Below are 57,671 nucleotides of genomic sequence, written 5' to 3'. Positions count from 1 at the left end.
TCGTAACCCACTACCGCCTGAAGTCCGACCCGGATAATAAAGGCAAGCTGATCGTTGATCCGGAAGCGAAGTTAGAAGAAGAGCTGGTAGTACGCCCCACAAGCGAGGCTATTATATGGAGTACTTATAAAACATGGATCCAGTCTTACCGTGATCTTCCTTTATTAATAAACCAATGGGCAAACGTTGTACGATGGGAAATGCGGACCCGTCTTTTTCTGCGTACCACGGAGTTTTTATGGCAGGAGGGACATACCGCCCATGCCACGGCACAGGAAGCGATAGAAGAAACGACACGCATGCTGGATGTGTATGCCGACTTTGCAGAAAACTGGATGGCGCTGCCGGTGATAAAAGGGGTAAAAACAGCCAGCGAAAGATTTGCCGGCGCCATTGACACCTATTGCATTGAGGCGATGATGCAGGATGGCAAAGCCCTGCAGGCAGGTACTTCCCATTTTTTAGGTCAAAACTTCGCCAAAGCTTTTGACGTACAGTTCTTAAACAAAGAAAATAAACAGGAGTATGTGTGGGCAACATCCTGGGGTGTTTCCACCCGCCTGATTGGCGCGCTGGTAATGGCGCACAGCGATGATGACGGACTAATTATACCTCCCAAAATTGCACCTTTCCAGGTAGTTATAGTGCCTATTCATAAGGGTGAGGAACAAAAAGCGGTAATAGACGCAAAAGTGAAAACGCTTGTGCAGGAGCTAAAGCTGGCCGGGATAAGAGTAAAGTATGATGATAACGATAATAACCGGCCGGGCTGGAAATTTGCCGAGTATGAAAAAAAAGGGGTGCCGGTTCGCATCGCCATCGGCGCAAGGGATATTGAAAATAATACAGTAGAAATTGCCCGCAGGGATACCAAAGAAAAAGTAAGCGTGGGTATGGATGATTTGCCGCTGCGCATTATTAACCTGCTGCAGCAAATACAACAGGATATGTTTGATAAAGCAAAAGCATACCGCGATGAGCATATTACTCCTGCCAATACCTGGGACGAATTTGTTCGGCTGCTTAATGAAAAGGGCGGGTTCATATCGGCTCACTGGGATGGTACGGACGAAACGGAAGAGAAAATCAAGGAGCAAACCAAAGCCACCATCCGCTGTATTCCTTTAAACGGGGAAGCGGAAGAAGGCAAATGCATATTAACCGGGCAGCCCAGTAAGAAAAGGGTTTTATTTGCACAGGCGTATTAAGGGAGGTATCAGGTTACAGGGTGCAGGGTGCAGGGTGCAGGTTACATGTGGAACCTGAAACCTGCAACCTGAAACAAACCTATCATATCACAAATCCATCAGGCAGTATAGCGCCCTTTTTCACCACCACAATGCCATCTTTTACGGTATATAAAGGATGATCGGAATCGGGCATATGGGTTCCTCCGTTGATACGCACATCATTGCCGATCCTGCAATTTTTATCTATAATAGCATTACGGATATAGCATCTTTCCCCGATACCCATTTTTGGCAGGCCGCGTTGCGCAGCGCTCTTCATCTCTTCCAGCGTTTCGTAATAATCACTACCCATGATATACGCACTTACGATGGTAGAGCCGTAACCAATACGGGTACGGATACCCGTAACGCTATTTTCAATACGCGAAGCATTGATGATACAACCTTCCGCTATCAGCGTTTTTTCAAGTGTAGTGCCGCTGATCTTAGCCGGAGGCAACATGCGGGGGCGGGTATATACTGATTTTAAATTATCAAACAGGTTAAAAAGCGGTATGTCTTCTGTGAGCTCCAGGTTGGCTTCAAAAAAAGAATAGATATTTCCAATGTCGGTCCAATAGCCGTCGTACTGGTAGCTTACTACTTTATGCGTACTGATGGAATCCGGTATTATTTCCTTGCCGAAATCAGTAGCATCCTTGTGCACATCCAGCAACATATCAAACAACAGTTTGCGGTTGAATATATAGATGCCCATGGATGCCAGGTATATTCTCCCGGATTGCTGCATCTCACCACCGGTATCGCTTGTCCATTCCGGTAATAATTCCTTCTTTGGCTTTTCAATAAAAGAAGTTATGAAATGCTCATCATCTGCTTTAAGGATGCCAAACTCCGGGGCTTCCCTTGCTCCAACCGGGATGGTAGCAATAGAAATATCCGCCTCCTTATCAATATGGCTTTGCAGCATTTCACTGAAATCCATCTGGTACAACTGGTCGCCCGATAAAATAAGCACATGATCAAAATCCTGCTGCTGCAAATGACGGAGAGACTGGCGTACGGCGTCTGCCGTTCCCTGGAACCAGCCGTGATTATCCGGGGTTTGTTCGGCAGCGAGGATATCCACAAAAGCTTTACTGAAAATACTGAAATGATAGGTGTTTTTGATATGCTTGTTGAGTGAAGCAGAATTGAATTGTGTAAGCACATACATCCTGCCGATATCGGAGTTCAGGCAATTAGATATAGGAATATCTACCAGGCGGTATTTTCCGGCAATAGGTACTGCGGGTTTGCTGCGGGTGGCGGTAAGCGGTGAAAGACGGGTTCCTGCACCGCCGCCCAATATAATGGCAATCACACTCTTTTTCATAGTCAAAACAATTAATTATTAAAGAAATAAATTTTAAATTATTCTTTAGCCGGTTCATCCGCTGCCTTTGGAGCTTCTTTTTTTTCAGGCAACAATGACCCGTACAGCGTAAGATACTGCTGAACACTATGCTGCCAGCTAAAATCAAGACGCATCATTTTTTCTCTTACCTCACTTATTTTTTCTTTATCCTCAAATAAATCCACAGCCCGCCATATACTGTGCGTAATGTCTCCAACAGAGGCCCAGTTATATACGATACCATAGCCATCCTTTTCGCCGTAATCTATTACGGTATCCTTTAAGCCACCTGTTCGCCGTACCATGGGTATGGTTCCGTAACGCATGGCATACATCTGGTTCAGCCCGCAGGGCTCTACCCTGGAAGGCATCAGCAAGTAATCTGCCCCGGCATACATGAGATGGCTTAATGATTCATTATACCCGATATACACATTATAATCCTTTTGCGCCAGCTTTTGCAATGAAGCCAGTTGCGTTTCCACTTCCGGAAAACCACTACCCAATATGAGGAAATTCATTTTCCGGCCAATATAATAATAACTGTCGCTGATAGCCGCAGGCAGCATATCGGCGCCTTTCTCTCCTACCAGTCTTCCTATGAAAACAATCAGGGGCTTACTGATATCCAGATTAAAGGTTTCACAAAGCCTGCGTTTACTTTTCGCTTTACCTGCCGTAACCGTATCCACTGAAAAATGCTCCTGAAGATAAGTATCCTTTCCCGGATCCCATACCTCCGTATCTATGCCATTTAAAATGCCGGTACATTTTCCTCTTTCATATTCAAACAGCGCTTCCAGCCCATTGGCAGACTGGCGCAGCTCTTCTAAATAGCTCATACTAACCGTAGTAACTTTCCATGCGCATTTTATACCCGAAGCCAGGGGATTAATATTATTTTTCCAGTCTAACATTCCCCATTTCCAGCTATCCCATGGCGGAAGCAAATAGCTTTTATCCCATCCCATGATGCCCTGGTACTGCGCGTTATGGATGGTAAGTACAGTAGGAATTTCGTGTAAATGCTGGTACTTATAACAATGCTTAATGATAAACGGAATTAAGCCGGTGTGATGGTCATGTACATGTATTACATCGGGGTGGTGCGCCCATACCGCGATCCAGTCTACAACAGCTACCTGAAAACCGGTGAATCTTTCTGTATCATCATCGTATCCATATACCTTTTCCCTGTCTAACAACCCGTTGATATCTACCAGGTACAAATCAAACCCCAGCTTATTGGTTTGTTCTTTTATAACAGTATAATCAAACCAGTAATCGCCAATGTTGGTTCTGCCCTTATGTACAACGTCCCAAACATTATCGAGCAAAAACTTTGTTTTATACATAGGCATTACCACTTTGGCAATATGCCCCAGTTCGTTCTGGTATTTGGGCAGGGCTCCAACAACATCTCCCAGTCCCCCTGCCTTTGCAACCGGATAACATTCGGCACTAACGTGTATTATTTCCATCCTGTTTAAATTCGGTGAGCGGGTTCTTTGATTGAATATAGGAAGGTTTTTGATTTATACAAGCGTGAAAAGAAAAAAATATTATTTTGTATACAACGATGCTCATGCCTGTTGCGGCATGAGCATCGTTGTATATGCAGCAAAGGTTTTTAAAATCAACCTTATGCTTTTTTTGTTCTGCCAATCTTATGTCCTGATGTAGCGAAAAAATAAATAAATAAATAGCAGGGAACCATTATCCAGAATGCCTGCTGGAGCCCTATGTTTTCACCTAAGGAAGCCCACACTCTTGGAAGAATGGCGCCGCCCGCAATACCCACTATTAATAAGGCCGAACCGGTTTTAGTGAATTTGCCCAACCCGTCAATGGCTAAAGGCCAAATAGCCGGCCAAATAAGCGCATTGGCCAAACCCAGTAAAGCAATGAAGAAAACAGAGGTATACCCGGAAGTGAAAATGGCGCCCAGCGTAAACAGCAAACCAAGAGCGGCCGATAATTTCAGCGCCGCATTTTGTGAAATGTATTTGGGTATGGTAGCGATACCGATAATATACCCAACCAGCATGCCGATCATAGTATAAGTAGTAAAATGTTTAGCCACATCCAAACTGATACCAATGGAGCTGCCATATATCTGGATGATGTCACCGGCCATTACTTCTACGCCCACATACAGGAAGATAGAAATAAAACCCAGCCACAGGTAAGGATAATCAAAAATACTTTTACGCTGTACAAACGAAGCAGACGGGGCTACCCCGCTTTCCTCTCCTTCAGCCTTTACTTCCGGCAGGTGAGAGAAATAAATAAATATACCCAGCAATACCAGCACAACAGCAATTACAACATAAGGCATAATAACACGGGAAGCCAGCATATCCAGTTCTGCGGCCCTTTGCGCGGCATCCATGGTAAGCAGCTTCGCTTCCAGCGCGGAAGAATCTTTAAGTACAATGGCGCCGAGAATTAAAGGCGCCAGGGCGCCGGCCGTTTTATTGCAAATACCCATTACACTAATACGTTTTGCCGCGCTTTCAATAGGCCCGAGAATAGTAATATAAGGATTGGAAGCGGTTTGCAGTAAAGCCAGCCCGGTACCTATAACAAACAGGGCTATCAAAAAAACACTGAATGTACGGCTGTTTGCCGCCGGGATAAACATTAGCGCGCCAAGCGCCATAACCAGCAGTCCTACCATCATACCGTTTTTAAACCCGGTTTTTTTCAATACCCAGGAAGAGGGAAAGGCCATTACCGCGTAAGAAATATAAAAGGCAAAGGTTACCAGCACCGCCTCGGAAGTAGTAAGCTCACAGGCAATGCCCAGGTAAGGTATAAGGGTACTGTTGGCCCATGTAACAAATCCGAAAATAAAAAACAATGCTCCAATGATAACTATCGGGGAGAGAAAATTTTTACGGGCAACGGGTTGAAGAGTGATTGCTGTTGACATGTTTGATGATTAAAATTTCCCGAACTTAACAAACATATCGGGAATAGCAACCCCATTTATGATTTTTTTTGCTGCAAACGATTGTTATGATTTAATTTCACCACCTGTTCTTATATTTACCACCTCAACGTATAAAAATGGCTCAAACCAAGCAAGCTACCAACACAAGTGCACTGAGCATACTGGTGATCGTTTTCTTTTTTTGGGGATTTATTGCTGCGGGGAATGGTATTTTCATCCCTTTTTGCAAGCATTTTTTCCAACTCGACCAGTTCCAGAGCCAGTTAATTGACTTCGCTTTTTATGGCGCCTATTATATAGGAGCATTGGGTTTGTTTGTAGCATCGGCGGTAAAAAATAAAGATATCATGAATCACTGGGGTATGAAAACCGGTATCATATACGGTTTGCTGATCAGTGTGGCAGGCGCGGCATTAATGCTGCTTTCTTTTAACTTCGGCGGCTTCACAGGCGTTCTCGTCTCTCTTTTTATAATCGGGCTCGGCTTTTCACTGCAGCAAACCTCAGCTAACCCTTTTGCTATTGCCCTGGGCGACCCTGCTACAGGCGCCCATCGCCTGAACCTCGCCGGCGGCGTTAATTCTTTTGGCACCACTATTGGCCCTATAGCAGTAGCGCTTGCCTTATTCGGACATGCATCCATCAGTGAAACCGATATTGAAAACGCATCTATCAGCTCTATGAACTGGCTGTACATAGCCGTTGGCGCTTTATTTTTATTTTCGGCATTATTGTTTGCTACCAGTAAAAAGCTTCCCAATGTAAAAGAGGAAGACAGCTTTGAGCATGCACCCAAAGCTATGTGGCTTTTAATTGCTATTACCTTAGTGATGGTGGTGATATTCGGAATAATTTTTGCCAGCTACCGCGGGCTGGCTGTAAATGAAAAGCTACCTCCCGAAGTAAGCGTTCGTAATATGTGGCTGCTGGTAGCAGGATTGGTTTTTATGGTAATCAGCTTTTTTGCCGCCAATGCCAGCGCACAAAAGAAAGCAGCGGGATGGGGCGCCATGAAATACCCGCAGCTGGTGCTGGGTATGCTGGCTATATTTTTATATGTGGGTGTTGAAGTAACCATACAAAGTAATTTAGGTGAATTGTTAAGACATCCCGAGTTTGGGGGGTACCACGAAGAGCAGCTTGCCCCGTTTATATCTTTATACTGGGGCAGCTTAATGATTGGCAGGTGGACGGGAGCCATTACGGTATTCAATCCTACCCGTTCTACCCGAACCTTATTGTGGATCATTGTTCCTTATATAGCGTTTGGCGTTATCATTGCTGCAAACCTTATCGCGGGTAACGACTTCACCCCACTGTATGCCTACGCTGGTATTATCGTATTTCAAATTGGGGGCTTCTTCCTGGGTAAGGAAAAGCCTACCGAAACACTTATGATATTTGGCGGGTTGGGCGTAATTGCTATGCTAACAGGCTTATTTACTACCGGCACAACGGCAACCTACGCTTTTTTAAGCGGTGGTTTATTTTGCTCCATTATGTGGCCCAGTATTTTTGCTTTGGCTACCGCCGGACTGGGTAAATACACGGCACAGGGCTCTGCCTTTTTAATTATGATGATATTGGGTGGGGCTATTATTCCGCCTTTGCAGGGGAAACTCGCCGATATTCCGGCAGTTGGTATCCACCAGTCTTACTGGATACCCGTTTTATGTTTTGTTTATCTTACGTTTTACGCTTTCCGTGTAAAATCTGTTTTAAAATCACAGGGTATTGATTACAGCTCCTTAGATGGGGGTGGCGGGCATTAGCCTCATGGAAATACCCGCATTTAAGTATATAATTATTTATTACGCATGAAACAGGAATATGCAATTGGCATTGATATAGGAGGAACGAATACCGTTTTTGGCATTGTTGATCACAGGGGGGATACCTTATACCGTGGCGCCATTTCGAGCAGGAAACATCCCCTGGTGGAAGATTATATCCAGGAACTGCAGCAGGCACTCCAGCCTGCTATTGAGCAGGTAGGCGGTATAGAAAATATTAAAGGTATAGGCATCGGCGCTCCTAATGGAAATTTTTACAGCGGCACCATAGAATATGCCCCTAACCTGATATGGAAAGGCATTATCCCGCTTGTAAGTATGATAACCGATGCTTTTGGTGTGCCTGCAGCTTTAACGAACGATGCTAATGCCGCCGCAGTGGGTGAAATGATGTACGGCGCCGCCAAAGGGATGAAAGACTTTATTATGATTACATTGGGCACCGGGGTAGGCAGCGGCATTGTAGCCAACGGGCACCTGATATACGGGCATGATGGCTTTGCAGGGGAATTAGGACATACCATGATTATACCCAACGGGCGGCTGCACCCCGGCACCGGCATGCACGGATCGTTAGAAAGCTATGCATCGGCAACAGGCGTGGCCAATACTGCAAGAGAGTTTCTTGAACAAAGGCAGGGACAGGACAGCCAGCTCAGAAATTATCCTGCCGATGAAATTGATTCAAGAGTAGTATATGATTGTGCCGTACAGGGAGATCCTATAGCTAAGGAAGTGTATGAATATACGGGGATGATCCTGGGAATGGCGCTTGCCAATTTCGTTATGTTTTCTTCACCCGAAGCCATTATATTATTTGGCGGCATGACCAAGGCCGGCGACCTGATCCTTAAACCTACCAAAGAGCATATGGAAAAAAACCTGCTTCCTATCTTTCAAAATAAGGTAAAACTTATTTTCAGTGAGCTTAAAGAAGCAGATGCCGCTATCCTGGGCGCAAGCGCATTGGTATGGGATATAAAATAAGAAGGTAAAAATGTTAGTGGCAGGGGCTTACAGCAGATGGCAGGAATGTCAATATTCAAAAAAGTACCATGCCGGGGGCCGCGCTCCGGAAAAGAAACAAAGCCTGCTAATTCTATATTGATCTGCAGAACCGCCTTATGGCTTACCAGCACGCATTCTTTGATCACTTTTTTATATCCATCTTTTTCAGCGGATTTGCAATAGCCTGTTCAAATTCCCTGTAAATATTTTTTACGATGCCGGCAGCAGGAAGTATATCGCCAATAAGCGCACTTACCTGTCCTATCTCCAGCTCGCCCTCCTCCAGGCTGCCCTCAAACATACCGCGCTTCGCTCTTCCCCTTCCCAGTAGTTCTTCCAATGTTTCCCGCGCTGCTCCCCCGTTCTCCGCTTCCTGAACCTGCTCAAAAAAATTATTTTTCAGCAGCCTTACCGGTACCAGCTTTTTCATTAACAACATGGTATCGCCCTCTGTTGCATGTACAATAGCATTTTTAAAATTAATATGAGAAGAGGCTTCTTCACTGGCTACAAAACGGCTGCCCATCTGCACGCCTTCCGCCCCCAATACCATTGCCGCCATCATTTGCCGTCCTGTTGCTATACCTCCTGCAGCTATAACCGGGATAGTTATTGCATTACAAACCGCAGGTATCAATACCATACTGGTGGTTTCTTCCCTCCCGTTATGCCCGCCGGCTTCAAAGCCCTCGGCAACCACCGCATCACAACCCGCCGCTTCCGCTTTTTGTGCAAATTTGCTGCTGCTTACCACATGAACCACAATGATACCTTTGCTTTTTAATATACCCGTCCACGCTGCCGGGTTACCTGCAGAGGTAAATACTACCGGCACCTTTTCTTCTATTACAATCTGTATATGCTTTTCAATATCCGGGTAAAGTAAAGGAATGTTTACGCCAAACGTATGGGCGGTAGCCGCTTTGCATTTTTGAATATGTTCTCTCAGCACATCGGGGTACATGCTGCCGCTGCCTATTAAACCCAGCGCTCCCGCATTGCTTACCGCCGATGCCAGTCTCCATCCGCTTGCCCACACCATACCTGCCTGTATAATCGGGTAGTCAATTTTAAAAAGACGGGTGATGCGGTTGGAAAAAGAAGGCATGTCAGATGGAGTTAATTTGAAAATGTGAAAATATTGAAAATGTGAAAATGAAAAAATATGGGTGGGAGGTATCAGGAGATATCAGCGGTCAGCTATTAAGTTGAGGAACTGCTGATGATAGAATGAATGAAGAAGTGAGAAGTAAGTGTCTTGTGGCTGACAGCTCAGTCAAAAGCAATCCGGCAGGCTGTTATTCCCACCGGATTATTGTATACTGCGTTAAGTGTTAATTATTTCAGCTTTGCTACTTCTTCATCGAAATATTTTTTGGTAAAGATCACATCCGGCAGGTTGTTGTACCAGTTGGATTCGTGTTCAATGGAAAAAGTTCCGTTGAAGTTTTGTCTTTTGAACTCTGTAAAAACAGCAGGAAAATCTATCACACCCTTACTTACTACCGTATCTGCCGCATGCACATCATCAAAAGTTACGATGTCTTTTAAATGCGCGCCAATCAGGTGCCCGTCTAATTTTTTCAGGCATTCAACAGGGTCTAATCCGCTGCGTGCCCAATGCCCAATGTCGGCACAGGCGCCGATGTTGCTGCGGCCCTGTATAGCGGCAAGCACAGAATCGGGCGACCAGTATCCACTGGGTTTTGGATGATCGTGTATGGCTACTTTTATGCCGTAAATGCCACTCAGGCTGTCTACCACATCCCACTGGTCTTTTTTGGGCTCGGCTGTAATATAGCTTAAGCCAAATTCCTTTGCAAGTTCAAAAGCGCTGATCCATTCGGCCTGATCTGCGGGAGAAATTACGCCCATAGCAACAATATTGATGCCTTTCGATTGCAGCAACGTTTTTAATTGGGCGCGGGTGTCGGCCGACATTTCGGGCCCGAAATTACCTTTCAGATCACCACCTAAAGGTTGTCCGAAAAAGGCTTCAATGTTTTTAATACCTGCACTGTCTACCTTGTTTAAGGCTTCTGTGAGCGAAAACATCCTGAACGTCCACATTTGCACACCCAGTTTAAAGCCATCAACACTGCCCGTATTTTCTGTTTTGGCAGTAGCATCGGCATCGCTTGTGTTACTGCCGCTGTTACACGAAGTAACAGCGATCATACATAACAGGGATAAAAAAAAGCTGTTGATCAGTTTCATTTGTACATTTTAAAAGAGTGAATAAAAATAATTGGAATATTTACCGGTTCCCAACGGTTTTTAATTTGCTATACGAAATAGCAATCCTGTGAACGGGGCGGTAAATTACAAATTTGTTTAAAAACAGCCATAATTGAAATGGATACTTTTCATTTTGGCAAACTGCGCAACCAGTCAGAAAGCCAAAATATGCAGTTTATCGGCTAAATATGCAGTTCGTGGAATAATGAGATGGAAATGTTATCCACCCTTATAATTTTGCGTGCCCAATACGGGAAAATCTTATCAATCGGCCAACAAGCCTTCTTTTTAGTAAAACAGGTTGATATCAGTAATATAATATATAAATGATAATAAAGCGCTCATGAAAAAGTTAGTTTTATCGCTTTCTGCTCTTCTCTTCTCCATCGTATTGTATGCACAAACGCAGGTTATTACCGGCGAGGTGCGCGATGAGGCTTCCGGCCTCCCGCTGGAAGGTGCAACAATTATTATAAGGAGCATGGAACCCCTGCGCGGAACAGAAGCAGATGATAACGGGAAGTTTCGCTTTGATCTTGTGCCGCTGGGCAGGCATACGGTTGCTGTATCCAAATTGGGGTACGAAGAACGCATCATTGCCGATATAGTAGTAACCGCCGGCAAATCGGTGTTCCTGAATACTGTGCTTACGGAAGCTATCCGGCAGTTAGCGGAAATAGTGATTAACGGGGAGCAGGGAGCTAAGGCAAAAAATAAAATGGCGCTGGTGAGCGCCCGGTCTTTTAATATGGAAGATACCCGGAAGTTTGCCGGCGCCCTGGGCGATCCCTCTCGGATGGCGGCTAATTTTGCAGGAGTAATATCCGGCAACGATTCCAGGAACGATATTGTTATCCGCGGCAACAGCCCAACGGGTATGCTTTGGCAATTAGAAGGGCTGAATATTCCCGGCAATTAAGTCATTTTTTTTAAACGAATTATTATAACAGGAAAAATGAACTTTGACCTTGAAGACCGTGGCAAAACTGTAGCATAATATGAAATTGATAAAACGAACAATGATAGTTTTTTTTAGTATTACATTGCTGTTAATAATCGTAACATTTTTCTATATGCGTCAACCACAATTCGGAAAAGCACCGGGAGGCAAACGACTTGAACAATTGCTAAAATCACCCCATTACAAGGATGGGAAATTTCAAAATATTCACTTTACGCCTACTATAACCGAAGGTTATTCTATGACAGGAGTGTTGTACGATTTTATTTTCAGGAAATTTCCACGCACGAGGCCGACAGACAATATTCCGTCTGTAAAAACCGATTTAAAAAAATTACCAGTTGCCGAAAATGTGTTGGTATGGTTCGGGCATTCGTCTTACTTTATCCAGCTTAACGGTAAACGTTTTCTGATTGATCCCGTTTTCAGCGGTAACGCTTCGCCAATTTCTAATTCTAATAAATCGTTTAAAGGCACAGACATTTATTCGGCTGATGATATGCCCGGAATTGATTTCCTGCTCATCACACACGACCATTACGACCATTTGGATTATCCAACCATAATGAAATTAAAGCCTAAAATCCTGCAGATTGTTTGCGGTTTGGGCGTGGGCGAACATTTTGAATACTGGAAGTTTGATAATACAAAAATCATTGAGAAAGATTGGAACGAGCGTGTGGTGATTGCGGATAATTTTACACTGCACACGGCGCCTGCACGGCATTTTTCGGGCAGAAGTTTTACAAGAAATAATACGCTTTGGCTTTCATTTGTGTTACAAACACCCAATTTGAAATTATATCTTGGTGGCGATAGCGGTTACGATACGCATTTTGCTGAAATCGGGGAAAAGTTCGGAGGATTTGATCTGGCACTTTTGGATAACGGTCAGTATAATTTAGCCTGGCAAGCTATTCATATGCTACCCGATGAAGGATTGAAAGCTGCAAAAGATTTAAGAACAAAACGGCTGTTTCCTGTACATTCTTCTAAATTCAAATTGGCATATCATCCCTGGGACGAGCCGCTAAAAACCATTAGCGAACTCAATGAAAAAGCGTATCACCTTCCCCTGGTAACACCTAAAATTGGCGAAGTGATCTATCTTAACGACAGCAATCAGGTGTTCTCACAGTGGTGGAAAGAAATAAGATAAATGGAATACTGCCTGCACAAAGTTCTGCTGTTGCCATGCTGTACGTTCTCCATGCTGTACGTAGTCTGCAGACTACGTACCCAATATGTTCTTCCGGGACTGTGTCCCGGAAATAAAGAGCAGGTGGCCGGGAGGCGGCAACAAAGATGATTAGTGTAAGCCCGCAGAGGAGCTTTTATCAAAGCCATTGCAGGAAACTATGATACCCCTGCGCTGAACATCCGATGGGGGCTGATTTAAATAAATGAATAGGTTGAATAACCATTTCAGTTTGCACCCTGTATACTACCCAATATTCAGCTCATCCGGTTCTATAAATATAATTAACCGGATAAGAATTGAACCGTAATACCCCGCTTATATTGCTATGAGAACGGTATCCCTAAAAAAAGCCGTTTATAAACGCTTAGAAGCGTTTTAAACGGTTATAAGTACTTAAAAACAACTTATATTGCGTAAAGCAAAGTGTTACATGCCATTTTAATGCAACATCTAAAGTCCTTTTTAACTCTTCTAACGTCATTGGCTTTCTTGACTGCGTGCGAAACAGAGCGTACGCCAGAAACATTTTTATTACCAGAAAATTTCAAAGGTTTCTTTTATATCGTTTACGAGCAAACAAATGGACAAGGCAAGGTATTTGAACAAAACAGAAGAATTTACAACATTCCAATAACAGGAGTATTATTTACGAAATTTAAAAATGATTGGCGGAGTATAAAATTTGAAAATGGAACAATAAACCAACAATTTTACTTTGTTGATGACAATGGTAAAAGAAAAAGAATTAAAGTTCTTGACACAGGCGACTTCAATAATGAAGCGACAATCAATCTAAAGAAACAGCAATATTCAAGAGACAGCTTAGGTGTATTTTTTATTTCTGCAGGCACAATCAGCAACGGCAAGATTACATTAACGACTGACCAATATTATATTGGAAAATATAATGACTTGGCTAAAACAAAAGATTTTACTTTTCAACACATTGACAGTTTAAGAAACCACCTGACAAAAAGCGGCATGTAACAGGCTTGGCAAAAATGCGGGCAGACGGAATACGTTCTTCAACTTTTGGTTCTTTGTTCAGCTTTTGTTCCAGCAGACGAAACACAATCGGCAAAATCTATAACTTGTACTATAATTAAATAATCAACTTCGGTAGCCGGGCGGGACGGAACGCTATTATCCGCACTTCGCCAACCTGTACCGTTAGTAGATATTTGAAACTTAAAATTTACTAAATGAAAAATGTATCAAATGGACTTTTGATTTTTGGAGCTCTATTTATTACGTTAGGCTGTAATAAAGACGGTTTGACAAAAGCAACGCAAAAGGGAGCTAATACATTTTCTTGTAAGGTAAATGGAAAAGTATTTAAACCATTTTTTGTGGGCGGTTTATTTAATAGTAGCCCGGTTCTTTCAGCAAGAAACAATTCCCAATATAATTTTAGCATTTCTGCTAAAAACCAAGAAACTTCGCAAAGCGTTGCTCTTGAAAATCCTTACATTCAAAAGACCGGCATTTATAAGTTGTATGCCAATCACCCAAACAGGGGAATTTACTCAGGCAGTACTATTGAACCAGGTTGGTACACTACTGATAGCGTTCATGTTGGTGAATTAACCATAACTCGTTGTGACAATTTAAATCATATTTATTCTGGTACTTTCTTTTTCACGGCTAAAGACCCAAATACTGGTAAGACTATAAATGTTACTGATGGAAGATTTGATGTGAAAGAATAGAGTATAAAACTCCTATAAACAGCCGCTAACATTCGGTTTTGCACAAGTATGGTTGGACGGAAGTCTGCCTGGCTGATCGCTATCAGGCTCAGTTTCAGCAGACGAAATTCAACCGGCGAAGGTTTTAAATTCAATCATCATTTTTCAATCGGGCATTTGTAACCCATCTGGACGTACTTCAAATTCCGGCTTCGCAAATGCGTTTACGTTATCGGTCAGGCTAAAAGACGACACAACGAAATAAAACAGACAATAAGAAATAAAGAACAATGCGAAAATTATCACTTTTCATAGCGACAAATTTAGATGGCTACATTGCCAAGCCAAATGACGACCTTAGTTTTCTAAAATCAGTTGAAAAAGAAGGAGAGGACTATGGTTAGGACTAACTCAACTACATTACAGACGAAAGAAATAATGGTATAAGATACACCCGGTCAGACAAAACGCCGAACCGTTATTGAGCTATAGTTCCGGCGTGATGAACAACACCGGGCTTTAGACATAACCTCAACTTTTGTAACTTTATTGGGCTGCAGTTCGGGCTTGAACGTTTTCCAAATATCCGTTCTGCCCGGCAAGCTCTGCGGATTGTATTAATTGTTAAACGACCTTTCCCTCACGTGAAATCACCAAAGATCTGAAACGGCGGTTGAAAAAATATAAGATATGAACAATTCCAACACGCACCATGAGCGTATCGCAAAAATGATCTTCGCCTCGGTCTATCCCATGTATATCGAAAAGGTGGAGAAGAAAGGCAGAACAAAAGAAGAGTTGCACCAGGTGATAGCGTGGTTAACAGGCTTCGACAGCAGGAAGCTGCAGGAACTGATAGAAGAAAGGGTAACTTTTGAGACATTCTTCCAGCGTGCTTCGCTGCATCCCAATGCGCACCTCATAACAGGACTAATCTGTGGGTATCGTGTAGAGGAAATCAAAAACCCTTTAACACAGCAGGCCAGGTACTTGGATAAGTTGGTGGATGAACTGGCGAAGGGCAGGAAGATGGAGAAGATACTGCGCGGCTCCTGAACTGATTGTTTTGAAATTGATTCTTATTAAAATACGCTCATGATAAAATATACGCTCTTCTTCTTGTCAACCTTTGTAATGGATGCACAGGCGCAGGTCTGGGGCGTGCCTGAACAGGTAGTGATAACATCTAAAAAGGAGAAAACCCGGGTACACACCAATGAGAATGGAGAATTGCAGGTAAATGTATCCCCAAAGGATGCGCATAAATTTAAAGCTGCCGGCATGGTGCGCTATAGTGATTTCGGCGCCAGGGGCGATGGCAAAACCGATGATATAGACGCTATTGCTGCAACGCATGCATTCGCCAATCAAAACGAACTTGTAGTGAAAGCCGATAAAGGAGCCACCTATTACATAGGGGGCAAGAAGCGCACAGCGGTTATCCAAACCGACACCGATTTTGGCACTGCGGCCTTCATCATTGACGATACCGAAGTGCAAAATCGCAGTGCATCTGTTTTCATGGTCAGTTCGGCCCTGCAACCGTTTACACCTGAATCTATAGCTTCACTGAAGAAGAACCAGGAGAAAATTGATGCGGCTTTGCCCGGACCCTGTCTCATTACCGTTACCAACGCTCATGTAAAACGCTATATCCGATTTGGCCCGAATCAAAATAACGGATCTCCGCAAACAGACATCTTTGTTGCTGATAAAAGCGGCAGAGTGGATATGAATGCTCCGATTATCTGGGACTTCGACCAGGTCACGGCCATCACTGCTCTTCCAATAGACGGGAAGACACTGCACGTTACCGGGGGCCGTTTTACCACCATTGCCAATAAAGCCGAATCGAAATACACCTATTATAGCAGGAATATCGCGGTCAGGCGTTCCAACGTTGTTGTGGATGGCCTTGAACATCGCGTTACCGGTGAAGGAGACCATGGTGCGCCCTATAGCGGCTTCATCACTATTAGTGACTGCGCTTACGTAACGGTTAAGAATACCCTGCTCACCGGGCATAAAACATACAGTACCATTGGCGCGGCAGGGCAGCCCGTATCCATGGGCACTTACGACATTTCAGTAAGCCGTGCCCTCAATGTGTCATTCGTGAACTGCAGCCAGACAAATGATATCAACGACAGAACCTACTGGGGGATCCTGGGTTCCAACTACTGCAAAAATTTGCTTTACGACAAATGCACGCTTTCCCGCTTCGATGCCCACATGGGCGTTGCCAATGCCACCATCCGCAACTCCACCCTCGGACACATGGGCATCAATGCCATCGGCAGCGGGGTTTTAACTGTGGAGCATTCAACAATTAACGGCAGAACGCTCATCAACCTGCGCAGCGATTATGGCAGTACCTGGCAGGGAGAATTGTTTATCCGAAACTGTGTTTTTGTGCCCCAGGGAGGCAAAACAGCCAGTGCAGCGCTGATAGGCGGATCTTATTCCGGTAAGCATGATTTTGGTTATACCTGCTATATGCCGGAAAGGATCACCATTGAAAATCTCCGGATCAATGACGCTAATCATCCGGGGGATTACCAGGGACCGGCCATTTTTTCAAATTTCAATCCACAAATGACGGATGATTCCTACCACGAGCAATTTCCCTATGTGAAAACTAAGGAAGTTGTGCTCAAAAATGTGACCACTGCCAGTGGAAAGAGCTTAAGGATCAGTGACAATCCATTTATGTTCAAAGATGTGAAGGTAGTTACCGATTAAGGTTGCCCGGTGCAGCGAATACAAAAACTAATTTTGAAAAAGTTATCAGCTTGCTGTAAAATGCGGTACAACGAAATCTTACATTTCAAGAATTGAAAATAATGCGAGCGACATTCGCCTCTCAACGCTTATGCGTATAGTAAAAGAAGGTCTTGGCGGAAATCTAAAATTGAGTGTGACATACCGATGACAGTCATGAACCGCTAAAATCAGGTTGTGTCGCGCCGGAGTCTGCATTTAAGCACCGGGCATAGCTATGCGACCCTGGCGGGGGGTTCAACATTGCTATTTGCTAGCCCGAAAAGCATCACCTGCAAATTGACATTACCGGGCGGCAAAAAACTTTTTCAATTTTAGAAATAAATAAATAGGTTTGATAACCATAGAAAATGAAGGATTTTTTTAAAGAATTATTTGAATACAGTTATCACTTCAATCAAAGATTGTGGGACATTTTTAATGAAAATCCGGACAAAACTTCTGAAAGGTCAGTTAAGTTATATAACCACATTCTTAATGCTCACCAAATTTGGAACAACAGAGTTAATCCGATGCAACCGCCTTACGAGGTTTGGCAGATTCACCTAATTCAAAACTGTAAAGATATTGATAAGACAAACTACGAGCACTCTTTGCTCATACTCGACAAATTTGACCTGAACGACATTGTTAATTATAAGAATACCAAAGGACAGGTTTTTAACAATAGTATTCGCGATGCACTATTTCACGTAATCAATCATTCAACCTACCACAGGGGACAGATTGCAGCTGACTTTAGGCAAAACAAAATGGTTCCTTTTGTTACAGACTACATTTTTTACAAACGATGATTATGTGATAAATGAATGTCCGGACTGCATATAACCCTTTTATCACAAAATCCATTCTTATAACAGGAAGCAGCAGAGGGATTGGAACTTCCACAGCCTTATTACAGGAGTCCGTTAAATAAAGCCAGTTACCCACGCTGTACGAAGTCTGCGAACTTCGTACTCAATATGTTCTTCCGGGACTTCGTCCCGGAAGTAAAGAGCCGATGGCCAAGGGTAAAAAAAGTGATTAGTGTATGTTGCGCAGGAAGGCTTCATAAAAGTCCATTCGGTCAGCCATAAGGCTCCTGGCGCTGAACATTCGCCGGGACCTCCCCAACACGCGAAAGCCCGGTTGTGAAGACTCCATCGCGACAAATAGGTTATCTTCGCGTTCTCAAATAAATTTTATGTACTGGACATTAGAATTAGCAAGGCACCTTGACGATGCGCCCTGGCCGGCAACAAAAGATGAATTAATAGATTATACGATCCGTTCCGGCTCTCCCGTGGAAGTGATAGAGAATATTCAAACATTGGAAAGCGAAGACGATTCTTATGTATATGAATCAATGGAAGAAATTTGGCCGGATTATCCCACGCAGGCAGATTTTTTATTTAACCAGGATGAATATTGATTTTAATATCCATGCTGTACGTAGTCTGCAGACTGCGTACCCAATATGTTCTTCCGGGAATGTGTCCCCGAAATGAAGAGCCGATCGTCCAGAAACGGTAACAAAGATGATTAGTGTATGCTATGGTCATCACTCTGTCAGTTTACGCAGTAGTGATACTTGTCGTATTCAGCTACTAAAAATGTCGCATTTACACTACAATAGTATCATATTTGTGGGCGAGATTTGTATCGTACAAAACCAATAGAATGAGAAAAATAATTGCGGGAATCAATATGACACTTGACGGGTTTTGCGATCATACGGCAATAATTCCAGATGAAGAATTACATCAGCATTATGCTGACCTGTTAAGTAATGCAGGCACTATTCTATATGGCAGGATAACATATCAGCTTATGGAATACTGGCCATCTGTGGTGAAAAATCCTACCGGTAACAAAGCAATGGACGAATTTGCTGTGATAATGGACAGCATTCCAAAAGTTGTTTTTTCCCGCACATTGAATAATGTGGAATGGGAAAGCGCAACAGTGGCAAAGCGGAGCCTTAAAGAAGAGGTTTTATCGCTCAGGCAACAACAGGGCAGGGACATTTTAGTTGGTAGCCGGAGTTTAATTATAGCTTTAATGAAACTCGGTTTAGTTGATGAATTCCAGCTTTGTGTTCACCCTGTTATAGCAGGAAACGGTTTGCCATTATTTGAAAACATACACGATAGGGTTATGCTTAAACTCTTAAAGACAAAAACCTTTGGTTCCGGTGCAGTAACGCTTTACTATGAGCCGGCAAACAAAAAATAATTTACCTTTTTTTTTTGCTCAGTTTTCTTTCCATCTCTTCTAATGACACACCTTTTGTTTCCGGCATTTTAAAAATCACCCATAGCAGTTGCAGCACCATCATGAACATAAAGAACAGGAATATCTTTGCCGGGCCAATGTTGGGATTGTTGGCAAAAAACGGGAACACGCTGGTAACTAAAGCCGCCATGATCCAATGCACGGAGCTTCCAAGCGATTGTCCGTAAGAACGAACCTGGTTAGGGAATATCTCGGAAATGAATACCCAAATAACAGCGCCCTGCCCGATAGCATGCGATGCAATAAAAATGAAAAGCAATAGCGGTACAATAAAACCACCGAGATAATGAAAATGAAAAGCGGCTGCTACGGCGCCTAATGATAAAATATATCCTATTGAACCGATAAGCATTAATTTTTTTCGTCCTAATTTATCTATAAGGTACAGCCCCAGCATAGTAAACACGAGGTTGGCCAGTCCTATGCCGGCACTTTGTAAAAAAGCCGCATCTTTTCCCAAACCTGCCAGTTCAAATACCCGCGGCGCAAAATAGATAATGGCGTTAATGCCCGACATCTGGTTAAACATGGCAATGAGTATGGCCATGATGATGGGAGTAGTAAATCTTTTTTTGAGGAAACCGGAAAGGCTTGCCTTTTTCTTTTCTTCGTTCACGGCCTGGTGAATGGCTTCTATAGCGGCATCTACGCCTTCGGGATCTGAAACTTCCAAAATTTCACGGGCTTTGGCATAATTCTTTTTATGTACCATCAGCCAGCGCGGGCTTTCCGGAACAAAATACAGGAGCGCTATAAATGCAGCGGCAGGAATAGCCAGTATGCCTAACATCCATCGCCAGGCGTCTTCGCCCAAACCAGATAATAAATAGTTGGATAAGTAAGCCAGCAGGATACCAAATACGATATTAAATTGAAAAGCTGCTACCAGCTTACCCCTGTTACGCGCCGGGGCCAGTTCCGAAATGAACATGGGAGCCACTACTGAAGAAGCACCCACTCCCAAACCGCCCAGGAAGCGGAAAAGCATAAAAGATATGACCTCAGGCGCCAGCGCAGAGCCTAATGCCGAAATAAAAAATACGATTCCAATCCAAAGCAGCACTTTTTTCCTGCCGTATTTTTCTGCCGGAATGCCACCGAATAATGCACCGATGATAGTGCCATATAATGCCGATGCAAGGGCCTGACCATGAAGCATATCACTAAGATGCCAGATTTCCTGTATCTGCTGTTCGGCGCCGGAAATAACCGCCACATCCATACCAAACAACAATCCGCCCAAAGCAATAACAATGCTCCAAAAAACAAGCTTTTTATTCATATGGCAAAACAATTTGAAGCAATATATGCTACAAACGGGATTGTTTTATTTTAATTTTAGCGTTGTGCAGGGGTTTTCATCAAAAGCCATAGCGGGCAATCATGAGACCCCCTGCGCTGAACATTCGACGGGCGCTCGCCCTACACGGAATAGCCCTATTGTGAAAACCCCATCGTGACAATCTTGTTAAAATGCGTTGTTGCGCAATATGCCGCTAAACCCGCCCACGCCATACTCGTCCATGTATAAACTCACCTAAAATTTACCATTATGAAAGCCATGTACAAAACCTTCATGCAGGTTGTATTCGTTGCTTTGCTATCGGTTTATGCGCGGCACAGTCCTAACCAATGCCTTAAGCAAACGTAATCCGTCTGGATGAAATACTGCCGGGCAAGCATTTTGAGTAATTTTTAGTTAATAAATTAAAGAAGTAAATTTGTGAAAACATGATTTATATGGCAAATGCATTAGAGCAGGAATGGAACAATTATTTTGTGCAGCTTAATGAATTAGAAAGAAAATCAGTATTGCTGATGTTGAAAACATTTTTACAACGACACAATGAAGATACTGATCGTATCAGTATGGAGCAGTATAACAAAGAGATAGATGAAGCATTGACAGAAGTGGAGGCAGGCAATTATATTACACAGGACGAAATGGAAAAAAGGGCAGCTAAATGGTAAGGGAAGTCAGATGGTCTCCCCGGCCACAACATCAACTGGAAAAAGCATAAAGAAATTATTATAACACGGATGCGGCATACAAGCATGGAGCCGAAACAATATTGATTGCTTATGCTGTATGCAGTAAGGAGGCTTTATAAACTTATGGGTCGTGCAGGTATCTTTATCAAAAGCCAAAGCGTACACCCATCCAGACCTCAGCGTCGAACAATGGGGTTGGTTTACTTCTTCAGCCGCATCCCAGCCTTATTTCCTCATTTTCACCCTTAATACATACATGTTTGCTGTAATGTACAGCGTTTTATCGCCATCGGCCAGCGCTACATTGCTGCATGGTTGGGGAACCGATATCTTTCCTGCCAGTTTCCCTGATGCGTTGAATATCCATACCCCGCCCGGGCCGGTTGCAAAAATATTTCCCTGCCCGTCTACCTTCAGCCCGTCTGGCATGCCCTGCTCTTTTTTTGATGCCTCCGTGGCATCAAACAGCAATGTTTCGTTATGTAAACTGTCGCCGGCATCTATATCAAACATATACCACACCGGTTTCTGCGGGTCGGAGTTGGCTACAATAAGCGTTTTTTCATTGTTGATAAAAGCAATGCCGTTAGGGCGGGTAATGGCATTCGTTAGTAAGCGTACTTCTCCCTGGCTGTTTACTTTGTAAACGCCCTGGAATGGAATTTCCTTAGCAGGGTCATCCATTGCTTTCTCCAGCCCGTATGCCGGGTCAGTAAAAAAAAGATCGCCGTTGCTTCTGAATACCGCGTCATTCGGACTGTTGAAACGCTTTCCCCCGTAGTTATCGGCCAACGACACAAATGCAGCTTCAGGAGCGTTTAACGGCGCGTCCATTATAGCCATCCGCCGGTCGCCGTGCTGGCACAGTACTAATTTACCTTCCCTGTTCAGCAATAAGCCATTGGAACCCGGTTCGCCTGTTCGTGGAACAGTGCCGGTGTAGCCCGAAGGCGTGAGGTATAATTCGGCGCCCTTGGCTTCCGTCCATTTGAATATTTTATTGGGTGGAATATCAGAGAATAAGAGCATCTTTTCACTTTCCGCCCATAAAGGACCTTCTGTCCAGTTGAAGCCTTCTGCAATGATTTCAACAGGAGCGGTGCTGTCTATGATATTTTCAAGTGAAGGATCCAGGCTTTGAATGGATCCGATGGATTGCAGGCCAGGTGTTTTATCCCTGCAGCCTGCAAAAGCGGCAAATGCCAGGAAAAATAGCAATTTATTCATATAGCAGTAATTGATAATGAAGAATGAAGATAATATAATATTGGGAGGAATAGGGTGAGGGATGAAGGTATAAGGCATGAGGTATAAGGTGTGAGGTAGAGGTGCCAGGGGTGCGCACATCATGTTTTTTTAAGGTATTTTTCATCTATAATGTGAGTATGTATTTTTACTTTTAACCTCCCTGAATGATACACGATGAGAATTAAGATCATATCCTGTTGTGCCCTGGCATTACTGCTGCAGTTTCGGGGCTCTGCTCAAAATACAATTGAAAACATTATAGCCCAAACCATTGCGTTTCTGCTGGGAAAAACATTTACTGCCGCACATCCCGTGGCGCCGGCTATTGAACAAATAAAAGAAAAATAACCCCCCTTATGAGAAGGACATCCCTTATATTATTTTTATTACTCTCCGCCTGCTTTGTGTTTTCGCAGGGAAAAGCGCCGTTGCCCGAAACAAAATATAAACTTGCCGTAATTGCCCACCGGGGTAACCATGTTAAAGTACCTGAAAATACGCTTGAATCTGTAAAAGCGGCCATTAAAAGTGGTGCCGATTATGTGGAGCTTGACCTGCGCACTACTAAAGACGGTTATCTTATTATTCATCACGACGCTACAGTTGACCGCATGACCAATGGCACGGGTAATATCAACAACCTTACGCTGGCAGAATTACAACAACTGAAAGTAGCGGATAAAAATAAACCCACTAAAAAAACATATCGCATTCCCACTTTCAGTGAAGTGTTGAAGGCAGCCAAAGGAAAGATCAATATCTATCTCGATTTTAAAGATGCCGTTGTAGCGGAAACCTACAGGCAGATCAGGGAAGCCGGTATGGAAAAGCAGGTAGTGGTATATGTAAATAAAATACCACAGTACAGGGAGTGGAGAAAAACGGCGCCGGGTATGCCTTTAATTACCAGCGTTATAGAAGAGGTAAAAAACAAGGAACAGCTCACCTTTTTCCTGGGGCAGGGAACCATTGAAGTGCTCGACAATGTTTACGACAGGGAAATGGTGGCAACAGCAAATGATAACGGGGTAGCCGTATGGTTAGATGTACAAAGCGGTGATGAAGGCGCCGATGACTGGAACCAGGCGTTGCAAAAAGGTATACAGGGCATCCAGACCGATCATCCCGAAGCACTGATCGCTTACTTAAACAAAAGCGGCTTGCGTAATGGACTGGGAAAGGATCTGACCAGCGAAGACCCCTACACGAAGTATAAAAAGAAAACCTACAGGGAACTTAAAAACATAAAATATGGTAAAGCCCCCGGCGATGAAAACATGTTTGATGCTTATTTCCCGAAAGATATGCAGCCCAATGCCAGGGTAATTGTGTATATACATGGCGGTGGCTGGACCCGTGGCGATAAGGATGAGTTTCCCGGGCAACTGATTGAAGAGCTGGTGGGTAAACGCGGCTACCTGGTTGTTTCCATGAACTACCGTTTGGTAAAAAACGGGCAGGATCGTTTTCCGGCACAGATTGAAGACGTGCAAAAAGCGCTGGAGTTCATTTCTAAAAACGCGGGAAAATATAAATATAACGGCAATGAATATGCGTTGATGGGCGGCAGCGCCGGCGCTCATTTGGCTATGCTGTATGCTTACGGATATGATAATGCGAAACAGGTGAAGACAGTGATTGACCTGTGGGGCCCAACAGATTTTACCGATAAATCGGTACGCCCCGATGGCAGCGATGCGGATAAAACCGTCATTAATTTCCTGGGCGAAAAAGATGAAAACGCACAGGTAGCAAAAGACGCCAGTCCGGCTTACCGGCTCACCAAAGAAACGGGTGTGCCTACCATTTTGTTTCATGGCGGGGAGGATCCCTTAGTAAATGTAAGCCAGGCGCAAAACCTGTATCAAAAACTACAGGCGTTGGGAATACCGGCCCAACTGGAAATTTACCCCGGTGAAAAACATGGTGTTGGTCCTGCAGCAGCTATTGACGTATTTGCCAAAACCTTTGCCTGGCTTGAAAATTATTATCCCTCAAAATAAAAACAACCGTTATGCATAAAATAATACTACTGGCAGGATGGTTTATGCTTTATGGCTGCACAGGCAGCAATACCACCGGTAATGAAGAAGGTAAAATTGAGCATATCATCGTTATTACCACCGACGGTTTACGCTGGCAGGAATTGTACAAAGGCATGGACAGTCTTATTGCCACGAACGGCCGGTTTAACCAGGGGCGCAGAGATAGTGCAAAAATATTTGAAAATTACTGGGCCGCGGACGAAACGGAACGGAGGAAAAAGCTTTTACCTTTTTTCTGGGACAGCATTGCGCAAAAAGGACAGCTCTATGGGAACCGCGCTTATGGTAATAAGGTAGATGTTGCCAACCCTTACTGGTTCTCTTACCCGGGATATAATGAAATTTTTACGGGCTACCCCGATACCGCCATTAATTCAAATGAGTACAAGCCCAACCCGCATACCACGGTACTGGAATACATTAACCGCCAGGAAGGATTTAAAGACAGGGTAGCGGCTTTTGGCGCATGGGGCGCTTTTGACCGCATCCTTAATAAGGAACGTTGCGGGTTCCCGGTAGTGTCGGCTTTCAGCGCTACCGGTGGCGATCATCCCACACCCAAAGAAGAGCTGATCAACGCCATGCTTAAAAATTCTTACAAGCCTTTTGGCGAAGGAGAATGCCTTGATGTATTTACCCATTATGCCGCTATGGAATACCTGAAGGAGAAAAAGCCGCGTGTGCTTTTTATAGGCTATGGTGAAACCGATGAATGGGCGCATGCAGGCCGGTACAAAGATTACTTAGACGCTGCGAGGCAGGTAGATACATGGATAAGCGAGATATGGGAATATGTGCAGCATACACCGGAATACAGGAACAAAACCGCGCTTTTTATTACAACCGATCATGGCCGCGGCGATATCAATAAAGATCAATGGACAGGTCATGGCAGCAGGAGTGTTGCGGATTCGCATGAAATGTGGATGGCGGTGATGGGGCCCGGCATACCAGCCAAAGGAGAAGTGAAAACACCCGGGCAGTTGTACCAGCAGCAATCTGCGCAAACCATTGCTTCCCTGCTGGGACTGCGTTACCAGGCTGATCATCCCATAGCTGAGGAAATAAAAGAGATTAAGGACTGATCATAAATCAATACTATTATTTACATGATTAGAATAAACAGCAGGAAAGAGAAAGATTACCGGCATGCGGATGCATTCCAAATTGTTGCCGGCTGGTGGAGACACCAGCCGGGGGAACCGGGTTACCGGCATGCAGGCTTTATTAGCTTATGCGTTATGTTTTGTATGGCGGTACAGGCGCAAACAACAGCGGTAAACCCGTTCCCTCCCGTCCCTAACCCGGACAGGATTGTGCTGAATGTTACCCAGGATCCGTCTACATCAATAGCGGTAAACTGGCGTACATGCGATACCGTTAGAGAAGGTTTCCTGGAGATCATGCCTGTTACGGCCGATCCCCGTGCTGTTGACAAAGCATTGCAGAAGCAGGCAAAAAGCGAGGCGTTTCAATTTGAAGATATTGCTGCCAACTATCATTCGGTTACCGTGTCAGGTCTTACTCCTAAAACAGTATACATGTACAGGGTGGGGCAGGGTGCTCACTGGAGCGAATGGTTTCATACCAAAACCGCCGGAAAATCCGGCGACAAGCTTTCGTTTATTTATTTGGGTGATGTGCAGGCAGGTATAAAAACATTATGGCCAAGAGTTATACGGGATGCTTATGCCAGGATGCCGGAGGCTAATTTAATTTTATATGCCGGCGATATTGTAAACCGGGGCAACAATGACGTGGAGTGGGGGGAATTATTCTATGGCGGAAGCTTTATTCACAGCACTATACCCGGCATGCATTCGCCGGGCAACCATGAATATGCCCGCACAGGCGATACGCTTTCGGCTTTCTGGCGCCCGCAATTCTCACTTCCCGAAAACGGGCCGGAAGGTTTAAAGGAATCATGTTATTACACCGATGTGCAGGGCATGCGTTTCATTTCCATCAATTCTTACAGGGTAGAAGAGTCGGATGAAGATCTGCAAAAGCAGAAAGTATGGGTAGATTCGCTGCTGCGCAATAACCCTAACCAGTGGACCGCCGTTTTATTTCATCATCCTTTTTATTCCATACGTCCTACACGCGATAATATACGGATGCGCAATACCTTTAAACCATTATTTGATAAATATAAGGTGGATATTGTGCTGCAGGGTCACGATCATGCGTATGCGCGGGGGATGCAGAAAATAGAAGGCGCCACCAAAAATGAAAGATCGGGTACGGTATATGTGTTGTCGGTAAGCGGTCCCAAAATGTCATCCAAATTTGAAGGTGGCTGGATGGATGTATCGGCCACCTATACCCAGCTTTACCAGTTGATAACGGTTGAAGGAAATACATTGCAGTACAAAGCGTATACGGCTACCGGGGAGCTCTATGACGCCTTTGACCTGTTAAAACAAAAAGGCAAGCCCAATAAGATGGTAGAAAAAAAATAACCAGGAAATACCGTATCGTTCAGATTTTTTATCGTATTCATCATTTGACCCTATATTATGCAGCTAAAAATTAATTCCCGTATTTTTCAGCACAGCGTGGCTTGCTGTTTGGCTATATTGATTTGCGCGAAAGCGCAGGCACAGCAGAATAATCTTTATCCTCCGTCTCCTTATCCCGACAGGATCGTATTGAATGTAACCCAGGACCCTTCCACATCCCTGGCGGTTAACTGGCGTACGCACGACAGCATTACTGCCGGATCGGCCGAAATTATCATTGCCGTTTCCAACCCGGCCGATGCGGCAAAAGCCACCGTAGTAAAGGCTAAAACAGAATCTGTAACACATACCGGAATAGTGGCGAGCTATCATTCGGCTGTGTTTAGCGGTCTGCGGCCCGGAACCCGGTATATGTATCGTGTGGGCAATGGCGACTACATGAGCGAATGGTTTCATGTAAAAACTGCAGGAAATACGGGTGAACCTTTTTCCTTTATTTACATGGGAGATGTGCAAATGGGCATGAGAACTTTTTGGCCGGGCGTAATTCGTGAAGCGTATACAAAGATGCCGGATGCGAAGCTTATTCTGTATGCGGGAGATATTGTAAACAGGGGGCGTAATGATCACGAATGGGGCGAATTATTTTACGGTGGAAGCTTTATTCACAGCACCATACCCGGCATGATGTCGCCGGGCAATCATGAGCATGCCGATAATGCGGAGGGCGTAAACGAGCTAACCGCTTTATGGCGGCCGCAGTTTACACTGCCCGAAAATGGTCCCGCGGGATTAGAAGAAACCTGTTATTATACCGATGTCCAGGGTGTGCGCTTCATATCACTGAACTCGCAGGCGATCTGGTTTGGCGGCGATGGGATGCAAAAGCAAATAAACTGGCTGGAAAATATTTTATCCAATAATCCTAACCAATGGACATGCGTGGTATTTCATCACCCGGTATATTCGGTAAAATCTAACCGCGATAATAAAAACCTGCGGGAAAATTTTCAACCCATATTCAATAAATATAAAGTAGACCTGGTATTGCAGGGACACGATCATGCGTATGGACGGGGGATGCAGAAAATTCCCATGCCGGATAACAGCGGCACATCACCCACGATGTATGTGGTGTCTATGAGTGGGTCAAAAATGTATGCAGATGATAAGCCCGAATGGGCCGATAAAAGCGGTGGTCATCTGCAGCTCTACCAGTTGATAACAATAAATGGAAAGAAGCTCTCGTATCGCTCGTATACGGTAGCGGGTGAGTTGTTTGATGCCTTTGACCTGGTAAAAAGAAAAGGCAAAAACAATAAGCTGATCAGTCTGAAATAATTGTTTATGATTGGTTAATCCAAAAAGAACGCGTCAGAAAACGCAGCTCTTTTTAGTTAAATGGTGTTAATTTGTTTGCTAAAGCTGTATTGTAAAAATAAAATATATCTAATGATGAAATTTAAGTACTGTCTCTCCGGTTTGATAATGATGTCATTTGTATGTATAACGCATGCACAAACCACTGCAAAGAGCGCTTCTTCCACGCCACAGCAGCCCAAAATAGTAGTGGGTATGATGGTAGACCAGATGCGCTGGGATTATTTATACCGTTTCCAGGACCGTTATACGGAAGGCGGATTTAAAAGACTGATAAGGGAAGGGTTTTCCTGTGAGAACACATTGATTGATTATTCTCCAACTATTACGGGTTGCGGACATGCTTCTGTATATACCGGAACTTCACCTGCTGTACACGGGATAGTAGGTAATGGCTGGTACGAACGTTCCATGGGTAAGGAGATTGGTTGTGTAGATGACGAGTCGGTTAATCTTGTGGGATCAGCAGAAGGCGGAACAGGGGAATCGCCCCGTAATAACCTGTCAACCACTATTACCGACCAGTTGCGCATAGCATCCAACTTTCAGAGCAAAACAGTAGGTGTGGCTATTAAAGACAGGGCTTCCATTTTACCTGCCGGACATGCCGCCACCGGAGCTTTCTGGTACAATGGCAAAGACGGTAATTTTGTTACCAGCACCTATTATATGGAAGAGCTACCGGAATGGGCTAAACGCTTTAATGATAAAAAAGTAGTAGACAGTTATTATAAGAACGACTGGAATACGCTCTATCCTATCAATACCTATACCTTAAGCACGGCGGATGATAAGTCGTACGAGGGCACTGCTAACGGGGAGGCTAAACCCGTTTTTCCGCGCAATCTGAAACAGTTTATCGGTAAGAACTACAGCGCGGTACGCACAACACCTTATGGTAATACCCTTACTTTTGATTTTGCCAAAGCGGCTATTGAAGGATACAACCTGGGCGGAGGAAAATTCACTGATTTTTTAGCGGTGAGCTTTTCCAGTCCTGATGCCATCGGACATACCTACGGACCAAATTCTATAGAAATTGAAGATAATTACCTTCGTTTGGATAAAGAGCTGGCTGATTTTTTTACCTACTTAGATAAAAAATTCGGTAAAGGCAACTACCTCTATTTCATTACTGCCGATCATGGCGTATCCGAGTCTCCAGGCTTTTATTTAGAAAATAAAATGCCCTCCGGCGCTATCCAGGATAAAGATTTTTCTAAAGCATTGTTAGATGGATTGAAAGAAAAATACGGGGTTGAAAAGCCTGTGCTTTCCTTTGCCAATTACCAGTTGTATATGAACTGGGAGGAGTTTGATAAAAAGGGGATCAGCCGCAGCGATGTAGGCCGTACCATAAAAGAAATTTTATTGAAAGCGCCTGGTATTGCCAATGTGCTGGAAAGTGAAGCGCTGGGCGCAGCCCCCATTCCCGACCATATAAAATCAATGCTCATTAAAGGGTATTATGTAAAACGCAGTGGTGATTTTATGGTAATACCACAACCCACATGGAAAGGTGGAAACATTAAAGGCGCCACACATGGCACATGGTATCCTTACGATGCACATATTCCACTGGTATGGATGGGATGGAAAATAAAACCCGGCTATACCAACAGGGTAACCGGCATGACAGACATCGCTCCAACAATTGCCGCCCTGCTGCGCATACAAATGCCCAGCGGCGCTATAGGACAGCCTATTACAGAAGTAACAGGAGGAAGATAAGGCTGTTTGTTTCAAAGCCCGGAGTATTGGATTCGAATTTCGGATTTGACGCTCCGGGTTTTGTATTAAATATCCAGTGGTCAGTAGTCAGCGGTGGTACAGGTTTCAAGTTACAGGTTGCATGGGAAAGTCCGTTTCGTTTTGGGTTTCAGTTTTGGATTTTGTCTATCGTGGTAAGCAACGTGCAATCTGAATCGTGAAATTACAAGCGGTAGTGAATGATTGCAGCGAAGATAGATGCCTGTCGGTAGGCAAGCTGTGGCAGCATGACAAGCTACAGTGATTGGCTAAACTGTAGTACAAAAGCTGAACCTCTATTCCATTGCCTGTCAATGCTGAACGAAGCATCTGTATCTGCCACGGCTGACAGGTTTTATTTTGAATTCTCTACTATGAAGTTGAATTTTGAATTTTGTTTGGTTCTTGATTTTTGGTTTTTGATGCTTTGCATTATTTCGGATTTCGGATTTTTTAATTCAGACTTTATTTGAATATCTTAAGCCTTATGTATTACAAACGCATACTATTATTGTTCACTGTACTATTGGTTACCATTGTTGCTGCGGCGCAATCTAACCTTGACAGTATTCTTAATGATTTTCATAACCGTGCCGACAGGATACTGGTAGCTGCGCACCGGGCGGAGCATCCCGACTTCCCTGAAAACTCTGTTGCCGCCATGAAAGAAGCCATACGGCTTGGGGTTGATATCATTGAAACGGACATCAGGGAAACGAAAGACGGGGTAATGATCATTATGCACGACAAAACCGTTGACCGTACTACTACCGGTAAAGGACCTGTTGCCGGTATGACCTATGCCGAGCTGCAGCAACTTTTTCTTTTGCATGATGGTAAACCTACCACAGAAAAAATTCCCACATTTAAAGAAGTGCTTGAACTGGTGAAAGGAAAAGTTATGCTCGATATTGATTATAAGGCCGAAGGTAAAAGGGCGGCCAGGTCTGCCGCCCGGCTGCTGAGAAAAACAGGAACGGAAAAGCAGGCTTTGTTTTTTTTATACGATTATAAAGATGCCCCCGCCCTGCGCCGCATGAATAAAAAAATACAGTTCATGACGCGGGCCTATAGCAAAGAAGACGTGGATGGTATATTTAACCAGGGCATAGCAGTGCCGGTGATACATGCAGATGATAAATTTTATTCCGACTCGTTAATGGGCGTTATCCGTGGCAAAGGCATACGGCTTTGGATGAATGCCCTGGGTAAGTATGATAAAATGGAAAGAACAGAAAAAGATAGTGGATTTGATGCTTTACTGCAAATGCGGCATACCAATATTATACAAACCGATTTGTATGCAGAACTGATGGATTACCTGAAGTTAAGAGGACTGCACAGGTGATGAGTGAAATTTGAAAATTTGAAAATGTGGTAATTTGAAAATGTGGCGGCCGGTACGCAACGAAGGAAGCGTCGGGCCGCAGGTGAACGGTGAGCTGTGGGTAGTAAGGGGCAAGTGGTAAGTGTCTTCGGATTTCAGATTTGTTGCTTCGGATTTGGACTTATTTGGTTCTTGGTTCTTTGTATTTCCCCTCAAATCCCAATCGTATTACCCGCATCCGAAAGTAAACACAGCGTGGAGGCTTGCGGTATGAAAATCGCGCCATACCCGGTTAATGCCTGAGCCTTGTTCTGTTGCAATCATTCCGCAGTAAGGGTAAAGGTCATCCACCGAACTACGTGCCAGCTTAACCATTGTTCTGCACGCTTCATTCAGGTTTTCAAGATCTAAAGTATCCCATCGCTTTTCCATGCTGCCATTTTCCCAGGTCTTTTCCAGGATACGGTAAAAAAGCTGCCGGGCGTCTTCCAGCTTGCTTTGGGTGCGTCCCAATATCTCCAGCATTTCACAGGCTTCCTTTATGGCATAGCCATGGCGTTTGATCCTTTCTTCGAAAATGGGTTTACACTCGTCCATAAAATGAAAAGCTATGCCGCAGTAGTTGGCGGCAATGGTTACTTCCGCAAAAAGCTGAAAAGGAAAACGAAAAACAAGATCCGGCAGGCAGGCATGCCCCGGCTCAATAATAAAGCACCTGTTCTTTGGTATATGCAGGGCTTTTACACTAAAGGAATGGCTTGCGGTAGCCCGCATACCGGTGGCATTCCAGGTATTGTGTATTTCTACTTCCTCCTTTCTGAAAATAAATGCTTTTACAAGGGGCGAGCCATCCTCCTGCAATATCAGTTCTCCGTCTTTTTCAATGACACAGTTAGCTGTAAACGCGGTGGCATGCGGAGCGCCCGTTGCGTATTTCCAGTAGCCATTCACGGTGTAGCCGTTTTCGGTAAGCGTGGCTTTTCCGGTAGCCGCGCCACTACCGGCAAGGCATACCTGCTTATCGGAAAAAAAAGCAGCAGCGGCGGATTTATCCATAAATCCAATAAACCAGTTTGCCCCGCTGCAAAGGGTAACCGTCCAACCAAAGCCTCCGTCTGCCCGGGCCAAACACTCCTGCAGGCGTACCCCTTCGGGTAGCGACATTTCAAGTCCGCCCATTAAACGGGGTACAAAAAGGTTAAACCAGTTTTGGTCATAAATGAGTTGCAGTTGCTCGGGATGCAGTTGCCCTGTTTGTTCTGCCGCTGCGGCATACTGCCTGATCAGGGTAATGGATTCCGCGGCTAAAAGCGGCGAAGGATTGTTATTCGTAATCATATAAAGCACGTCAAATGTAGGTACTGCCACCCGGTTCATGAAAAAATCTTACATTCAAAAATGTAAAAGCGCAGCGTATGAAAAAATATTTTTCTTTTGTAATGCTACTGACAGTAACCAGTGCACCTGTTTCGGGACAAAATTTTAAAGAACAGATTGCGGATAAAGCCGGCGCAATACTTCCGGAAATGATTCAATGGCGGCGGTATTTGCATGAATATCCTGAGTTGTCGAACAGGGAATTTAAAACAGCGGAATACATTACCGCGCATTTAAAAAAACTTGGAATAGAAGTACAAACCGGCGTTGCCAGAACCGGTGTGGTGGGTATTTTAAAAGGAGGAAAGCCTGGTCCTGTTATAGCTTTAAGGGCCGATATGGACGGGCTGCCGGTTAAGGAAAGAGTGGATATTTCTTTCGCTTCAAAAGCGGAAGGAGAATATCTTGGAGAAACGGTACCGGTTATGCATGCCTGTGGGCACGACAGTCATATGGCCATATTAATGGGCACGGCATCGGTATTAAGCTCCATGAAAAAAGATATTGCCGGCACCGTGAAATTTATTTTCCAGCCCGCGGAAGAAGGACCGCCCGGCGATGAGGAAGGCGGGGCGCCTTTAATGATCAAAGAGGGAGTAATGGATAACCCGAAGGTGGATGCTATTTTCGGATTACATATTAATTCGGCAACACCTGTTGGAGAAATAAAGTATAAGCCGGGCGCCGAAATGGCCGCAAGCGACTGGTTTACCATTAAAGTGAAAGGGAAACAATCGCATGGCTCCCAGCCGTGGAGCGGGGTAGACCCTATTGTAATTGCATCGCAGATCATCCAGGGCTTACAAACCATTGTAAGCCGCCAGCAAAACCTTACCAAAGCGCCGGTGGTAATTACCGTAGGTAAAATACACAGTGGTGTGAGGAGCAACATCATTCCCGAGGAGCTCATTATGGAGGGAACGATCAGAACGCTGGATGAGGATATGCATAAGGATGTGCATGAAAGAATACGCAACACCGTTAATCATATTGCCGCTGCCGGCGGCGCCACGGCGGAAGTAACCATTGATACCAAAACAAAAGTAACATACAACAACCCTGCTTTGGTGAAGCTGATGCTTCCTTCTTTAGAAGCCGCCGCGGGAAAAGAAAAGGTATATGAAACCGAATGGACAACAGGTGCGGAAGATTTTTCTTTTTTCGGCGATAAAGCGCCGGCCTTCTTTTTCTTCCTGGGAGGGATGCCTGCAGAACAGGATCCGAAAAAGGCCGCGCCTCACCATACGCCCGATTTTTATATAGACGACAGCAGGCTGGATACAGGTGTGAAAGCATTTTGTAATATAGTGATGGATTATGGAAGAGTGAAAGGGAAGTAGGGGAGGTATGAGGTTTCAGGTCTCAGATCTCAGCTGTTAGCCTCCAGACACTAAAATTTTATCATCCTCTAATCCTCTTTAATTTTCACTCGCCTATTCAGTCGATCGCCCCGGGGACGGTACGGACAGGGGCAGGCATTTTCAAATTTTCAAATCCTCACATTTTCAAATTAAATATGCCTCTCTCAAAAAAAGCAGCCCTGGGTTTTATATTCATTACGCTGCTGCTGGATGTTATTGGGTTTGGCATTATTATACCGGTAATGCCCGCCCTCATTGAAGAGCTGATCCAGGGCGATTTGAGTGCCGCATCGCGCTGGGGCGGCTGGCTCACTTTCGCTTTTGCCTTCATGCAGTTTTTATGCGCCCCCATTTTGGGCAACCTCAGTGATAAATACGGAAGACGGCCGGTATTGCTGTTCTCCCTTTTTGGCTTTGGAATAGATTATATCCTTATCGCTCTTGCACCTACTATCGGGTGGCTGTTTGTGGGAAGGATCATCGCCGGCATTACGGGCGCCAGCTTCACCACTGCGTCTGCCTATATCGCCGACATCAGTGCCCCGGCCGACAGGGCCAAAAATTTTGGAATGATTGGCGCTGCGTTCGGTCTGGGCTTTATCATCGGCCCGGTAATAGGCGGTCTCCTGGGTAGTTTGGGGTCGCGTGTTCCTTTTATTGCTGCTGCTGTTATATCGCTGCTGAACTGGCTGTATGGTTATTTTGTGCTGCCTGAATCGCTCAGTAAAGCCAACCGCCGGAGCTTTAGCTGGAAGCGGGCTAACCCGATGGGCTCACTGATGCATCTGCGAAAATATCCCGCGCTGCGCGGACTGATCATTTCATTAATGCTGATCTATATAGCAGCACATTCCGTGCAAAGCACCTGGGCTTTTTTTAATATGGAGAAATTTAAGTGGGATGAAAGAATGGTGGGTATTTCGCTTGGCGTGGTAGGATTGCTCGTAGGATTGGTGCAGGGAGGATTGATCCGTATTGTTAATCCGAAGCTGGGCAACGAAAAGAGTATTCACGTAGGACTGGCATTTTACACACTTGGCCTGGTGTTATTCGCTTTTGCGTCGCAGGGCTGGATGATGTTTGCCTTTTTAATTCCATACTGCCTTGGTGGCATTTGCGGGCCGGCTTTGCAGGCTGTTATTTCGAACCATGTGCCATCCAATGAGCAGGGCGAACTGCAGGGCGCTTTAACCAGTCTTATGAGCGCAACTACCATTATTGGTCCCCCGGTTATGACCAACCTCTTTGCTTATTTCACCAAACAGGACGCGCCGGTGTATTTTCCCGGGGCGCCTTTTCTTTTAGGCGCCGTATTAATGCTGGGAAGCACAATACTGGCTTACCGCATGTTCAGAACAGAAAAAGCAATGGCATAAACAGCTCCTGTGGCAAAATCAAAAATTATTGTTGAGTATATATTCATCAAAATAAACTCTTTAAAAATGCCCTACTTTTGGAAGCATATTAAAAGATGGTATTAAACAATATAGCATGAAACCCATAGTTCAGATTTCTTTAGACCTTACCAATATTGATGAAGCCCTTGAAACCGCTGCCCTTGCCATGCGTGCAGGGGTAGACTGGCTGGAAGCGGGCACGCCACTGATCCTTGCAGAAGGACTGCACGGCGTTCGAAAATTACGCGAAGCTTTCCCCGGCATTCCCATTGTAGCCGATTTAAAAACCATGGACGGCGGTTATCTTGAAGCGGAAATGATGGCCAAAGCCGGTGCCACCCATGTGGTGGTAATGGCAAGAGCGCATGAAGAAACCATTAAATGCGTGGTGCAGGCCGGGAGAGATTTTGGCGCCAAAGTAATGGGTGATAATCTGGGCTGTCCCGATATGGTGGCTGCCGCCAAATGGCTGGAAGATCTCGGCTGCGATTATGTTATTCATCATATTGGTTACGACGAAAGACGGGGCATAGCGGCGCAGGGTAAACGCATGCCCAGCCCGCTGGATCAGCTAAAGGAAGTGGTGCAGGCGGTAAGCATCCCGGTGCAGGCCGTAGGCGGACTGAGCCTGGAGCAGGCCATTCAGTGCCCCGCATACGGTGCACCGTTAGTAGTGCTGGGCGCCCCGCTTACCATTGATGCCGATGCGTTCAAAACCGCAGACGGCGACCTGGAAAGTTCTCTTCGCCTGATCTGCGAAAAGATACATGCGTATGGGGAAATTTGAGATTTAAGATTTGAGATGGGATCCGTAGCGGTTGGTGGCTTGTCGTTTAAGGATTGCCAAAAAGCTCACACCTCATACCTCACACCTGCAACCTATTAACAACATTACCGGGTTTGAAATATCAAATCTAAAATTATAAATATCAAATCATCATATGAAATCAGCAGCGGTAGTTAACTATGCCCCCGAAAAAGGATCGGTTGAGATCCGTGAAATAGATAAGCCGGAGATCGGCGAGGAAGATGTATTATTAGAAGTAGTAAACGTAGGCGTTTGCGGCAGCGACCTGCACCAGTGGACAGCGGACCACAGCTGGCATGTAAATTACCCCGTAGTGCTGGGGCATGAATTTGGCGGTCATATTATTGCATTAGGAAGTCGGGTAACGGGCTGGAAGGAAGGCGACCGCGTGGTAAGCGAAACCGCGGCGGTAATAGATCCCAACAGCGCTATGACCAGGAGCGGTTTATATAATTTGGATCCTTCACGCAAAGGCTTTGGCTATGGTGTAAATGGCGCCATGACGAAGTATGTACGTGTGCCTGCCCGTTGCCTGCACCGTGTGCCCGACCAGTTGGTGTTTGAGCAGGCCTGTTTAACGGAGCCCTGTTGCGTGGCATTTAACGCCGTGGTGGAAAACAGCAGGCTGAAGCCCGGCGACAGGGTAATTGTACTTGGACCCGGAACCATTGGTATCCTTTGTGCCGCAATGGCACGGCTTTGTGGCGCAGAAGTGGCCATTGTGGGTTTGGAAGCCGATAAGCACCGCCTGGATATTGCAAAGCAGTATGGCTGTGAAACCATTATAGGTGATGCCATGCCCTGGGCCACGCAAAGGGATGGCCTGGGTGCAGACTGTATTATAGATGCGGCAGGCGCAAGCATTACTTTAAAAATGGCCATGCAACTGGTGCGGCCTAAAGGACATATTGCAAAAGTAGGCTGGGGACCACAGCCGTTAGGCTTTTCCCTTGACCAACTTGTACAAAAAAATGTAACCCTGCAGGGCAGCTTCAGTCATAACTGGCCAATATGGGAAAGAGTGATCGCCCTGCTGGCAAGCGGACAATTGGATGTAAAGCCCATTATCGGCGGCGTATGGCCCGTAACCGAATGGCACGAGGCATTTGAAAAAATGCATAAAGGAGAGGTGGTGAAGAGCGTGTTGAAACCAGTGTAGCCAGTTTGTAGTTTATGGTTTATTATTTGTAGTTAACAGCAATACTAAACCATACGCTTTTCCTCCTGCCGGCTATTGGTTTGGAAGCCTGGAGTGTAAAGAACCATAAACTGTAAACAACAAACCATAAACTATCCTTCCCGTTAGCTATTAGCTTTGAAGCCTGGGGTATAAAGAACCATAAACCACTAACCATAAACTATAAACTATTCTTCCAATGCGTTTACAAAACAAAGTAATCATCATCACCGGAAGTTGCACGGGTATTGGAAAAGCCATTGCGCAACGCTGCGTGGCGGAAGGCGCCCGTGTGGTAATTCACGGGTTGGAAAAAGAATGGGGCGAAGCGGTTGTGGCAGAGTTGGGAAAAGATAAAGCGGTGCTGCTTATAGAAGACATCAGCAATGAAGGTGCGCCGCAGCGGCTGGTGGATATGGCTGTTAATACGTATGGACAATTAGATGCCGTGGTCAATAACGCGGCTATTGTGGCTTCTTCCAATATACATACCACCGATCTTGATTTTTTGAGAAAAATATTAGAGGTCAATACCATTGCTCCTTTTGCATTAATAAAAGCCGCATTGCCGCATCTTCGCAAACAAAGCGGCTGTGTGCTCAATATCGGATCGGTAAACGCCTTTAGCGGTGAGCCCAATTTGATGGCATACAGTATATCAAAAGGTGGTTTAATGACACTCACCCAAAACCTGGGCGATACGCTTTTCAGGGAAGACGGCGTAAGGGTGAACCAGATCAATCCCGGGTGGGTGCTTACCGAAAATGAGGCTATCCGTAAGCGTGAGCACGGGCTGGCAGACGACTGGTATAAAGACCTGCCCAACGTATATGCACCGGCGGGGCGCATTATTTGGCCGGCGGAAATAGCCGCTGCCGCTGTATACTGGTTAGCCGATGAGTGCGGCCCCATAAGCGGGCAGATCATGACGCTGGAACAATATCCTTTTATTGGCCGCAATCCGCCCAAAGACACTTCTACCATACCGGTGAATACTAAATCCGGGTGAAATACAAAATACCAGGAAGCAAATGCCAAGAACCAAACTTGCCTGCCGGCAGGCAGGCCTGTACGCTGTAGCGGATAAGTTTCAAAATCCGAAGAGCTGAAATGCTACATTCATTATTTGGATAAAAGCGAAGCAGTTTTATGATAAGCGGAGAAATCAATATTAAGCGATGCGGCAATTTTTCTAACTGCCACGGCAATATGATTTTCTACGGTACGGGGAGAAATATTCAGCACTTCGGCAACTTCTTTATAGGTAAGTCCATCTTCCTTAACAAGCTTATATACGATCCGGCACCGGGGTGGTAACTCATGAATAGCCTTGTTTGCTAATTGCAAAAGCTCAGAAGCAACCATTAAGTCTTCAGGATTAGGCACCAGTTCGCTGCATATTACGTCGAGCTGGTTCAGATCCATAACGCAGGCATCACCCTGCCGGTTAATATAATTCAGGCATTGATTTTTGACGGAAACGTAGAGGTATACGCGGAGGTTGGAAATATTGTTGATGGTGGAGCGCTTATTCCAGATCTTAACGAAAACGTCTTCTACTATCTCTTCAGCTACTTCTTTTACTTTCACTATAGAAGCTGCAAACTGGAAAAGCCCGGTATAATAATGGCGGAACAACTGCCTGAAAGCTTGTTGATCATTAAAAAAAGCAACCTGTTCCTGTAGTGCAAATATCTCTTTTCCGGTCATTACAGATAGTTTAGGACTTATTGGACTGATGAAGTTATTGCTATTTTTTCTAAAAAACATAACATCGTTTTCCTTATCGCACATTCAACTCCTGTTTTCCCTTATAGCAATCGTTTGCGCATTTATTTAAAGCTGAACGTAAACCATTCATAAAGGAGAAAAGATTTTGATTATTGAAAGAAAGCGTAATGCCGTTACCTTCCAATCACCGGAAACTGGGATATCCTTAACCTTGTAGCCCCATAAGGTATTAAAATAATTTCTTCTTCCTTCGCGGTCTCCAGCCCGTAAGTATTGCTATAAGGAATAGGACCGGCCATCTCGTTGTACAGTTGCCACGATGGTATGCGCCTTGCTTTGGTTGCAATATAAACAGGAACACTATCCGCGTTCCAGGGAAAGCCGGAAACGTCTTTCTTTTTTTCAAACGTATAATGTTCATCCAGCTTATTGCGGGCTATATCGCTTAGCCCGTAATTCCACGGGGTTGTTGGCCGCACTTCATGATAACGGCTTCCATAGGCAACCGGGTCCTTATCATTTTTGATCTCCCTGGCTTCTTCGCCTATTTTTAATGCGTATACAATTGGCCCGCGTTCTATGGAAACCGAATTTTCATGCCAGGTGTTTTTGAAAATATGCATCGGTAATATTAGTTCAACAATGTCGCCCGACTTCCATTCACGGTTAATTTTAATAACCTGGTTGCCACCGGGCTCCTCCCATGTTGTACCGTTAATTTTTATGCTGCCTTTTTTGCACCATGCCGGTATGCGCAAATGAAAAGGAAAGGAGGCAGATTTGCTTTTGTTATCAATATGCAGTGTAAAGGTAACAGACTCCCCGAACGGGTAATTCGTTTCCTCATTAACAGATACGGCTGTTCCGCCCGAAACAGAGGCTTTTACAGCGCTTGGTGAATACACGAGGGCGGCAAGTCCGCCGTCGGGCGTTGCATACCACAGGTTTTGGGTGAACTTTGGCCAACCCTGGTGCATATTCGATGTACAGCAGGGATATCCGGTAAGCAATCCATAGCACAAATCTGTTCCGCCATGATTCACATCAAAATTTCGGATGTGTCTTGTTATCATAACCTGGTTAGCCTGCTGAAAATACTGCCTGCTCATAAAATCATCCGATATCTGGGCAGGTAAAGCATTAAAGGCTATTTTCTCTAAGTGATCCGCGTAGTGTGCTTCCCCGGTAATACCGAGTATTTTTTCGAGGCTGAACATCATTTCAACGGCAGTACATAGTTCTGATCCCTGCGTGGGATTGTTACCGTGCAAAGCTTCGTCGCCCCCATAAAGGCCGTGCGCCATCCCGTTATATTTCCGTATATCTGCAAAACCTTTTTCTGTTGCATCTGCATATTTTTGTTCGGGATGATGCTGATAATAAATCAGCGGCGCTTTTATTCCCTGCGCCAGGTTTACACAATGAATGCTCCCGGGATCAGACAGCATATCTGTATGCAGGAATGCGTTCGTATAATCAAAGGTTTGCGTATGCAGCAGGTCGCCTAATTCAAGCAGGAAGCTATCGCCTGTTATATTATAAAGCCAGTAAACGATCATCAGGTTGTCTCCTCCCCGGTAACGCGCCCAAAAGGTCCAGTGATCCAGTGGCTTTTGAGGGAGTTCCTTTAACTGATACCTGAAATAATTGGTCATGAGCTGAACAACGCGTTGATCGCCGGTTGCGCTGTAATACTGTTTCAGCACTTTCAGCATCACCATTTTTGGCCACCAGTCGCGGCTATTATCTCTTTGCAGTCCCGGTTCATGACTGTAATCTTTGGAAGGTCCGAAATAGCCATCGGGCTGCTGACTGTTTATAGCCCATTCAATCCAGGGTTTTGTTTTTGCTATCAGCGCTTTATCTTCTAAAATATAGGCAAGGGGTAAAAGACCATCTATCCAGTATGGTCCGCGTTCCCACTGATCTCCATCGCCACCCAGCCAGCCATTCCTGTGGTTCATTACTAAGGGATAAAGGGAATCGAGCTGACCTGTTGCCCCGTTTTTTTGCCTGATCAGCATTTCCTTTAACCATCCCTCCGGCTTTATTGCTCCTAAGGGAAGTTCTATATAAGGGTTTTGCCGGAGTGGCGCACGGTTATGAATATAGTTTTTTTTGTTTCCCTGCCCGGCAGCATGAAGCACGAAACTTATAAAAAGGAATGGCAGGAAGATTTTTTTCATACGGCAATTGTTTTGAATAGAGGCTGTCAGCGATCAGCTATGAGCAATACAAAGAAAGGAATACAAAGAACCAAGAAACCAAATAACAAGAACCAAATAAATTATAAAAGCCCGAAGCCTTAAATCCGAAATTCGATGAAAATACAAAGTGCCAAAACACAAATAACAAGAACAAATAGATACAGATGGTTCGTGCCTGCCAATGACAAGCAAAATCCGAAGCGAAATGCAACGGTAAACTACAAACGAGAAACAACAAATCAAAAAATCCGCTTCCGCCACTGTGAGATTACTTCGACCTTTTAAAATATTATGCAATATTCAAATCAGTTTAAGGTCTAGCTATAACGTTTAAGAACCAAAATCCGAAGAAGTCGCAAGCAGCAGCAATACCTTATACCTTATACCTTATACCTCACACCTTCCCCCTCAATAATCTCCCAAAGTTTCCGGTAGCTGTGCCAGCGCTTTTTGCAATTGCTCATCGTTGGGGGCAATACCGTGCCACTCATGGGTGCCTTCCATAAAATCAACCCCTTTTCCCATAATCGTGTGCATCATTATGGCAATGGGTTTACCTTTCCCCACCAGTGTTTTTGCTTTATTTAAAACAGTAATCAGGTCATCCATATCATTACCATTAGTCTGGAGGGTTGTCCATCCAAAAACTTCAAATTTTTTACTGATATCACCGAGATCCATTACTTTTTTTGTTGGGCCGTCAATTTGCTGACCATTCCAGTCTATGGTAGCAATGAGATTATCTACTTTATTATGGGCGGCAAACATAATAGCTTCCCAGTTCTGTCCCTCGTCTAATTCACCATCTCCATGCAGGGAAAATACCAGCTTATCGTCTTTGTTCAGCTTTTTAGCCAGTGCCGCTCCTATGGCCACACTCATACCCTGACCTAATGATCCGGAGGCTACTCTTATGCCAGGCAAATGTTCGTGCGTGGCGGGATGTCCCTGAAGCCTTGAATTTATTTTGCGGAAAGTAGACAGTTCCTCAAGCGGAAAATAGCCCGACCTGGCAAGCGTGGCGTAAAACACAGGTGAGATGTGGCCGTTGGAAAGAAAAAACAGGTCTTCACCCTTGCCATCCATATTAAAAGAAGGGTCGTGTTTCATTATATCAAAATAAAGTGCGGTAAAAAAGTCGGCACATCCTAAGGATCCTCCCGGGTGACCGCTCTGGCAGGCATGTACCATTCTTACAATGTCTCTTCTGATCTGGATGGCGATGTCTTTTAATTCTGGCATAATTTTTCGCTTTTAAAATGGTGCCAAAGCTAAATAAACTGTTGGATATAAGTGGATATGATTAAATTTTTTGAGAAATATTGTTTTATTTCCCAATACTAACAGATTACACCAACCGTTCTATACAGGCAGTACGTATCATTAGTAGAATCATCTGCTCACCATTCTTTGCATTGTATTTATGCAAATAAATTAATTATCATATTTTCGCACCTTTAAAGCGAACCGGATGGAAATCATTTTGCTGGCAACTATATTAGCTTTCGTTATTACATTTACTGCAATTCCTGTAATTATTAATGTATCTGAAATAAAAAAGCTCTACGATCTGCCAAATGCAAGAAAAATACATGCCACGCCGGTTCCCTCACTTGGCGGACTGGGCATCTTTGCAGGTTTCATCATTTCCTGCCTCATGACCATTTCTTTCAGTTCGGCTCCCGGTTTTCAATATTATTTTGCCGCGGCACTGGTTATTTTTTTCTTGGGTCTTAAGGACGATATATTGATCCTCACCCCCATGAAAAAGATCATCGGGCAAATTATAGCCGCTTTTATTATCATATATAAAGGAGGCATTGTTATTAAAAGCATGCATGGCTTTCTTGGCGTAACTGAGCTGCCCGAGATCATTGGCTTAACCTTAACCTATCTTACGGTAATTGTAATTATTAACTCCTTTAACCTTATTGACGGTGTTGACGGGCTTGCCGCAGGACTGGGCATCTTTACCACATTAACTTTTGGCGTATACTTTTATATTGCCGCTCATGCAGAATTTGCAGCGCTTGCTTTTGCCATGTGCGGCAGCCTGCTGGCATTTTTAATTTTCAACCGTTCCCCCGCCCGTATTTTTATGGGCGATACCGGCTCCCTGTTAATAGGATTGATTAATGCTATCCTGGTAGTGCAGTTTATTAATATCGCAGATTCACCCGGCGCCATCATGCCTTTACAGGCATCCCCTGCCATTGCCATTTCCATACTGATCATTCCCTTATTTGATACCTTAAGGGTTTTTTCTATACGTATTTTTAACCGGCGTTCGCCTTTTAGTCCCGACCGCAATCATATTCACCACATTTTGTTAGACAGGGGTATGAGCCATAAAGCCGTTAGCTTTGCCTTAATTGTGGTCAATATTTTTTTTGTAGCCATAGCGTATTGCCTCAGCTTTCTCAGCATTAATATACTTATCCCTGTTTTAGTAGCACTGGCATTCGGAGGCTTTGCACTGGTTTATTTGCGTAAGCCCCGGCTTATGGTTGTTGCCGGCAGAGATACGGAAGACATTCTGCAGCTTACCAAACCTTCCCGGATCCTGCCTTTAACTCCTGCCAAAAAAGCCGCCGAGCGCAACTAATTTGCATATTCTTTTTATTCTTTCCATTTGTTAGCTTTGCAACGCATTCAATTTTTATAAATTATGTCAGAAGAAGTATCATTTGTATTGGACGTGGGTGAAGACAGCATGAAAAAAGCCATCAGTCATCTGGAGACAGAACTGGTAAAAATAAGGGCTGGAAGGGCTACCCCCCAGATGCTCGACGGGCTGGTGGTTGATTATTACGGATCGCCAACACCCATAAGCCAGGTAGGCAATATTTCTGTAGCCGATGCAAGAACCATAACCATTCAGCCATGGGAAAAAAATATGCTGCAGCCCATTGAGCGTTCCATTATCGCCGCCAATATAGGTGTAACGCCTCAAAACGATGGTATGATCATACGGCTCTTTCTTCCGCCACTAACAGAAGAAAGAAGAAAAGAACTGGTTAAAAAAGTACATGCAGAAGGAGAACAATCGAAAGTAGCTGTGCGCAGCATACGCCGCGATGCGATAGAAGATATAAAAAAGCTGCAGAAAAACGGGTTAAGCGAAGACGCCGGCAAAGATGCGGAAAAAGAAATTCAGCAATTAACCGATAAATATATTGCACTGATAGATACTTATCTTGCTTCCAAAGAGAAGGAGATGATGGCGGTGTGAGATGATAAGGGGTAAGTAGGAAGTGATAAGTAGGAAGTGGTGAGTTTGTCGTTTCACCTCTATCGTTTCACGTTTATTGGGGTGAGAGGTGAATGGTTGTGCGTGGATGCAATACGGATATGGAGCAATTTTAATCAAAAAACCATCATGGCTGCCATAAAATTAAAGAACATCAGTACCCGTGCACCAAAGGAATACGATAAGGAAGATACCAAAATAAAGACGGCAAAAATACTGCGGGAGTTAGATGATCTGCAGAACCTGTTGTTTGCTGAAGGGAAACATGCCGTACTGATAGTGATACAGGGCATGGATGCCAGTGGAAAAGATGGTACAATCCGCAACGTTTTTGGCCAACTCAATCCACAGGGCGTAACGGTTAAGTCTTTTAAAGTACCCACTGCCGAAGAATTATCACACGATTTTTTATGGAGAGTTCACGCGGCTGCACCCGCAAAAGGAACCATACAAATATTCAACAGATCTCACTATGAAGATATACTGGTAACCAGGGTGCATAAATGGTGCGACGATGAAACCGCTAAAAAAAGGATGAAGGCCATTAATGATTTCGAGTCCCTGCTTACCCAACACAACAATACCCGCATCCTGAAATTTTACCTGCATGTTTCTCCCCAAGAGCAACAGGAAAGATTAAACGAAAGAATACATGATCCCGCGAAAATGTGGAAGTACAATGAGAAAGACTTTGAAGAAGCCAGGCACTGGAACACGTATATGAAAATGTACGAAGATTGTTTCGCGCACTGTAATGCCGTACCCTGGCATATTGTTCCGGCAGATCAAAACTGGTACAAGGAATATGTGATTGCTGCTGCGCTGCACAGCACATTAAAGCAGCTTAAAATGCAATATCCCGGCTTAAAAAAATAGCATCATCATACACCCGTGTATTATTTGTGTATAAATGGTGGTGTGCTCAGGCTGTTATTACTATCTGTTAAATATATATAGTATTAATTTGAGCAGGAATTATTTTTGTAATCTTAAAAATCAACACTATGGGCTTACTTAAAGACTTTAAAGATTTCGCGTTAAAAGGAAATGTGGTAGACCTGGCCGTTGCCGTAATCATTGGCGGCGCATTCGGCACAATTGTTTCATCACTGGTGGATGATGTTATTACCCCCTTGTTGCTCACACCTGCATTAAAGGCCGCCCATGCAGAAAACCTGGATCAGTTGATGTGGGGAGCCGTAAAGTATGGCAAATTTTTATCGGCAATTATTAAGTTCCTTATTATCGCGTTCATCCTGTTCCTGATCATTAAAGCCATGAAAAGCCTTCAGAAAGCAGAAGCCCCTGCTCCTCCTCCCGGACCTTCCTCTACCGATCAGTTATTAATGGAGATACGCGATGCATTAAAAAAATAATTTGCTGTAACAACTCTAGTACATTATTTGCACAGGTACCTGGTACTTTTTTGTAAGTGCCAGGTATTATTATTTTACCGGGACAAGCCTTTTTTTATAATTTCGCGACAAATTTTTAGAACCATGAAAAAAATCTTATTGAGTGCTTTCCTTATTTCTTTTGCTTTCTCTGCCACGCTTTATGCCCAGGATCCTACCGTATCAGAAATGCGGGATGCTGCCGGAAGAACCGTAGCCAAAGATCCGAATGATACGGTTCCCCAGATTTGGAAGAAAGGTGGATTATTCAGCATTAATGTTAACCAGGGGGCTCTAAGCAACTGGGCCGCCGGTGGCGACAAATCATCGCTATCTATTGCTTCATTGCTTAATTTATATGCTTTTTATAAAAAAGACAGGCAAATCTGGGATAACACCTTAGACATTGCCTATGGCTTTGTAAATACAACCAGCCTCGGCAGCAGGAAAGCAGACGATCGCTTTGATTTTCTTTCCAGGTACGGCTACCAGCTCGGCAAAGGAAGCTGGTATGCCAGCGCATTATTTAATTTCAGAACCCAGCTAACCGGGGGATACGCCTATCCCGATGGTGATCCCAAGGTGCTTACTTCTAACTTTCTTTCTCCTGCTTATATATTGGTTTCTCCTGGTATAACATATCAGCCTAACAATAATTTTTCAGTATCGCTCTCCCCTGCCACAGGAAGATGGACGATTGTAAATGACGATATATTATCTGCCGCAGGAGCATTTGGAGTTGACCCTGGCAAAAAAATAAAAACAGAATTCGGTGCCTTTGGCTCCATAAATTATAAAGCGAACATTAGTGAAAGCGCTTCTTATGTAGGGCGGCTTGATTTGTTCTCTAACTATTTGCATAATCCGCAAAATATTGACCTTTATATGACCAATATGCTGCTGGTAAAAGTAACCAAACTGATTACCGTAAGCCTTTCCGTAGATATGATTTACGACGATGATGTAAAAACCGTTGATGCAAACAGTAACCCTGCCGGTCCAAAAATTCAGCTCAAAGAACTGATGGGCATAGGTTTAGCTTATCGTTTTAAAAACTGATAATCGTTGCTTACATTTGCTGCGTCCCGTTTCGGTTACACTATGTAAAACCGGCAGGACGTAGTATTTAAATATTGTATAGGTGAATACAGAATCATACCAGATTAAGCTCCCGCAATTTGAAGGTCCGTTTGACCTTTTGCTATTCTTTATTGAAAGGGATGAGCTTGATATTTACGACATACAGATCACTAAGATCATCAATGATTTTGTAACCTATATGCACAGTATGGAAGATCTAAGTATAGAGCTCAGCAGCGAGTTCATACTTTTTGTTTCCACGCTCATGCGCATAAAAGCAAAAATGCTGCTTCCCCGCAAGGAAATAGATGAACAGGGTAATGAAGTTGATCCGCGGCAGGAACTGATTGATAAGCTGCTTGAATACAAACGGTTTAAAGAAGCTTCCGCTAAAATGGCGGAAATGGAAGCCATCCGCATGCTGATGGTGAAAAGGGGTAATATACAGAAGGAAATGACGCAGGTGGGCGAAGACGCAGGCGAAGGCACCGAAATACAAACCATTACCATGTTTAAGCTAATGAAGGCTTTTGAACGGGTAATGCAGCGGCTGCACGATCGTAACAACAAGCCCCAGCATGTGGTATACAACTACCATTATACCATGGAAGACAGCAGGGAGTATATGATAGACATGGTGCACACCGGAAAAACGGTAACCTTTGATAAAATATTTGAAATTTGCGATAACCGCATACACGCCATATTCCTTTTCCTTTCCATGCTGGAACTGATACAGCAAAAATACATGAGCATCATTACCGGTGAAGGCAGGAATAATTTCATTGTAGAATGGAATGAGAACAGGGAAGAGCTGTTATCTATTGAAGAAGCAGGGGAATAAGGTGTGAGGTATAGGGTACAAGGGTATAGGGTACAAGGGTTTCCGCTTTCAGCGATCAATTCATCCTATAGTAATTACTTACGCTGATATCTGATCGCTCAATGCTGACGGCTAATCATTACCTTTGCAACAACCCAGCGGCTACCATATTACATGAAACAAAAAGCCATCCTTTTCCTTGTTTTTCTGTTGCCTCTTTTCTGTGCTGCCCAGGAAAGTCCTTTGCAATGGGAGGTAAACAGTACAAAAAACGATGGCAGTTCCTACACGATTACCATAAAAGCCACGCTCAACCAGCAATGGCATATATACGCTGATTCCATTGCAGCTATAGAACTGGAAGGTTTACATATAACCTGGGATAACGACAACATACAAAAAAACGGGAAGCTTACTGCAGGATCCGAAGCCACCATAATAAAAGATCCTGTTTTTGACAACCGGGAACTTGGCGTATATACCGGCGATTTCACTCTCACGCAAAAAATAAATATTGCAGGAACGGTGCCGGCCTCACTTAAAATAAAACTGCAGGGATTTGCTTCCAACAATGAAGAATTTGTTCCGGTTGATGAAACCAAAACCGTGTATTTTGAAGGCGGTATAGCCACTGCCGCCGCCAGCCAGATCAGGCTGCAGGAAGTTGATTTAAAAAACCCGGTATCGCCCTGCGGAGATGAAACCCAGCCGGGGCAGGGTTTGCTCACTGTTTTTTTCCTGGGTTTTGTGGGTGGCCTCATTGCCCTGCTTACTCCCTGTGTATTTCCAATGATACCCGTTACCGTTTCTTTTTTCACCAACAGGGCATCTCATAAAAAACAGGCCATACGCAACGGGATCATGTATGGGTTTTTTATTTTTCTTATCTATGTTTTAGCCAGCATCCCTTTTCATATTATCGGCAATGTGCAACCCGAAATATTTAATAATATTTCCACCAATGCATGGCTCAATGTTTTTTTCTTTGCTGTTTTTATATTCTTCGCCATTTCATTTTTCGGCTATTTCGAAATAACCCTCCCTGCGGGTATTGCCGGCAAGGCCGATGCTAAAAGCAATATAGGCAGCATCAGCGGCATATTTTTCATGGCGCTTACGCTGGTGATCGTATCCTTTTCCTGCACCGGCGTAATTTTAGGAACCCTGCTGGTGGGTACCGCCTCTGAAGGCGCATGGTCGCTTACCAGCGGTATGGCAGGATTTGGAACAGCGCTGGCATTGCCTTTCGCTCTTTTTGCCATGTTTCCCAACTGGTTAAAATCGCTGCCTAAAAGCGGCGGATGGCTCGATACCGTAAAAAAGATCCTGGCATTCCTGGAACTGGCGCTTGCTTTCAAGTTTCTTTCCAATGCCGACCTGGTAGAGCATTGGGGCTTACTGAAAAGAGAAGTATTTATCGGCATCTGGCTGTTAATTACGATAGGACTCGGTTGTTATCTTTTTGGATGGCTAAAGCTGCCCCACGATTATAAAGGCCAAAAAATACCGCTAGCACGAAAAGTGCTGGGCATATTATCTTTTATTTTTGCCGTATATCTTATACCCGGACTTACCCCAACGCCCTATGCCAATCTCAAATTATTAAGTGGCTTTCCACCTCCTTTAAGCTATAGTATTTATGGCGAATCCAACGTGCAGGGCAAAGGCGTTGAACCGCACGTGATCAATGATTTTGAAAAAGCAATACAGCTATCCGCGCAGCAAAACAAACCGATTCTTATTGATTTTACCGGATGGGCCTGTGTAAACTGCCGCAAAATGGAAGAACAGGTTTGGACAAAGCCCGAAATTTCATCGCTGCTCAACGAAAAATTCATACTCGTTTCATTGTATGTTGACGATCGTAAAAAGCTCTCCCCATCGGAGCGGTTCACCTATACTTTTGCTGATGGAAAAGGTAAGGATATTGAAACCATAGGCGATAAGTGGTCTACTTTTCAAACGGAGAACTTCGGAAAATCTACACAGCCGCTGTATGTTATTTTAAACCACGAAGGTAAATTACTGACCCATCCTGTTGGCTATACGCCCGATGCTAAAAAGTACGAAGATTGGTTAAACTGCGGGTTAGAAGCCTACGCTTCAAATCAATAAAATCGCTTACATTTAGGCTACCTAAAATTATCATGTTATGCCCATACGGATGACAGACGATCCGCAGGATCAGCAGGAACAATTTAATGATGGAGGGGGTGGCAGACAAAGTGGAGGGGGCGGTTTACGCGGAGGCGGTGGCGGATTGCTGGCGCTTTTGCCTTTTTTACTGCGGATTTTCGGAGTGAAAGGAATGCTGGTGATAGCAGCCATAGGAATTGGAGGTTATTTTTTACTTGGGCGCAGTGGCTGCGGAAATATGCTGGATCAGGCCGGGCTACTGGCTACCGGCGGTATACTGGACCCCCAACAGTTTCAGAAAGCCAGTATATATGAAGCACTGGAAGACGACAATACAAAAAACCCTTTACCCGAAGCTGCTAACCTTCAGCGCTATGCGCCGCAGGCGGGCAACCAGGGAGAACAGGGCAGTTGCGTGGCCTGGAGCAGCGCTTATGCAGCCAGAAGCATACTGGAAGCATCGCGTACCGGGCAAAATGCCGGGCAGGTAGCATTCAGTCCCGCTTTTTTATATAACCAGATCGGGCTCGATGGCTGCCAGGGCTCTTATATCATAAGGGCAATGGAATATATGACCAAACAGGGCTCATTACCTTATGAACAATTTCCATATTCCGACCAGGATTGCAGCAGGCAGCCTTCCGGCAGCTTAATTCAGCAGGCTGCCCAATTTAAAATGCGCGGCTTTAACCGGCTAACCAAAGGCGATAACACGGAAGAGCTGGATATGCGTGCCGTTAAGGAAAACCTGGCCCAGGGCGCACCGGTTGTTATAGGGATGATGGTGGGGGAAAGCTATATGCAAAATATGCTGGGTAAAGACGTTTGGATCCCCGGGCCCGGCGATGCGGGCATGATGGGCTTTGGCGGACATGCCCAATGCGTGGTAGGCTACGATGATACAAAATATGGAGGATCGTTCCTTATCATGAATAGCTGGGGTCCGGAATGGGGAAACAACGGGTTTGCCTGGGTGCGCTATCCCGATTTTAGAAGATATGTAAGGGAAGCCTACGGGCTGGAACCAATGGTTAAAACAGGAACTGCGGCCAACACGCCTTTTGGCTGTGAAATTGGACTGGTGGAGGTACAGTACGATGGTAAAAAAACAAGCCCTAAAGGATATATCCCTTTACGCATAAGCACAGGTAACCGCTTTGAAACGATAACGCCTGTTAGAACAGGCACCAGGTTCAAAATGGAAGTGAAGAACAGTACGGAATGTTATATTTATGTATTTGGCAAAGAAACTGACGGCACCAGCTATACGCTGTTCCCTTACCCGGACGCTGCAGACCCTTCTAAAACAAAATATGCCCCTTTTTGCGGCATTACAGGCTACCGGCTGTTTCCAAAAGACAAAAGTATGATGCCCGACAGCATCGGTACCAAAGACATGATAGTGGTGGTGGTAAGCAAGCAGCCGCTTGACTGGTATAAGCTTAATCAAACCATCAGCCAGCAACCACAGTCCGATTTTGCCACACGCGTAAATAATACCTTACGTACGCAAGCTTCATCCAATATCCGTTACGAGAGCACCGCAACAGGCACCATTGAATTCCAGGGTGCAGCGGCAGCTAACCAGGTAGCAGCGTGCGTGGTAGAGATCAGTAAACAGTAACCAATAATGTACGCTTCAGCAACATTTCCCTCAAATAAATCTGCACCGTATGAATCCATTTATAAAACTGGCCCGTAATCCCGTAAAGTTCCGGTTGTTCCTGCTTTTCAGACTGCCCAGCGCTTATTTTGCGGGCGTAAGAATAAAGTCCATTTCCGAAGAAAAGTGCGTAGTAACAGTACCGTATAAGTGGTTTTCGAAAAACCCTTTCCGCTCCACTTATTTTGCCTGCCTGGCAATGGCCGCGGAAATGAGCACCGGTGCTTTAGCGTTGGCCAATATCTATAAACGCAGCCCCTCTGTATCTATGCTGGTAACAGAAATGAGCGGGGAATACTATAAAAAAGCCACCGGAATTACTTCCTTTATATGCCGCGACGGCATAGCCCTGCGGGATGCAGTAGAGGAGGCCATTGCTGCAAATGGCGATAATATTATTACCGTACAAACTGCAGGTACCAATGAAGCCGGTGAGATAGTGGCTGTATTTAATTTTACCTGGTCTTTTAAAGTGAGGCGCAAATAAGTGATTATGAAAAAAAGAAATGGCCGGGGATTGATTTTTAAATGCTTATTCTTTTAAAATATAAAGACCGGACTCAAATGCCCGGTCTTTATAAAACCCCTAAATTAACTTCCTGAATATAACATTCCTGTATCAAATAAATATGCCAGCATTTATCTAAGCTGATTTTAAAGCTTAACTTTACTGCTGCTACTGGTTTTACAGGGAGATATTCCACAGGCTGGGGAATTAATTGCTCATTAAGAAATATAAGAACCGCTTCCAGTATGTGTTTGTGCGGTTAATGCAGGGTATTTATTTCTGGCAGGGAAATGTATTACTATACCAGTAATAAAATAAATGATTATTATCACTATTAAAATCAACTATTATGAAAGCAGATTCTAAAGTTTTGCTGGGCTTATTAGCAGGAGCAGCCATTGGCGCCATAGCGGGTATTCTTTTCGCCCCCGACAAAGGTTCCGAAACCAGGAAAAAAATAACGAAGAATACATCCGATATGGGCGACCAGTTAAAACATACCTTCAATGATTTTATTGATACGGTAAAAGACAAATACCGCAGTGCAAAAAATGAAGTGGAAGATGTAGCTGAAAAAGGTAAGGTGAGTACATTCAGCAACCAGGCAAAAAATTCAGTGGTTTAAAGGCCGAAACAAATGAAGTGCTAATAACCATTCCGGCGGCATAAAAAAATTCCTATAATGAAAGAAACGATTTCTGAAAATATAACAATGTTAGTGGATGACGCAGGTCGTTATATAGAAGCGAAAACGGAATTGTGGAAGCTAAAAGCAGTTGATAAAACTACAGAAATAGCCACAGCGCTGATATCGAAGCTTCTTTTTATCCTTATTGGTTTTATTGCAGTTATTGCGTTAAATACCGGCATGGCATTGTTAATCGGAAAATGGCTCGGGGAGGCGTATTATGGATTTTTTATTGTCGCCGGTTTTTATTTATTACTGGGTATTGTGCTGTATGCGGCAAGAGACAGCCTGATCAAAAAACCATTTTATAAAACCGTTATCAATAAAATATTGAAATGAACAATACTTTGCAACCGGAAGATGTAAAAGCCAGGATTGCATTGCTGGAAGCGCAAACACGTGTTATGGAAGATGGACTAAGGGAAAGGATAAGGGCAACTTATAACAGTCTTACCCCTGTCAACCTGCTCAAAAGCGCTTTCAATGAAGTAACTGCCGATTCCGGGTTAAAAAGCAGCATCCTTAATATAGCGCTTAAATTGGGGCTTGGGTATATGGGTGGCCGCCTGTTCTGGAATCCTACCGGAAGCATCGCTAAAAAAGCGGTAGGAGCGGCATTGCAATTAGGAACCAGCAGGGAAGTAAGTAAAAAATTATCTATCTGGAAAAAGTTTATCGCCAATCTTTTCACTAAAGATAAAAAAGCGGCATAAAATCCCTCTCTCCCATCCTTTTCGATCACTCTTTGAATGGGTTGTTCTGCTTATAGTGAATAATTCTCTATCTTTCATAACTGAACAACCCGCATGTATGAAAGACTTATTGCTTGTTCTTCCTTTTATATTGCTCTGCAGAAGCGCAGATGCACAAGCCTGTGCATCGTTTTATCTGTTGCAGGATAATAAAACAATAGAACTGGCGGTATATAACAATAAAGGAAATCCAAACGGAACCATCCTGTACAATACTTCCGGTCAGTCTGTTAAAGGCAGCACCACTACGGCAACCCTGCATACCACTTTGCTGAATAAAGCAGGAAAACCGGTGAATAAAGGCGTAAGTAATGTAAAATGCAGCAGCGGCACACTCATGATGGACATGAACCTTTTTCTCCCGCAGCAACAAACCGAACAATTTAACACGGCGCAGGCCAAAGTAAAAAATGCATTCATAGAATATCCCGCTGCCATGCAAACCGGCGACAAATTAAGAGACGGTACGTTTGATATGGAAATTGACAATAACGGGGTAAAGCAGGTTTTAAAAATGCAGATTTTAGACAGGACAGTAACCGGCGCAGAAAAAATAAGTACAAAAGCCGGCGCCTGGGATTGTGTAACCATAACCTACCGGGTAAAATTAAATATCCAAACAGGGCCTATCAGCATCCCATTAAACTTTGAGGCAACAGAATGGTTTGCTCCCGGGTTTGGCATTGTTAAAACCGGAAGTGAAGCCGGGTCTACAGAAATCGTGGCTATCCGATAAAAAAAATTAAACCAACAATTGAACTGACAGGTGACATTTATCTGGAGGACGACAGCGTTTTATTTCTGAACCCTGACGGCACGATACCAACGAACTACAACTGATGCTCCTTTCGTTGGAACTTCTTTTAATGGAACACAAAATATTTACTTATCATTTTTTTTACTTTAAATTGCCATCCGTTATTCCGGCAGACAGCATTCAGATATAGCACCTGCAGCAATACCTGAACGTTATCTGTCATTTTACAAGGCGGGCGTAAAATAAAAAACCACATTAAGTAAAAAAAACAGTATGACATATCCCTTTATTCCAATCGGACTAATAGCAGTATTTATTGTTTACATCTTATATCTTCTTATCATCAAAAAAGATATCAAAAAACTTAAATCCGTATTATATCCAGGTTTATTCTTTATTGTTATTTGGGCAGTCATTTATTTTTTTTTGTTGAAATAAATTTACACCCGGTAACCCTGCGCTGAACTTCGCCGGGATCCCGTATCTTCTATACCGGCCCTTTTAAGACAGCCTTACCTATAAATCCAGATATCTGACACAAAAGATTCCCGCTGAATATGATGGCTTTGCGGGAAGGCCGTGCTGATTTATATTATCGTAATAACTATCGCATGATAATAAGAGTTTAAAAAATATTCAGACGAAGATGTGAAGAATATTACAGCGATCAATCTCCAGAAGCAAACCACTTACTTAGTTCATAGTTATATTGAGGTGGTATCAGCCAAATATTACGCTTAAAAATCAGCTATTTGGCACTTATATTGTCTATATAAAGAAATAAAAACTAAACTATGAGCACAGAAAATTTTCATAATACGGAAGCCATTGAAAAGCTTAAAGAGCTGGTGAATAAAATTGACATCGGGATGCTATGTACCTATCCTTCAGAACAAGGCTACATTCACGCCATTCCTATGAGCCGGCAGGAAGTGGATGAAGAAGGAAACATCTGGTATTTGTTTTCTTCAGAAAGTGAAACATACGCTAATTTGGAAAGGAACCATAAGGTGAGTGTTTTATTTTCGCACGTTGGTGATTACACTTTTTTAAGTGTAAATGGTGTGGCAGAAATTTCCCGGGATAAGCAGCGGGTGGAAAAATACTGGAACAAATTTGTAGAAGCCTGGTTTGAAAAAGGTAAAGAAGACCCCCGCATTCGTGTGTTGAAAGTGAAGGTGGAAGATGCACATTATTGGGACAATAAGACAAACAAACTGGTCACCTTTTTTAAACTGGCAGCCAGCGCAGTTTCCGGGCAGAAACTTGACATAGGGCGTGAAGGGGAATTAAATATTTAAAGCTAAATATCCAATTAATGACTTGCAATAAATATGGACTTAAAATCAAATGAACCATTCTGGCTGGTTAAAAACGGGATCCTCAACAGTTACCCTTCTCTTCGTGAAGATGCTGCATGTGATGTATTAATCGTAGGTGGTGGCATTACCGGCGGCCTGATCGCTCATCAATGTATAGCCGACGGGTTTGATACGATTTTAATTGACAAGCGCGAAATTGCCAACGGAAGCTCTTCGGCTACCACTTCCATGCTGCAATATGAGATAGATACACCCTTATATGAACTGACAGAGATGATTGGTGAAAAAGGAGCCGTGGCGAGTTACAAAGCTTGTGCTGAAGCTATCGGTCAGTTGGGTGGCATTGCAAAAAAGATCAGGTCAAAAGCAGGATTCAAACAAAAGGACTCGCTCTATTTTGCGGCTTTGAAAAAAGATAAGGAATGGCTCAGGAAAGAATTTGAAGCCCGGAAGAATGCCGGTTTTGAAGTGAAATGGATGGAAGCAGAAGCCATACAAAAAAAATATAAGCTGGATAAAGCCTTTGGCGGTATTCTTTCTAAACAAGGCGCCAGTGTGGATGCATTTATGCTTGTACACGAAATTCTGGAATACAACTGCAAAAGAGGTCTACAGGTGTACGACAAAACCGGGCTTGCCGATGTCAGATACGGCACCCGCTTAAATGAAGTTAATGTGAGTACAGGTGCAACCATTAAAGCAAAGAAGATTGTGTATTGCATAGGTTATGAAAGTACCACAATGATTAGGGAAAAGTTTGTAGATCTTATCAGCACTTTTGCGATTGTCTCTGAGGTTGAACCCGGATTAAGCAGGCAATACAAAGATGTTCTTATTTGGAACACTTCAGATCCCTATGTTTATTTACGTACTACGGATGATGGCAGAATGCTGATAGGAGGTGAGGATGAGGAATTCCGTAACCCGCAAAAGCGGGATGCACTGATAGCGAAGAAGGAACAGAAACTGGTCAGATCTTTTGAAAAATATTTACCGCAGGCAACCTTTCATACTGATTTTGCCTGGGCAGGAACATTTGGAGAAACAAAAGATGGTTTGCCCTACATAAGCGAACATAAAGATTTTAAAAACAGCTATTTTGTTTTGGGCTTCGGCGGTAATGGTATCACCTTCTCGGTAACAGGAATGGAAATGGTTTCCTATTGGCTGAAAGGCAGAAAGCATTTGCTTTCGGAATGGTTTCAATTTGGAAGATAACCGAAAAGAGGCTGCTTGCTGAAGAACAGGCATCCAGGATGGTGGCAAATGAAAGTTTTTAACCCAACATAATCCTCCATTGCCTGACCCGGAACCCCTCAAAGCTGGCTAAAGGAGAAAACAGGGATTTCAGAGAAATCATACTCTATTGTTATTGTCTGTCCACTGTGTAATTCAGTTCAGTTACCCCGCAGGTAAATTGACGGGTAGTTAATAGATTCAGTTTTATTTTGTCTTTGATATCTGCAAACAATGGAATGCCCCGTCCAAGAATAATTGGATAGGATTAGGTATTTTATTCTCAAATAGCTTTTAGTATTGAATAGGGGTGTG

51 protein-coding genes and 1 pseudogene (1 of these 52 running past the window's edge) are annotated in these 57,671 nt (G+C 44.1%); 41 read left to right on the top strand and 11 right to left on the bottom strand.

Going from position 1 to position 57,671, the window contains the following annotated elements; translation table 11 throughout:
- Nucleotides 1–1,208, top strand: partial view of a proline--tRNA ligase gene (gene proS / locus PLE34_RS05030; protein ID WP_324554694.1) — the 3' portion only. Its footprint begins 271 nt before the window's first position; the window shows 1,208 of its 1,479 coding nt (coding positions 272–1,479); its start codon lies beyond the left edge, outside the window; its stop codon occupies nt 1,206–1,208.
- An 82-nt stretch (nt 1,209–1,290) separates the two neighbouring features.
- On the opposite strand, the gene PLE34_RS05025 is transcribed toward proS, so the two are convergent.
- The 3 genes from PLE34_RS05025 to PLE34_RS05015 all read right to left on the bottom strand — a co-directional run bounded on the left by PLE34_RS05025 (nt 1,291) and on the right by PLE34_RS05015 (nt 5,521).
- Complete coding sequence (locus PLE34_RS05025) at nt 1,291–2,565, bottom strand: glucose-1-phosphate adenylyltransferase (RefSeq protein WP_324554693.1); 1,275 nt, start codon at nt 2,563–2,565, stop codon at nt 1,291–1,293.
- A 38-nt stretch (nt 2,566–2,603) separates the two neighbouring features.
- On the bottom strand, nt 2,604–4,067 hold the full coding sequence (locus tag PLE34_RS05020) for a glycogen synthase (RefSeq protein WP_324554692.1): 1,464 nt from the start codon (nt 4,065–4,067) through the stop codon (nt 2,604–2,606).
- 161 nt (nt 4,068–4,228) lie between these two features.
- A complete protein-coding gene (locus PLE34_RS05015; protein ID WP_324554690.1) occupies nt 4,229–5,521 on the bottom strand; it encodes a sugar MFS transporter in 1,293 nt (430 codons plus the stop codon).
- A gap of 137 nt (nt 5,522–5,658) precedes the next feature.
- Between PLE34_RS05015 and PLE34_RS05010 the strand changes: the two genes are divergently transcribed.
- Nucleotides 5,659–7,314, top strand: coding sequence for an MFS transporter (locus tag PLE34_RS05010; protein WP_324554689.1), 1,656 nt, complete (start codon nt 5,659–5,661; stop codon nt 7,312–7,314).
- Between the two features lie 45 nt (nt 7,315–7,359).
- The gene (locus PLE34_RS05005; RefSeq protein ID WP_324554688.1) at nt 7,360–8,322 is read left to right on the top strand and encodes an ROK family protein; all 963 of its coding nucleotides are present in this window, start codon (nt 7,360–7,362) and stop codon (nt 8,320–8,322) included.
- Between the two features lie 163 nt (nt 8,323–8,485).
- Here the strand turns inward: PLE34_RS05005 and PLE34_RS05000 are convergent, their stop codons facing one another.
- Nucleotides 8,486–9,451 (bottom strand): NAD(P)H-dependent flavin oxidoreductase, encoded by a 966-nt coding sequence (locus PLE34_RS05000; protein ID WP_324554687.1) that lies wholly within the window; start codon nt 9,449–9,451, stop codon nt 8,486–8,488.
- A 230-nt stretch (nt 9,452–9,681) separates the two neighbouring features.
- The gene (locus PLE34_RS04995; protein ID WP_324554686.1) at nt 9,682–10,560 is read right to left on the bottom strand and encodes a sugar phosphate isomerase/epimerase family protein; all 879 of its coding nucleotides are present in this window, start codon (nt 10,558–10,560) and stop codon (nt 9,682–9,684) included.
- 364 nt (nt 10,561–10,924) lie between these two features.
- Here PLE34_RS04995 and PLE34_RS04990 point away from each other — a divergent pair, with 364 nt between their 5' ends.
- From PLE34_RS04990 to PLE34_RS04945, 10 genes and pseudogenes are all read left to right on the top strand, one after another.
- Nucleotides 10,925–11,500, top strand: a complete 576-nt coding sequence (locus PLE34_RS04990) for a carboxypeptidase-like regulatory domain-containing protein (protein WP_324554685.1) — start codon at nt 10,925–10,927, stop codon at nt 11,498–11,500.
- 154 nt (nt 11,501–11,654) lie between these two features.
- On the top strand, nt 11,655–12,701 hold the full coding sequence (locus tag PLE34_RS04985; protein ID WP_324554684.1) for an MBL fold metallo-hydrolase: 1,047 nt from the start codon (nt 11,655–11,657) through the stop codon (nt 12,699–12,701).
- A gap of 483 nt (nt 12,702–13,184) precedes the next feature.
- Nucleotides 13,185–13,730, top strand: a complete 546-nt coding sequence (locus PLE34_RS04980) for a DUF6843 domain-containing protein (protein ID WP_324554683.1) — start codon at nt 13,185–13,187, stop codon at nt 13,728–13,730.
- Between the two features lie 215 nt (nt 13,731–13,945).
- The gene (locus PLE34_RS04975; RefSeq protein ID WP_324554682.1) at nt 13,946–14,452 is read left to right on the top strand and encodes a Riean_0653 family protein; all 507 of its coding nucleotides are present in this window, start codon (nt 13,946–13,948) and stop codon (nt 14,450–14,452) included.
- A gap of 669 nt (nt 14,453–15,121) precedes the next feature.
- A complete protein-coding gene (locus PLE34_RS04970) occupies nt 15,122–15,487 on the top strand; it encodes a DUF2200 domain-containing protein (RefSeq protein WP_324554681.1) in 366 nt (121 codons plus the stop codon).
- A 39-nt stretch (nt 15,488–15,526) separates the two neighbouring features.
- A complete protein-coding gene (locus PLE34_RS04965; RefSeq protein WP_324554680.1) occupies nt 15,527–17,173 on the top strand; it encodes a hypothetical protein in 1,647 nt (548 codons plus the stop codon).
- 58 nt (nt 17,174–17,231) lie between these two features.
- Nucleotides 17,232–17,363, top strand: a pseudogene (locus tag PLE34_RS04960) (helix-turn-helix domain-containing protein); the annotation flags it as partial.
- A gap of 199 nt (nt 17,364–17,562) precedes the next feature.
- Complete coding sequence (locus tag PLE34_RS04955) at nt 17,563–18,006, top strand: DinB family protein (RefSeq protein ID WP_324554679.1); 444 nt, start codon at nt 17,563–17,565, stop codon at nt 18,004–18,006.
- Nucleotides 18,007–18,395: 389 nt separating this feature from the next.
- Nucleotides 18,396–18,623, top strand: a complete 228-nt coding sequence (locus tag PLE34_RS04950) for a DUF2795 domain-containing protein (RefSeq protein ID WP_324554678.1) — start codon at nt 18,396–18,398, stop codon at nt 18,621–18,623.
- A gap of 248 nt (nt 18,624–18,871) precedes the next feature.
- Nucleotides 18,872–19,426 (top strand): dihydrofolate reductase family protein, encoded by a 555-nt coding sequence (locus PLE34_RS04945; protein WP_324554677.1) that lies wholly within the window; start codon nt 18,872–18,874, stop codon nt 19,424–19,426.
- A 1-nt stretch (nt 19,427) separates the two neighbouring features.
- Here PLE34_RS04945 and PLE34_RS04940 read toward each other — a convergent pair whose 3' ends face one another.
- On the bottom strand, nt 19,428–20,768 hold the full coding sequence (locus PLE34_RS04940) for a sugar porter family MFS transporter (RefSeq protein WP_324554676.1): 1,341 nt from the start codon (nt 20,766–20,768) through the stop codon (nt 19,428–19,430).
- Nucleotides 20,769–21,226: 458 nt separating this feature from the next.
- On the opposite strand from PLE34_RS04940, the gene PLE34_RS04935 reads away from it, so the two are divergent.
- A complete protein-coding gene (locus PLE34_RS04935) occupies nt 21,227–21,457 on the top strand; it encodes a hypothetical protein (protein ID WP_324554675.1) in 231 nt (76 codons plus the stop codon).
- Between the two features lie 246 nt (nt 21,458–21,703).
- Here PLE34_RS04935 and PLE34_RS04930 read toward each other — a convergent pair whose 3' ends face one another.
- On the bottom strand, nt 21,704–22,705 hold the full coding sequence (locus PLE34_RS04930; RefSeq protein ID WP_324554674.1) for an SMP-30/gluconolactonase/LRE family protein: 1,002 nt from the start codon (nt 22,703–22,705) through the stop codon (nt 21,704–21,706).
- 195 nt (nt 22,706–22,900) lie between these two features.
- On the opposite strand from PLE34_RS04930, the gene PLE34_RS04925 reads away from it, so the two are divergent.
- The 7 genes from PLE34_RS04925 (at nt 22,901) to PLE34_RS04895 (ending at nt 31,710) form a co-directional block, all read left to right on the top strand.
- Complete coding sequence (locus PLE34_RS04925) at nt 22,901–23,074, top strand: hypothetical protein (RefSeq protein WP_324554673.1); 174 nt, start codon at nt 22,901–22,903, stop codon at nt 23,072–23,074.
- An 8-nt stretch (nt 23,075–23,082) separates the two neighbouring features.
- On the top strand, nt 23,083–24,729 hold the full coding sequence (locus tag PLE34_RS04920) for a glycerophosphodiester phosphodiesterase family protein (protein WP_324554672.1): 1,647 nt from the start codon (nt 23,083–23,085) through the stop codon (nt 24,727–24,729).
- An 11-nt stretch (nt 24,730–24,740) separates the two neighbouring features.
- On the top strand, nt 24,741–25,856 hold the full coding sequence (locus PLE34_RS04915; protein ID WP_324554671.1) for an alkaline phosphatase family protein: 1,116 nt from the start codon (nt 24,741–24,743) through the stop codon (nt 25,854–25,856).
- 24 nt (nt 25,857–25,880) lie between these two features.
- Entirely contained in the window at nt 25,881–27,233 is a 1,353-nt protein-coding gene (locus PLE34_RS04910) for a purple acid phosphatase family protein (RefSeq protein WP_324554670.1), read from the top strand.
- Between the two features lie 57 nt (nt 27,234–27,290).
- Nucleotides 27,291–28,574, top strand: coding sequence for a purple acid phosphatase family protein (locus PLE34_RS04905; protein ID WP_324554669.1), 1,284 nt, complete (start codon nt 27,291–27,293; stop codon nt 28,572–28,574).
- A gap of 111 nt (nt 28,575–28,685) precedes the next feature.
- Nucleotides 28,686–30,344, top strand: a complete 1,659-nt coding sequence (pafA, locus tag PLE34_RS04900) for an alkaline phosphatase PafA (RefSeq protein WP_324554668.1) — start codon at nt 28,686–28,688, stop codon at nt 30,342–30,344.
- A gap of 505 nt (nt 30,345–30,849) precedes the next feature.
- Entirely contained in the window at nt 30,850–31,710 is an 861-nt protein-coding gene (locus PLE34_RS04895; RefSeq protein ID WP_324554667.1) for a glycerophosphodiester phosphodiesterase family protein, read from the top strand.
- 207 nt (nt 31,711–31,917) lie between these two features.
- On the opposite strand, the gene PLE34_RS04890 is transcribed toward PLE34_RS04895, so the two are convergent.
- A complete protein-coding gene (locus tag PLE34_RS04890; RefSeq protein ID WP_324554666.1) occupies nt 31,918–33,027 on the bottom strand; it encodes an acyl-CoA dehydrogenase family protein in 1,110 nt (369 codons plus the stop codon).
- A 77-nt stretch (nt 33,028–33,104) separates the two neighbouring features.
- Between PLE34_RS04890 and PLE34_RS04885 the strand changes: the two genes are divergently transcribed.
- The 5 genes from PLE34_RS04885 to PLE34_RS04865 all read left to right on the top strand — a co-directional run bounded on the left by PLE34_RS04885 (nt 33,105) and on the right by PLE34_RS04865 (nt 38,818).
- Nucleotides 33,105–34,406, top strand: a complete 1,302-nt coding sequence (locus tag PLE34_RS04885; RefSeq protein ID WP_324554665.1) for an amidohydrolase — start codon at nt 33,105–33,107, stop codon at nt 34,404–34,406.
- Between the two features lie 176 nt (nt 34,407–34,582).
- On the top strand, nt 34,583–35,803 hold the full coding sequence (locus tag PLE34_RS04880) for a TCR/Tet family MFS transporter (RefSeq protein WP_324554664.1): 1,221 nt from the start codon (nt 34,583–34,585) through the stop codon (nt 35,801–35,803).
- Between the two features lie 115 nt (nt 35,804–35,918).
- Complete coding sequence (locus PLE34_RS04875) at nt 35,919–36,611, top strand: orotidine 5'-phosphate decarboxylase / HUMPS family protein (protein WP_324554663.1); 693 nt, start codon at nt 35,919–35,921, stop codon at nt 36,609–36,611.
- A gap of 154 nt (nt 36,612–36,765) precedes the next feature.
- Nucleotides 36,766–37,791 (top strand): zinc-binding dehydrogenase, encoded by a 1,026-nt coding sequence (locus tag PLE34_RS04870; RefSeq protein ID WP_324554662.1) that lies wholly within the window; start codon nt 36,766–36,768, stop codon nt 37,789–37,791.
- A 217-nt stretch (nt 37,792–38,008) separates the two neighbouring features.
- Complete coding sequence (locus PLE34_RS04865; protein ID WP_324554661.1) at nt 38,009–38,818, top strand: SDR family NAD(P)-dependent oxidoreductase; 810 nt, start codon at nt 38,009–38,011, stop codon at nt 38,816–38,818.
- 113 nt (nt 38,819–38,931) lie between these two features.
- Here the strand turns inward: PLE34_RS04865 and PLE34_RS04860 are convergent, their stop codons facing one another.
- The 3 genes from PLE34_RS04860 to PLE34_RS04850 all read right to left on the bottom strand — a co-directional run bounded on the left by PLE34_RS04860 (nt 38,932) and on the right by PLE34_RS04850 (nt 42,989).
- Entirely contained in the window at nt 38,932–39,519 is a 588-nt protein-coding gene (locus PLE34_RS04860) for an RNA polymerase sigma-70 factor (protein ID WP_324554660.1), read from the bottom strand.
- A gap of 194 nt (nt 39,520–39,713) precedes the next feature.
- Complete coding sequence (locus PLE34_RS04855) at nt 39,714–41,726, bottom strand: beta-L-arabinofuranosidase domain-containing protein (protein WP_324554659.1); 2,013 nt, start codon at nt 41,724–41,726, stop codon at nt 39,714–39,716.
- Nucleotides 41,727–42,155: 429 nt separating this feature from the next.
- The gene (locus PLE34_RS04850; RefSeq protein ID WP_324554658.1) at nt 42,156–42,989 is read right to left on the bottom strand and encodes a transketolase; all 834 of its coding nucleotides are present in this window, start codon (nt 42,987–42,989) and stop codon (nt 42,156–42,158) included.
- 229 nt (nt 42,990–43,218) lie between these two features.
- Here PLE34_RS04850 and PLE34_RS04845 point away from each other — a divergent pair, with 229 nt between their 5' ends.
- The 15 genes from PLE34_RS04845 (at nt 43,219) to PLE34_RS04775 (ending at nt 57,338) form a co-directional block, all read left to right on the top strand.
- Nucleotides 43,219–44,352 (top strand): glycosyltransferase family 4 protein, encoded by a 1,134-nt coding sequence (locus PLE34_RS04845; RefSeq protein WP_324554657.1) that lies wholly within the window; start codon nt 43,219–43,221, stop codon nt 44,350–44,352.
- Between the two features lie 63 nt (nt 44,353–44,415).
- Nucleotides 44,416–44,979, top strand: coding sequence for a ribosome recycling factor (frr, locus tag PLE34_RS04840; protein ID WP_324554656.1), 564 nt, complete (start codon nt 44,416–44,418; stop codon nt 44,977–44,979).
- A 147-nt stretch (nt 44,980–45,126) separates the two neighbouring features.
- Nucleotides 45,127–45,873 carry a PPK2 family polyphosphate kinase gene (locus tag PLE34_RS04835; protein ID WP_324554655.1) on the top strand — a complete coding sequence of 249 codons (747 nt, stop codon included), beginning with the start codon at nt 45,127–45,129 and terminating at the stop codon, nt 45,871–45,873.
- 128 nt (nt 45,874–46,001) lie between these two features.
- On the top strand, nt 46,002–46,373 hold the full coding sequence (gene mscL, locus PLE34_RS04830; RefSeq protein WP_324554654.1) for a large conductance mechanosensitive channel protein MscL: 372 nt from the start codon (nt 46,002–46,004) through the stop codon (nt 46,371–46,373).
- Nucleotides 46,374–46,496: 123 nt separating this feature from the next.
- The gene (locus PLE34_RS04825) at nt 46,497–47,450 is read left to right on the top strand and encodes a DUF3078 domain-containing protein (RefSeq protein WP_324554653.1); all 954 of its coding nucleotides are present in this window, start codon (nt 46,497–46,499) and stop codon (nt 47,448–47,450) included.
- An 82-nt stretch (nt 47,451–47,532) separates the two neighbouring features.
- Nucleotides 47,533–48,315 (top strand): segregation and condensation protein A, encoded by a 783-nt coding sequence (locus PLE34_RS04820; protein WP_324554652.1) that lies wholly within the window; start codon nt 47,533–47,535, stop codon nt 48,313–48,315.
- A 153-nt stretch (nt 48,316–48,468) separates the two neighbouring features.
- Nucleotides 48,469–50,409: a protein-disulfide reductase DsbD family protein gene (locus PLE34_RS04815; protein WP_324554651.1), complete on the top strand. Its 1,941-nt coding sequence runs from the start codon at nt 48,469–48,471 to the stop codon at nt 50,407–50,409.
- A 37-nt stretch (nt 50,410–50,446) separates the two neighbouring features.
- Complete coding sequence (locus tag PLE34_RS04810; RefSeq protein ID WP_324554650.1) at nt 50,447–52,054, top strand: C1 family peptidase; 1,608 nt, start codon at nt 50,447–50,449, stop codon at nt 52,052–52,054.
- Nucleotides 52,055–52,103: 49 nt separating this feature from the next.
- On the top strand, nt 52,104–52,580 hold the full coding sequence (locus PLE34_RS04805; protein ID WP_324554649.1) for a DUF4442 domain-containing protein: 477 nt from the start codon (nt 52,104–52,106) through the stop codon (nt 52,578–52,580).
- Between the two features lie 370 nt (nt 52,581–52,950).
- Complete coding sequence (locus PLE34_RS04800) at nt 52,951–53,226, top strand: YtxH domain-containing protein (protein WP_324554648.1); 276 nt, start codon at nt 52,951–52,953, stop codon at nt 53,224–53,226.
- Nucleotides 53,227–53,283: 57 nt separating this feature from the next.
- On the top strand, nt 53,284–53,628 hold the full coding sequence (locus tag PLE34_RS04795; protein WP_324554647.1) for a hypothetical protein: 345 nt from the start codon (nt 53,284–53,286) through the stop codon (nt 53,626–53,628).
- Nucleotides 53,625–54,002, top strand: coding sequence for a hypothetical protein (locus PLE34_RS04790; RefSeq protein WP_324554646.1), 378 nt, complete (start codon nt 53,625–53,627; stop codon nt 54,000–54,002). The genes PLE34_RS04795 and PLE34_RS04790 overlap by 4 nt, the downstream gene beginning before the upstream one ends.
- 97 nt (nt 54,003–54,099) lie before the next feature.
- On the top strand, nt 54,100–54,777 hold the full coding sequence (locus PLE34_RS04785; RefSeq protein ID WP_324554644.1) for a TapB family protein: 678 nt from the start codon (nt 54,100–54,102) through the stop codon (nt 54,775–54,777).
- Between the two features lie 815 nt (nt 54,778–55,592).
- Nucleotides 55,593–56,099, top strand: a complete 507-nt coding sequence (locus tag PLE34_RS04780; protein ID WP_324554643.1) for a pyridoxamine 5'-phosphate oxidase family protein — start codon at nt 55,593–55,595, stop codon at nt 56,097–56,099.
- Nucleotides 56,100–56,132: 33 nt separating this feature from the next.
- Nucleotides 56,133–57,338, top strand: a complete 1,206-nt coding sequence (locus PLE34_RS04775) for an NAD(P)/FAD-dependent oxidoreductase (protein ID WP_324554642.1) — start codon at nt 56,133–56,135, stop codon at nt 57,336–57,338.
- Nucleotides 57,339–57,671: the final 333 nt, after the last annotated feature.

It is taken from the genome of Agriterribacter sp. (genome assembly GCF_035445465.1).
GTDB lineage: Bacteria > Bacteroidota > Bacteroidia > Chitinophagales > Chitinophagaceae > Agriterribacter.
The sequence above is the reverse complement of the archived record's forward strand: the minus strand, read 5'-3'. Positions and strand labels throughout refer to the sequence as shown.

Bases quoted from the DNA above. Each gene is read 5' to 3' on its own strand.
- PLE34_RS05025 (WP_324554693.1), bottom strand. From the start codon at position 2,565: ATGAAAAAGAGTGTGATTGCCATTATATTGGGCGGCGGTGCAGGAACC.
- PLE34_RS05020 (WP_324554692.1), bottom strand. From the start codon at position 4,067: ATGGAAATAATACACGTTAGTGCCGAATGTTATCCGGTTGCAAAGGCA.
- PLE34_RS05015 (WP_324554690.1), bottom strand. From the start codon at position 5,521: ATGTCAACAGCAATCACTCTTCAACCCGTTGCCCGTAAAAATTTTCTC.
- PLE34_RS05010 (WP_324554689.1), top strand. From the start codon at position 5,659: ATGGCTCAAACCAAGCAAGCTACCAACACAAGTGCACTGAGCATACTG.
- PLE34_RS05005 (WP_324554688.1), top strand. From the start codon at position 7,360: ATGAAACAGGAATATGCAATTGGCATTGATATAGGAGGAACGAATACC.
- PLE34_RS05000 (WP_324554687.1), bottom strand. From the start codon at position 9,451: ATGCCTTCTTTTTCCAACCGCATCACCCGTCTTTTTAAAATTGACTAC.
- PLE34_RS04995 (WP_324554686.1), bottom strand. From the start codon at position 10,560: ATGAAACTGATCAACAGCTTTTTTTTATCCCTGTTATGTATGATCGCT.
- PLE34_RS04990 (WP_324554685.1), top strand. From the start codon at position 10,925: ATGAAAAAGTTAGTTTTATCGCTTTCTGCTCTTCTCTTCTCCATCGTA.
- PLE34_RS04985 (WP_324554684.1), top strand. From the start codon at position 11,655: ATGCGTCAACCACAATTCGGAAAAGCACCGGGAGGCAAACGACTTGAA.
- PLE34_RS04980 (WP_324554683.1), top strand. From the start codon at position 13,185: ATGCAACATCTAAAGTCCTTTTTAACTCTTCTAACGTCATTGGCTTTC.
- PLE34_RS04975 (WP_324554682.1), top strand. From the start codon at position 13,946: ATGAAAAATGTATCAAATGGACTTTTGATTTTTGGAGCTCTATTTATT.
- PLE34_RS04970 (WP_324554681.1), top strand. From the start codon at position 15,122: ATGAACAATTCCAACACGCACCATGAGCGTATCGCAAAAATGATCTTC.
- PLE34_RS04965 (WP_324554680.1), top strand. From the start codon at position 15,527: ATGATAAAATATACGCTCTTCTTCTTGTCAACCTTTGTAATGGATGCA.
- PLE34_RS04955 (WP_324554679.1), top strand. From the start codon at position 17,563: ATGAAGGATTTTTTTAAAGAATTATTTGAATACAGTTATCACTTCAAT.
- PLE34_RS04950 (WP_324554678.1), top strand. From the start codon at position 18,396: ATGTACTGGACATTAGAATTAGCAAGGCACCTTGACGATGCGCCCTGG.
- PLE34_RS04945 (WP_324554677.1), top strand. From the start codon at position 18,872: ATGAGAAAAATAATTGCGGGAATCAATATGACACTTGACGGGTTTTGC.
- PLE34_RS04940 (WP_324554676.1), bottom strand. From the start codon at position 20,768: ATGAATAAAAAGCTTGTTTTTTGGAGCATTGTTATTGCTTTGGGCGGA.
- PLE34_RS04935 (WP_324554675.1), top strand. From the start codon at position 21,227: ATGGCAAATGCATTAGAGCAGGAATGGAACAATTATTTTGTGCAGCTT.
- PLE34_RS04930 (WP_324554674.1), bottom strand. From the start codon at position 22,705: ATGAATAAATTGCTATTTTTCCTGGCATTTGCCGCTTTTGCAGGCTGC.
- PLE34_RS04925 (WP_324554673.1), top strand. From the start codon at position 22,901: ATGAGAATTAAGATCATATCCTGTTGTGCCCTGGCATTACTGCTGCAG.
- PLE34_RS04920 (WP_324554672.1), top strand. From the start codon at position 23,083: ATGAGAAGGACATCCCTTATATTATTTTTATTACTCTCCGCCTGCTTT.
- PLE34_RS04915 (WP_324554671.1), top strand. From the start codon at position 24,741: ATGCATAAAATAATACTACTGGCAGGATGGTTTATGCTTTATGGCTGC.
- PLE34_RS04910 (WP_324554670.1), top strand. From the start codon at position 25,881: ATGATTAGAATAAACAGCAGGAAAGAGAAAGATTACCGGCATGCGGAT.
- PLE34_RS04905 (WP_324554669.1), top strand. From the start codon at position 27,291: ATGCAGCTAAAAATTAATTCCCGTATTTTTCAGCACAGCGTGGCTTGC.
- pafA (WP_324554668.1), top strand. From the start codon at position 28,686: ATGATGAAATTTAAGTACTGTCTCTCCGGTTTGATAATGATGTCATTT.
- PLE34_RS04895 (WP_324554667.1), top strand. From the start codon at position 30,850: ATGTATTACAAACGCATACTATTATTGTTCACTGTACTATTGGTTACC.
- PLE34_RS04890 (WP_324554666.1), bottom strand. From the start codon at position 33,027: ATGATTACGAATAACAATCCTTCGCCGCTTTTAGCCGCGGAATCCATT.
- PLE34_RS04885 (WP_324554665.1), top strand. From the start codon at position 33,105: ATGAAAAAATATTTTTCTTTTGTAATGCTACTGACAGTAACCAGTGCA.
- PLE34_RS04880 (WP_324554664.1), top strand. From the start codon at position 34,583: ATGCCTCTCTCAAAAAAAGCAGCCCTGGGTTTTATATTCATTACGCTG.
- PLE34_RS04875 (WP_324554663.1), top strand. From the start codon at position 35,919: ATGAAACCCATAGTTCAGATTTCTTTAGACCTTACCAATATTGATGAA.
- PLE34_RS04870 (WP_324554662.1), top strand. From the start codon at position 36,766: ATGAAATCAGCAGCGGTAGTTAACTATGCCCCCGAAAAAGGATCGGTT.
- PLE34_RS04865 (WP_324554661.1), top strand. From the start codon at position 38,009: ATGCGTTTACAAAACAAAGTAATCATCATCACCGGAAGTTGCACGGGT.
- PLE34_RS04860 (WP_324554660.1), bottom strand. From the start codon at position 39,519: ATGACCGGAAAAGAGATATTTGCACTACAGGAACAGGTTGCTTTTTTT.
- PLE34_RS04855 (WP_324554659.1), bottom strand. From the start codon at position 41,726: ATGAAAAAAATCTTCCTGCCATTCCTTTTTATAAGTTTCGTGCTTCAT.
- PLE34_RS04850 (WP_324554658.1), bottom strand. From the start codon at position 42,989: ATGCCAGAATTAAAAGACATCGCCATCCAGATCAGAAGAGACATTGTA.
- PLE34_RS04845 (WP_324554657.1), top strand. From the start codon at position 43,219: ATGGAAATCATTTTGCTGGCAACTATATTAGCTTTCGTTATTACATTT.
- frr (WP_324554656.1), top strand. From the start codon at position 44,416: ATGTCAGAAGAAGTATCATTTGTATTGGACGTGGGTGAAGACAGCATG.
- PLE34_RS04835 (WP_324554655.1), top strand. From the start codon at position 45,127: ATGGCTGCCATAAAATTAAAGAACATCAGTACCCGTGCACCAAAGGAA.
- mscL (WP_324554654.1), top strand. From the start codon at position 46,002: ATGGGCTTACTTAAAGACTTTAAAGATTTCGCGTTAAAAGGAAATGTG.
- PLE34_RS04825 (WP_324554653.1), top strand. From the start codon at position 46,497: ATGAAAAAAATCTTATTGAGTGCTTTCCTTATTTCTTTTGCTTTCTCT.
- PLE34_RS04815 (WP_324554651.1), top strand. From the start codon at position 48,469: ATGAAACAAAAAGCCATCCTTTTCCTTGTTTTTCTGTTGCCTCTTTTC.
- PLE34_RS04810 (WP_324554650.1), top strand. From the start codon at position 50,447: ATGCCCATACGGATGACAGACGATCCGCAGGATCAGCAGGAACAATTT.
- PLE34_RS04805 (WP_324554649.1), top strand. From the start codon at position 52,104: ATGAATCCATTTATAAAACTGGCCCGTAATCCCGTAAAGTTCCGGTTG.
- PLE34_RS04800 (WP_324554648.1), top strand. From the start codon at position 52,951: ATGAAAGCAGATTCTAAAGTTTTGCTGGGCTTATTAGCAGGAGCAGCC.
- PLE34_RS04795 (WP_324554647.1), top strand. From the start codon at position 53,284: ATGAAAGAAACGATTTCTGAAAATATAACAATGTTAGTGGATGACGCA.
- PLE34_RS04790 (WP_324554646.1), top strand. From the start codon at position 53,625: ATGAACAATACTTTGCAACCGGAAGATGTAAAAGCCAGGATTGCATTG.
- PLE34_RS04785 (WP_324554644.1), top strand. From the start codon at position 54,100: ATGAAAGACTTATTGCTTGTTCTTCCTTTTATATTGCTCTGCAGAAGC.
- PLE34_RS04780 (WP_324554643.1), top strand. From the start codon at position 55,593: ATGAGCACAGAAAATTTTCATAATACGGAAGCCATTGAAAAGCTTAAA.
- PLE34_RS04775 (WP_324554642.1), top strand. From the start codon at position 56,133: ATGGACTTAAAATCAAATGAACCATTCTGGCTGGTTAAAAACGGGATC.